Below are 57,671 nucleotides of genomic sequence, written 5' to 3' on the forward strand. Positions count from 1 at the left end.
GAAAAATATTAATTATAATCAAGTTGTAAATACTCGGAAGTTACACGTCATTGAAGAAAATTTTGAACCTATTTTTTATTTAAAAGAATATCCAATGCCAACAAAAGAATATACACCATCTGAATATGATGATTATAAATACATCAATGGATTAAAAAAATCAGGTAAGTCTTTTTTTAGTAATCGAGCAAAATATAATCAGGCAAAAAAATTTTGAAAGTGTAGGCGGCCTAAAAAGATATGTGGAAGATATTAATGCCGTAATTAAAAAAATAGTGAGCCAATCATAGTAACGTGCATCCCTAGTTCAAAAATTAAAAAAAAGAATATTGTATCACGAGTGGTCGGTCAGTTGTCAGAGGAGTATGAGGAGAAATTTTAAAATGGAAAATCTTTGTTTAAGAAAATAGAAGATGAAGAAGCAGCACATGAAGTTTCTGGTACAGTAAATAGAAATTATAAAAAACATTATAATTCTTGGGAAAAAGGTCAAAAGATTCCAAATGAAGATAAGAATAAAATAGTTCTTGTAATCGATGATGTTGTTACTACCGGAAGCTCATTTTACGCAGCTCATAAACATTTGACTGATTTAGGATTCACGAAAATCATCTATTTTGCATATGGAAGGACGCAAAATAATAGTTGTCTAAGAGGAGAAGTGAAGCCAAAAACGCAAATCAATCAGCCAATAGATGCTATTATTTTTGACGTGGATCAAACACTGATAGACTCGATAAAATCTCATGAGTATAAATTTGAAGGACAAGGAAACAGTATCCTGCTGCAAAAAATGAACCTAGGAAAATTTCAAGTATATGAAGGAATAAAAGAAATGATTTCATATGTAATCAATGAGATGCAAATACCAATTATTTTTGTAACAAACCGGGATCCCCGTCTAAATACTTTATTAACATAGATGAAATTGATTGTCTGTTATCGTATAATGATGCAATATTGAGTGGAAAAAAACTATGCAAACCGTCAAATTATCTGATAGAGGTAGCGATAGAAAAACTAAAAAAACTTACCAATAATAATGATAAGTTACGTATTATTGGAATAGGAAACTCTGAATATGATATCATGGCTTATAATAAATCGGGTATTGAATCTGTTTTGGTAAATTTGGGAAATAGATCAAACTGTCAAAACCAATTTAATGCAGACTATGTGTATGCAGAAGTAGTAGAGCTTATTAAATTTTTAAAAAAAGCATAATAGTAGGCGACTATCTTTGAATAATCTAACTCAAATAATAATAGCCTTACTGGATTTCAAAGGTATTGGACCTAAGGCAATCATTACGTTTTTAGGTGAAATAAAAATTAATAATGAAACCATTATTTACCAAGAACTTTCTAAAACAAATGTTACAGCAATAAATAATAAAGTGCTAACACCTTTAACTTGGGAGCAAGCGCTAAAAAAAGCAAATGATTTGATAAACGAAAACGTTAGTAAAAAAATAAAAATAATAAATTTTTGTGATGATTTTTATCCAAAAAAATCAAAAATTTAAAAAATTATCCAATTCTAGTGTATGCTAAAGGAAATGTGGATTTATTAAATTATGAAAAATCCGTTGCGATTATAGGGACAAGGTACCCATCTGAATTTGGTGAGAAAATGGGCATTAGAGTATCTAAACTACTTGCCAAAAGAAATTACTCAATAGTCAGTGGTTTAGCTAAAGGAATAGATGCGTGCGCACGTAAGGGAGTCTTAGACGTTGCAGGTAAAACAATTGCTGTACTAGCTCACGGTTTAGATAAACCTGTCTATCCGAAAGAAAACAGAAACTTGGCTAAAGAAATATTGAATTCTGGCGGGCTGTTAATTTCTACCTATCCTAATGGTAGAAAGTTGATACCACAATTTTTAGCAGCAAGAGACGAATGGCAGAGCGGTCTAAGCGATGGAATTATTGTTATAGAGACTGGTATCCAGGGTGGAACCAATATTACAATTGGTCATGCACTCAAACAAAATAGACCTGTTGGTATAATAGATCACAAACAATTCAAAAATGGAGAGCTGTCATTTATAAAGCAAGCACAAGGAAATTTAAAATATATTTCTGAAAATAAAACTTATCCACTATATACCGAGAAAAGCATTAGAGAATTTGAGAACAAATTAAAAGAATCGCGTGAGAAAATAGTCCAAAATCAATTAGATACAAATGGAAATAAAAACGAAGCTGAAAATATTCAAATTGAGTTATTATAAATTATTTTATTTCTGTTGTGTAACGTTTAAAGGAGTTATTAGTGATATACTAAGTACTGAAATCAATAATTACTATATTGAATTTCAATACTAGGTTTGTTACTCTTTGTATTGCTTTAATGAATAAAATAAGTCATAAAGACTTATTATGAAAGGATAATTCTAGTATGTATTATCCAGAACCTATAAAGAATTAAGGCTAGTTAAAATACGTTTGTGCTAAAATGCTTGATATTACTGAATTTTCAATTTCTGTAGTTATATCTTAAAAGTTTAAAAAGATACTTTTGTTACCGTTTATGAATTGGATAAAATGATCAGAATAGCTTTGAAGATGTTTTCATATGAGTTCAGAACTAGTAACGGATAAGGCAAAAATACTGTAAAATAAGTGTTTCTATCGATCTTGTTTTGTGCAAATAAACATAAAAAAGACCTACTGTCCTCATGAATGTTCTCAGTAGGTCTTATTTAACTATTTAAAAAAAGTAGTTTACACAGTGAAAAACTGTATTAATACATTTAAATAACTTTAGTTTTCATTGAGTAGAAATATACCTTATGATAAGATATATTTATATTACAATGTGAGGAGGAATAGCTATAAAAAAAAATACGCTTATACTCACTGTGTTATTGGGTTTAGTTCTTTTGTCTCTATGGGGTTACACAAAATATCCGAATAAAGCTGTTCGTGTGAGTTTTGATCAGGAACTAAAAAAATTGGATTTGAACAAAAAAGATTTGTATAACCTAAAATCTGGTCGTAATTTTTATTTTAATCGATATGACTATATGTTTTATGTCAAAGGAAGTAAGTACAAGTATACTTTTGTCTATTGGTATAGAATGAAAGAGTCCGAACTATATTACGATAATGATCAGGGTGGGATAACATATACAAAAAAAATTAGATATGGAGAGTGATAAAAGTGAAAAAGTTTTTGGGGCTGTTTTTATTAGTTTTATTATTTAGTATTGGAAATTTTAGTAAAGTGTATGCAGATGAAATTGATGATATTAATGAAAAATATGCACTGACAGGTACTTCATTAGAAGAATTTGAACAAAGTGAACAAAGTAGAAAATATGCTCGTTCTCTGCGCCAGATTGATGATGCTGAAATTTTGAATGATTACAATTTATTGTTAAGTAAAAATGATTTGCCTGTTGATGTCAGTTTTGATGAATATTATACTTATAGAAATACTCCTGAACCGACTGATCCAGTTTCACCTCAATTTAGAAGCGTAGCTGGTAGACCTATGGCTGGAGACATGATGGTAACGAATGGTACTTCTTCCAGTGGGTTAACAGGACATGCTGGAATTTTCCTTGCAAATGGTACAATATTAAGTATTGATGGATACGGAAATATCCCTAGAACAAAAACAATATTTGAATGGATGAGAGATACTAAAGCACAGAATCCAAAAGCATGGACAAAAGTGTATCGACCAAATTCAACTTTTTATAGAAACTTGGCAGCGGGCAAATGGGGAAATGATAATGTTAAAGGTAAGAATATTAAATACGGACTTGGTGGAGGAGTTTTAAGTACCAATCCTACGTATTGCTCAAAAATAGTTATGCATTGCTATTATTATGCTAACAAAAATGGAGAGAATATGGTAGTACCATCGTTTATATCACCATATGCTTTACCTAATCTTTTCTTGAAAGGAACTACTCATATAGTAACTTGGAATTAGTTTAATCTGTTTTACCTGTAACAAAGAGACCTACTGTTTTCACTGAATGTGTTCACGGTAGGACTTTTTTTATATGTTTGCGATTTAGCAAGTATCTTTTATTAGCATACATGCAAATATTAAATGATAATTAAGAGATTTTATTGAGTGATTTATTAGCGTTGGAAAAATAGAAGTTCTTCTACTTTTTGTGGTGGGAGTTTTGTTTGCCTTTCGATTAAGAGAAGCAGATAACGAAATAATAAAGTAATGCTTTTTTTTAGGTGTTGGTAGTGTGTTAAAATGGAAAGTATAATTAAGAAGGAAATTGAAAGTCGTGGTTTTAATTCAGCTCAAGCACAACGTATTTTTCAGAATGCAAAAATTTACATGGTTAAGGAAAAAAGTGTGATTTTTATTCAGGACGAAAATTACAATGAGTTCCTATACATGCTGTGGAAAGGTTGTTGGGAATGGAACTGGAAAATGACTGAAACTGCAAATGTTTATAAGCATAAAAAGACAAAGAAGTGGTATTATAAGAAGCGGTTAAAAAAGGAAACTTGCTTGGAAAATTATGGATAAAAGAAGAAGAATTTAATTCTGCAAGTGAAGCTAAATATGCTTTAAATGAAGCCTTAGAAAAAGTTAAGTATAACATCAATAATTTTGAAAAAAGCGAAAGTATTGATTTGTATGAATTCTTTGAAAGTGTTGCAGTTCTTCATTTTAAAAGATAGTACATTTAGAAACAGGTATAAAATGTATTATAAGTATTTTCAATATTTTCAAGGAGAAAATATATGCGATATAAAGAAACGTGATATAGCTCTATTTAAAGATTATCTTCAAAATATGAATTCTCAGTATGACAAACCAATATCTTCTGGGTATATTAACCACATTTTATCAGGTGTATATCAAGTTTTTGATTTAGCTGTTGAAAGGGAATTGGTTGAAGTAAATTATGCTAGAAGAGTGAAAAAAATGAAAGTACGAGCTAAGAGAGAAATCTCATATTGGACTATTGATGAATTCAATACTTTCTTCTCATTAATTAGTGAAATAAAATATCTAGATGTAATGAAGAAAGCTGGCTTCTATACTCTTTTTTTTCAGGGCTACGTGTAGGAGAATTAATGGCACGTAAGTGGTCAGATATTGATTGGGAAAAGAATATGATTTATGTGAATAGTACATTGAATTACAGAAATAAATTTAACTGGACTGCTAGTGTTTCAGATGGAGCTAAAACATTTAGTAGTAAAGGTTGGGTGAAGTTGTCACCCAAGAATGTTGAATGGCTTAGAAAATGGAAAAAATTACAAGAATCTGTGGGTGCAATGGAGTACATTTTCCTGTATGATGGTACAATGTATTCTTCAAGAAATTGGACTTTATGGGAAGAACAAATTATAGAGAAATACAATAAAGGAAAAAATAGAAATAATCAACTTAAAAGAATAAAGATTCATGATTTCAGAGATAGTCACGCTATGTGGTTATTGAGTATGGGAATCGATTAAAAAACGATTCAAAGGCGTTTAAGGCATGAGAGTGCAAAAACTATAATGAGTTATTATCTAGATAAACTTCCCGAACATGAAAGTAATATTCTTGATTCTTATTAGTTTTTAAAGCAAATTTTGTTACCGTTTTTGTTACCGCCTAAATTTATAGGCACTATAAACACTTGATATGAAAGGAAGTATAGAAAATTATGCATTATCCAGAACCCATCGCCAAATTAGTTGAAAGCTATATGAAATTACCAGGGATCGGTCAAAAAACGGCAGTTCGTTTAGCTTTTTATACCCTAGATATGAAAGAAGAGGATGTTAATGCTTTTGCTAAGGCATTGATTAGTGTGAAACGCGATTTACATTTTTGTAGTATTTGTGGCAATATTACAGAAGAAGATCCTTGTGAAATTTGTCAGGATACAACAAGAGATCGCAGTATTATTTTGGTTGTAGAAGAACCAAAAGATGTTATGGCAATGGAGAAGATGCGTGAATATCATGGATTGTATCATGTCCTTCATGGCGTATTATCCCCAATGGAAGGAACTGGACCTGAAGACATCAATATTGCTTCGCTAATTCAACGTTTGCATGATGATGAGGTTAAAGAAGTGATTATTGCAACAAATGCGACGACAGAAGGTGAAGCGACTGCTATGTATTTATCTCGCTTGATTAAACCAGCAGGTATCGTAGTAACCAGATTGGCACACGGCTTGTCAGTAGGTAGTGATATTGAATATGCCGACGAAGTGACGTTGCTTAAGGCCGTGGAAGGACGTCGTGAACTTTAAAACAGTAAAAGCAGCTATCAGTTATGAGCTATCCAAAGAGATTGGAATGGCAACATAACTGACAGCTTTTTTTAGCCTGTATTTTTCAACAATTAACTCATCCAGCAGCACTATTTTGATTAATAACAGCACCATCACGTACAGCGTTATCGCCAATAATAATAGTGACAGGAAGAGCGAGTTGTAGTACGTATTTCAAGCAAACAGAAGTGTTTTCTTAATCCGTATCGATAAAGATTAAATCGAAAGCAGGTTCTTAGCTTGCTGCCATTTTCTCTAAGCTATCAGAAGTTACAATCGTTAAAGCGTTTACATAATTGAGAGTCAAGTTTTCTTTCGCAACCTCAACGTGTTTTTTATCAAATTCAAGTGAGATTATTTTACCATCGTGATCTAATACTTTCGCAAACCGATTTTGTTGAAACGAATTCTATAAGTAGTGAAAGTCTTCTAGCAAAAAATAGCGTTAACCAACTCAAAGCCAAAACGTTACCCAAAGCAGGATAAAATTCTAAGAACTATTCATATTTCGTTGATAGTCTTATTTTAAGTGCTGTAGCCGTTGTTCTTTTAGACAACGTAAAAGAGTTTAAATGATTTTTATTTTTTTCATCAGGAATTTTTTAATAATAAGGAATTCAATTAGACTGATTGTGACAGATAAAGTATAATAGATAAAAGGAATCAAAGTAAGTTAGGGGATTAGTAAAGTGCAAGGTATTTTTATAACAATTGAAGGACCAGATGGCGCAGGAAAAACAAGTGTATTGAATGAATTATATCCAAGGCTGGATCTGGCAGCAGAAAGAAGTATCATTAAGACAAGAGAACCTGGCGGGATTCCCATTGCTGAGAAGATTCGTCAAATCATTTTAGATCCGAGAAATCAGGAAATGGACGAGCGGACCGAAGCGTTGCTTTATGCAGCGGCTAGACGTCAGCATTTGATGGAGAAGGTGTTACCTGCATTGGAGGCAGGAAAGATTGTTTTATGTGATCGTTTTGTAGATAGTTCGCTAGCATATCAAGGAGCAGGGCGACGAATCGGTGTTGAGGCAATCGCTACGATCAATGAATTTGCGATTGAAGGAACTGTACCAGATTTTACGATCTATTTGGATGTAGACTCTGATACTGGATTGAATCGTATCAAAAATCATCGTCAACAACAAATCGACCGATTGGATTCAGAAGGACTTGAGTTTCATCAACGAGTTCGCCATGAATATCTAAAATTAGTAGAAGAAAACCCAGAAAGAATCACAAAAATTGATGCCAGAATGAGTTTGGAAAATGTTGTCGAAGCAACTTTCCAAGCAATCGTAAATCGTTATCCAGAATATTTTAGAAATTAGGAAGGTGACCGAATATGAAAATTATTTTAGCAATTGTCCAAGATAAAGATAGTAACCGTTTAGCCAATGAATTTATTGATGCCAATATCCGTGCGACAAAACTTTCATCAACGGGTGGCTTTTTAAAAGCTGGAAATAGCACCTTTATTGTTGGGATCGACGATGACCGTATCGAAGAAGCATTGGAACTGATCAAAAAAACCTGTCAATCTCGTAAACAATATGTGTCAACTCCTGTAACACTAGATATTACGATGGATGGACAAGTGCCTTATCCTGTCGAGGTCGAGGTCGGTGGAGCAACAGTGTTTGTTCTTCCGGTTGAAGGGTTCCATCAATATTAAAATGAATGAAGCAGCTGTTTTAAATGAACAACAACCGTTGCTTTACCAGCAACTTCAAAAAAGTTTTGAGCATGGTCGTCTTGCCCATGCTTATCTTTTTGAAGGCGATACAGGAACTGGTAAAAAAGAATTTGGCTTGTGGATAGCAAAACATATTTTTTGTACAAATCTGACGGATAATAATCCTTGTAATCAATGCAATAATTGTTTACGGATCAATGACAATGAACACCCAGACGTGATGCGGGTCACACCCGATGGTCAAACGATCAAAGTTGATCAAATCAGAGCGTTGAAAGCTGAATTTAGCAAAAGTGGTGTAGAGACTGCGCAAAAAGTTTTCCTAATTGAACAAGCAGATAAAATGAGTATTGGCGCCGCAAATAGCTTGTTAAAATTCTTAGAAGAACCCGAAGGCAAAGTACTGGCGATTTTAGAGACAACCTCTTTAGCAAAAATTTTACCAACAATCCAATCAAGATGCCAAGTTCTTCATTTTCAACCTTTAGTAAAGGAAAAATTGATCCATGCTTTAGTAGAGTCTGGAATCAATAAAAATACCGCCAGTCTTTTGACAGAACTGACAAATAGTTTTGACAAAGCAGTTGAAATCTCTCAAGATGAATGGTTTAATGAAGCTAGGGAAATTATTCAACAATGGTTTGACTACATGATAAAAGATGATCTACAAGCTTTTGTCTATGTCCAAAAAAAGATGATCAAAGTGTTTAAAGAAAAAGACCAGCAAGCGTTGAGTTTTGATTTATTACTTGCTTATTCTCGCAAACAACTAACTGAAAGTGTGGCTCAAAAGCAGCTGAAACGAATTCTGGAACAACAAGCTGGGCGAGTGGAACTGATTTTACAAGCTCGCCAAAAATGGGAAGCCAATGTCAGTTGGCAAAGTGTTTGTGAACAATTAGTGATAAGAATGATCCACCCTAAAACATAAATAGGAGGATGAAAATGGTAGAAGTAGTAGGAGTTCGCTTCCGCGAAGCAGGTCATATCTATTATTTTGCTCCTGGAAAATCAGAGTATTTTTATAATGAGAAAGTACTTGTGGAATCACAGCAGTCTAAACAACTGGCCACGGTTGCGATACCTAAAAAAACAGTGGATCCGGAAGACTTACCTGAAGAATTGAAGCCCATTTTAAATAAAGCATCAGAAAATGATTTAGAGAAAGAACAAAAGAACGTTGATGATGCTCAAGCTGCATTAAGCGTGGCCAAAGAAAAAATTAGAGCACATGAATTAGAAATGAAATTGATTCGTGTTGAATATACATTTGACCGCAGTAAAATGGTTTTCTATTTTACTGCAGATGGTCGCATCGACTTCCGTGAATTGGTCAAAGATTTGGCAGCCATTTTCCGTACAAGAATTGAATTACGCCAAATCGGCGTACGAGATGAAGCGAAAATTTTAGGTGGGATCGGACCTTGTGGTAGACAATTATGCTGTTCAACTTTTCTAGGTGACTTTATGCCTGTTTCAATCAAAATGGCAAAAGATCAAGGTCTATCACTTAATCCTGTAAAAATTTCTGGTTTGTGTGGGCGCTTGATGTGCTGTTTGAAATATGAAAATGATGAATACGAAGCAGCGAAAAAGGAATTACCTGATTATGGTAAAGACGTGATCACACCAGATGGTAAAGGTCGAGTTGTCGGATTGAACTTATTGAGCCGTATCATCAAAGTCCGTTTAGTTGGACGTGAAACCGCAGTAGAATATGATTATGAAGAAATCAAAGAAGCAACAGAAAAAGCTCAAGCCGAAAAAGGTGATCACAATGGATAAACGTTCTTTATACGATGGTCTGAGTTCATTAGAGACGGATCTACAAGGAACTTTGGGACAATTATCAGAGATTAAAGAAGCACTTCATGAGTTAGTCGAAAAAAATACAACCCTTGAAATTGAAAATCAGCGCTTGCGTGAGCATTTACAGGAACTTACTAAATTAGCCAGTGATCCAAATGATCCAGCCAAGCAAGAGCTTTCTAAATCTCGTATGAATTTGGAAAAGCTATATGAAGAAGGATTTCATGTCTGCAATATTTTATACGGCTCACGGCGTGAAAATGATGAAGAATGTGCGTTTTGTTTAGATGTTATTTATGGTGAACGATACAAATAAGTAGGAATCAAATTTAGAGGCTGTGACAAACTTTGTCTCAGCCTTTTTACAATAACTCAAATAAGAAGTTAAAAGGAGCCCTTATGCAAAAACAGAAAAGTTTTGATTCATCTAGCATGGGTCAACTGTATTTAGTCCCGACACCGATCGGGAACTTGGAAGATATGAGTTTTCGTTGTATTAATTGTTTAAAAGAAGCGACGATCATTGCTAGTGAAGATACGCGAAACACACAAAAATTGTTGAATCATTTTGAAATAACGACTCCTCAAATTAGTTTTCATGAACATAACTATAAAGAGCGTATTCCGCAGTTTCTAGCACGGTTAGAGGCGGGGGAGACAATCGCACAAGTTAGCGATGCGGGGATGCCGTCAATTAGTGATCCAGGTCATGAGTTAGTTGAAGCGTGTATCGAAGCGGGCATCAAAGTAGTTGCTTTGCCTGGACCCACAGCTGGAATCACCGCATTGATTGCTTCAGGTCTAGTTCCACAACCTTTTACATTCTATGGTTTTTTACCAAGAAAGAAAAAAGAGCAGATTGAGATTTTGGAACAGTTAAAATCCGCAATCCCAACCCAAATTTTTTATGAATCACCTCATCGAATTGCAACCACTGTAAAGCATTTTTCAGAAGTCTTTGGTAAAGAGCGGAAAGCTGTAGTTTGTCGTGAATTAACAAAGTTACATGAAGAGTATTTACGAGGAACTTTAGCTGAACTTCGAGATTATTTAGCTGAACACACGTTAAAAGGTGAGTGCTGTCTTTTAGTTGAAGGGGCTAGTGACTCAGGGTTACCTGATAATGAAGATTTAGAACTGTCCATTAAAGAGCATGTTGAAGTTGTGATGAATGCTGGGAATTCGTCAAAAGAAGCCATCAAAGAAGTAGCAAAGCTACGTGGATTGAAGAAACAGGATGTGTACAAAGAGTATCATGTAGATTAAAGTGAAAATGAGGCCGAGACAAAAATATTTATTCGGGTTTAGAGAGCGAAACAAAACGGATGTTTAGTTTTGTCCTGCTCTTATTTTTTTTGAAATTGGTAGTGTAAATAAACCTGATAAGTATAAAGAAAACGCTTCATTGGTATAGATGTTATTTTTTGTAACGTGAATTGTCAGAAAAATGAAATTATTTTTCGCGATTGAGAGATTTTTACTAGGAGAATTAAAAAAACGATGCTAAAATAACCGACAAAGCTAAAGTGAAGGTTGGCTTAACTTGGTAATTGGAGGGATTTTATGGAAACAGGAAATATTGCGTTTATTCTGATTTGCTCCGCAATGGTCTTTTTGATGACTCCGGCACTGGCATTTTTTTACGGTGGATTGGAACGTAGGAAAAACATTCTCAATACAATGATGATGGTGATCTGCGTAATGGGTCTTGCTTCAGTTCTTTGGGTCATAATCGGTTATTCAATGTCGTTTAGTGGAGAGAATTTATTTGTTGGTAACTTGGATAAACTATTTTTTGAGCATGTTTCAATGACGAAAGGTGAAACGATTCCAGAAGGTTTATTTGCAGGTTTTCAAATGATGTTTGCGTTGATCACCACTGCAATCATTACAGGTGCTGTGGTTGGAAGAATGCGTTTTTCGGCAATCTTCTCATTTATTGGTATCTGGTCAATCTTAGTCTATTATCCGATGGCACATATGGTTTGGGGCGGAGGATTTTTAGATAAAATAGGATCGATCGATTTTGCGGGTGGAAATGTCGTTCATATTAGCTCAGGGATTTCAGGTCTTGTATTGGCAATCGTTTTAGGACAACGTCGAGAATATCGTCAAACGGAGTATCGCCCACATAATATTCCTTTTGTTGTTTTAGGTGCGGGCTTGCTCTGGTTTGGCTGGTTTGGGTTTAATGCGGGATCCGCACTAGCAGCGGATGGTTTGGCAATCCATGCTATGCTGACGACTAATACAGCAGCAGCTAGTGGGATGCTTTCCTGGATGTTGATCGAAAAGTTAGCAATCGGTAAGCCGACAGTCGTAGGTGCCTGTACGGGAGCTGTGGTAGGTTTAGTAGCCATTACTCCAGGGGCAGGATTCGTTTCTCTGTGGAGTTCATTTGTTCTGGGTGCTTTAGTTAGCCCATTTTGTTATTATTTTATTTCGTTTGTTAAACATAAATTTGGTTATGATGATGCGCTAGATGCTTTTGGTTGCCATGGTGTTGGTGGGATTTTTGGAGGAATTATGACTGGGATTTTTGCTGATCCAGCGGTAGGTGGGAAAACTGGTTTACTTTATGGAGGTACTGAATTGTTTGTGGCACAAGTAGCCAGTATTGCTTTTACCATCGTATTTGCTGGAGTTGCCAGCTTTTTGATCATCAAAGGAATTCAATTGTTTATGCCGATTCGAGTTTCTGCAAAAGAAGAAGCATTAGGGTTGGATCGCATTGAACATGATGAAACAGCTTATCCAACATTTATGGGATTGGATTCTTAGGAGGAAAATAGATGAAAAAAGTAGAAGCAATCATACAACAGGAAAAATTAGAAGAGCTAAAAGTAATGGTGGACGATCGTTTTGAAGCGTTAGGGATGACGGTCAGTCAAGTACTAGGTTTTGGTAACCAAAAAGGCTTGAAAGAATACGTGCGGGGGCAAGAAATCATTACGACATTATTACCTAAAGTTAAAGTTAGTTTCGTTGTTTTAGATGAAAATGTAGAAAAAATTATTTCTTTGATTTTGGCTATTTGTCAAACAGGCGAGGTCGGCGACGGCAAAATCTTTGTTTATAACGTAGAAGAGGCGATCCGAATTAGAACGGGGGAAAGGGGAGTAAAAGCAATATAGATACTGTCTATAAAGGAGTTGAGCTTAAAACAGCTTGACTTCCTTTTTTTGAATAAAATCAGTTGTAAATGAACAAATGTTCGTATATAATATTTGTACAAGACAGAAGAATTTTAAAGGAGAAATAAATGATTGTTGAGGATATTCTATATGGTTCATTTGAAGTAGAAGACGTTCTGGCTGCATTGATCTTGTCAGAAGAGATTCAGCGTTTAAAAGATGTTCATATGGCAGGTCCGGCTTTTTTAATCAATCCAGCTTGGAATGAAACAAGGTACGAACATTCTATCGGTGTTATGTTGTTGATTAGAAAACTTGGCGGAACTGTAGCAGAGCAAATTGCTGGTTTACTACATGATGTGTCACATACTGCTTTTTCTCATGTGATCGATTTAGCTTTGTCTAATAAAGCGGATAATTACCATGAACAAATCAAAACAGAGTTGATTGAACGGTCAACGATTCCCGTGCTACTAAATCAGTATGGATTTGATCATCGACAAATTTTATTTGATGATGATCAATGGGGATTATTGGAGCAACAAGCACCATTGCTATGTTGTGACCGAATTGATTACACATTACGAGAAGTGCACCGCTACTTTTCTGTACCACTTAAAGAAATTCAGGAATTTTTAGGATCGATAACTATCATAGAAGGTCAGATTGTTTTGCATTCGGTTGATTGGGCGACTTGGTTTATAGATCAGTATCAAAAAGTAGTGATCGACTTTTTTTACGATCCTCGTAATATATGCAGTTATGAATGGATGGCAAAAGCAATTCAGCTTGGGCTGGAAAATCAAGAAATTATGTGGGATGATTTGCTGATGACTGATGCGGCGTTTCTTAAAAAGTTAAAATCAAGTAATAGTCTTCAAATTCGACAGTTATTGGATAAAATGAATCACTCACTAAAATTCAGTGTTTGCTCTAGTGAGGATAACTATGATATTTATCAAAAGAAGAAGATAAGGTTCGTGGATCCTCTAGTAAAAATAACTAACCAAGTGGTATCAACGTCCAGTATCTCACGGGTTGCTCAAACAAAAATTGAAAAGATACTAGAAGATAGCGAAAAGGGAATTTTTCTTAAACTTAGTTAAAGATAAAAGGTGATAGTAAGCCTATTTTAAAGGAGGATGGCGATTATGATCAGCGAACTGCGTTTCCCTTTAAAGAAGGATATTTCCCGTAAGATTATTCATATCGATATGGATGCTTTTTTTGCTTCTGTTGAAGAACGGGATCATCCAGAGTTAGTAGGGCATCCGTTAGTGATTGCACGCCATCCTAGTGATACAGGAGGGAAAGGCGTAGTAACTACTGCAAACTATGAAGCCCGTAAATTTGGTATCCATTCAGCCATGAGCGCTCAAAAAGCTTATGAATTATGTCCAGATGCTATTTTTAAACCAGGCAACTATGAGAAGTATTCTGAAATTTCTCAGCAAATTAGAGAGATTTTTCGCCGTTATACTGATATTATCGAGCCAGTATCAATAGATGAGGCCTATCTAGATGTTACGGAAAATAAGATCAACAGTAAATCAGCGATTAAAATCGCTAAATTGATTCAATATGATATTTGGAACGAGTTACATTTAACTTGTTCTGCTGGTGTCAGTTATAATAAATTTTTGGCAAAGTTAGCCTCGGATTTTCAAAAACCTAAAGGGCTAACGGTTGTCATGCCCGATGAGGCTGAAGCTTTTTTAAAGGCGTTGCCAATCGAAGCATTTCATGGAGTTGGGAAAAAAACAGTACCTAAAATGCATGATTTAGGTATTTATACTGGAGAGGATCTGTACAAACAAGATGAGATGATGCTGATCCGTAATTTTGGTAAAATGGGCTATTCTCTTTATCGAAAAGTTCGCGGGATCCACGATTCTCCTGTAAATATCACCAGAGACCGTAAATCAGTAGGGAAAGAGCATACATATGGCACACCACTAACGACTGAAGCGCAAGTAACTGCTCAATTAAGACAATTAGCAGAACGAGTGGAAGAATCGTTAGAGCGAGTCCAAAAGCATGGGAAAACAGTTGTGTTGAAAGTTCGTTACACAGATTATACGACAGTGACAAAGCGTCAGACTTTACCAGAATATATCTCGAAAAAAGAAGAATTGTATTACCAGGCCAACCTGATTTGGGAAGAAGTACTGGGACTTGAACAAGGGATTCGGCTATTAGGGATAACCTTGACGAATCTCGATCCAATGGCTTACGAAAATATGGTATTGCCCCTATGGGAAAAAACAAAAACGGATGAAAATGAAGCGTTGAAGTAACAGCAAATCAAAGCTTAATTTTAGTGATAATTTAATATCTATGCTACTATCTAAGTATTCATAAACCTGAAAGGAAAGAGGCAATGAGCAAAACGATTATGTGGTTTCGTAAAGACCTTCGTTTAGAGGATAATACAGCGTTTAGTAAGATGGTAGAAGATAGTGAATCTGCAGATGAACTTATTTGTATTTTTCAATTGAATCCACTGCAATTTATAGAAGATAGCTATAATCATGCTGCTTTTTTCTATAGCTTAAATAGTTTTTATGAGCATGCGAAAGCGAACGGTGTTTCAATCCATTTCTTATATGGAAACCTAAAAGAAAATTTTACCAATTTAAAAAAGGGCTATCCAGATTGGAGTAAAATCTATTTTAATTCAGATGAACGTGGTTTCGGAAAAGAACGGGATCAGAAAATGATTGAATTTTTTGAGAATAACCAGATTCAAGTATATTCTTACCAAGACAGTCATCTACATGGTGTGCAGGAAATTAAAAAGCCAACTGGAGAAAGTTACAAGATTTTCACACCTTACTTTAAAAAATGGCTGACAATGCCAAAACGCTCATATCAAAGAACCGTGGCTCCGTTAGATTTATTAAAAGAAAGTTCACATCCATTATTTATAGAGGGAGAAAAAAAGTTTAAGCAAATCATTAAAGACATTCATTTACCTTTTGAATATCAATGTGGGGAAGTTGTAGCGGAGAATTATTTAAAAGAGTTTATAAAGAATCACTTACATGAATATCAAGATGGTCGAGACTACCCTTATTCAGATCAAACGAGTAAGTTATCACGTTTTCTAAGAACAGGTGAATTATCTATACGCAAAGTTTGGCATGCTCTTAATGCTGAACCAGATTCCAATGGACGTCAAACTTTTATTTCTGAACTTTGTTGGCGAGACTTTTATAATATGATTTACTCTGAGAATCCCAAACAAAAAACACAAGAAATCAAAGAACAATATCGACAACTGCAATGGAGCTATAATCAAGATTTTTTTGAAAGATGGAAAAAAGGACAGACAGGTTTTCCAATTGTAGATGCTGGAATGAGGCAGCTAAACCAGACTGGCTGGATGCATAACCGTTTACGAATGATTGTGGCATCGTTTCTAACGAAAGATTTATTGATCGACTGGAGATTGGGAGAAGAGTATTTCCAACAAAAACTGATTGACTATGATGCAGCGAGTAATATAGGAGGTTGGCAATGGGCAGCTTCTACCGGAACAGATGCCGTTCCTTATTTTCGGATATTTAATCCTACGACACAAAGTGAAAAATTTGATCGATATGGTGATTTTATTCGCCAGTTTATTCCCGAGTTAAAAGATGTATCAAATGAATTTATTCATGAGCCGAGTAAGATGTCAGAAGAGCTTCAAAAAAAGAGTGGTGTAGTTATTGGAAAAGATTACCCCGAGCCGATTGTTGATCACCGTAAGATTCGTGAAGAGGTTCTTACCTTTTTCAAAACAAGCGCTCATTAGAACAAATAAGAGCCCGAGACAAAACTAAAATAGTTTTGTTTCGGGCTCTTTGTATCCGAATAAACGGTGGGAGCAGAAGCAACCCCTTCTTATTTTCGAAGGGGTTAAACACTCCTGTCCCAACCTCTCTTGTTTAAATTAAAGCAAAGATTCTGCTCCATCAACATAAAGCTCTGTACCTGAAATATTAGCTGAAGCATCGGTGGCTAAAAATAGCACAGATTGAGCAACTTGCTCACTGGTTCCAGTTTCATTTTTCAACGGACGATTCCCTTCTGGAAATTCTACCTTGATTTCAACTTCATCCAGATCAGCTGAGTATTTTGTTTTTCCATTGATTGCCGTATCGATAGCACCAGGACAGATAGCATTTACACGAATGTTATAACGAGCGAGTTCTAAAGCAGCCATTTTTGTAAAAGCCACTTGCCCAGCCTTTGAAGAACTGTAGGCTGAAGCACCGAAGTTATTAAAAATTCGAGTTCCATTAATAGAACTTGTTATAATGATCGATCCACCGTTTTCTTTCATATGGGGAATCGCAAATTTTGTACATAAAAATGTACTGCGCAAGTTGGTGTTTATCGTTTGATCCCAATCACTGATCGTTAAGGTTTCAATCGGTGCCCAAGTTCCATTGATTCCAGCATTACTGAAAAAGACGTCCAAGCCTTCTAAGCTTTCCGTTAATTCATCGATTGCCTTTTTCAAATTAATTTCATCAGTTACATCTACACTTCGGTAATAACAGTCGTAACCATCCTGTTTGAATTCTTTAGAAATAGATTCCAAGCGATTTTTATCAGCATCAATCAAGCCAACAACAAAGCCTTTTTCAATAAATAATTTTGCAGTAGCATAGCCAATTCCTGAAGCAGCTCCTGTGATAATCGCCTTTTTAGTAGCAAACGAATTAGTAGTCACAATCTTTTTCCTCCTAATCAACTTTGATGAGTTCTATTTTATTGTAATATACCACTAAAAGATGAGCTAATGATTTGATTAAACAAATAGATAGAAACAAAACCCAATGTAGTAATCAGAAAGTTTCTGTTACTACGTTGGGTTAAATACTAGATAAAAAGTCCTTTTTTTATTTGTTCATATGCTTGTTGTGCATCATGACATTTGTTCCAAATTACGGCTTGACCACTAGCTAAAGATTTCTTGACATCAAGAATCCGTTGATTACTGCTACCTCTGAATTGGAGATTTAGGTTCTTTTTGGACAGTTCAAACCGTCCATCTACTAAAATATCGATTTTACTCAATAGCTCCAGTTTATCATCAGACTCTAGCAATAGTTCCTCAAATGTATAACCAGACCAAGACCAAATATCTTTTTTAGTCCCAAATTCTTGATGCACTCGATCAACGACAGTCAAACAAACTTCTGTATTTAAAAAAGGTTCTCCGCCTAGTAAGGTCAGGCCTTGTACATAATCATGAGATAAATCTTCAATGATTTTCTCTTCTAATTCTTTTGTAAATGGTTTGCCATAGCGAAAATTTTGAACTGCCTGATTGAAGCAACCTTCACAAGCAAACAAACAGCCACTGACATAAAGACTATTTCGTACACCTTCGCCATCTACAAAATTAAATGCCTTATAATCACCAATATAATTTTGGCTGAGTTCTTCTGCTAGCCATTCTTGTGGTTTAGGATTTCTCATTTTTAGTCATCCTTTCAAATAAAAACGATGTCTGCAACTTAATGCAATACACATCGCTTTTTTTATTCTGTGTTTGGAATCAGCGGATTGTTCTGTTTTTTGTTTAATCTAGCTGCACGAAACAACTCTTCAGAAAAAAGACAAATATTGCTAGTGACAAAAAGCGTCACAATCAATATTTCCTATTTTTCAGTCAGAGCTAACCAGTTCGTTCCGCTTTTTATTTCATATGTTTCACTCGTGAAGAGATTTCTTTATGTCTTCCATGTACCATTGGGCGGGCTTGGGGGTTGCCTAGGTATCCGCAGGTACGTTTCACAACATCACATGATTTTGGATCGTGATTGCCGCATTGTGGGCATTCGAATCCGCGTTCTGTTGGGTGGAAATCTCCTTCGAAATTACATTCATAACAATGGTCGATCGGTGTATTAGTTCCTAGATAGCCAACACGATCATAGGCATAATCCCAAACAGATTCCAAAGCTTTCGGATTTTGTTGTAAGACTGGGTATTCGCAATAGTGGATGAAACCGCCAGAGCAATATTGTGGATAATCTTTTTCAAAATCTAGTTTTTCAAATGGTGTTGGATTTTTACGTACATCATAATGGAAACTGTTTGTGTAATAGTCTTTATCTGTGATATTTTCGACAATTCCAAATTTTTCAGTATCTAGGCGGCAGAAACGGTCAGTTAAGCTTTCACTTGGTGTTGAATAAACACTAAAATGATAACCATATTCATTGCCCCAGTCATCTGCATGAGCTTTCAAGTCTTTTAAAATCGCAAGTGTAAAGTCTTTCGCCTCAGGATTCGTTTCCCAGTCTCCGCCGTAAAAAGCAGAAGCGACTTCATATAAACCAATATAGCCTAGTGAAACAGTTGCCCGTTTGTTTTTAAATAATTCATTGACAGATTCTTTTCGAGACAAACGTTTACCAAATGCACCATACATATAAAGAATCGGTGCATTGGCTGGTGTGGCTTCTTTACAACGTTCAACACGATAGACTAAAGCATCTTTCATTGTATTTAAACGCTCAGCTAAAAGTGTCCAGAATCTATCAACATTTCCCTGTGCTTCCATTGCAATTCGAGGTAGGTTTAAAGTGACTACCCCTAAATTCATACGGCCGACATTGATTTCTTCGCCATTTTCATCTTTCCATCCTTGCAAGAAAGAACGACAACCCATCGGGACTTTGAAACTACCTGTCAAATCGATTAATTTATCATAATTTAAAATATCAGGATACATTCTTTTTGTAGCACATTCTAATGCAAGTTGTTTCACATCATAGTTTGGGTCTAATTCGTTTAAATTAACACCACGTTTTAAAGTGAAAATCAATTTAGGAAAAATTGCTGTTCTATGTTCACTACCTAAACCTTTGATTCGGATTTGTAAAATCGCTTTTTGAATCTCGCGTTCAAACCAATTTAGACCTAATCCAAATCCCAAAGAAGTGAATGGAGTCTGTCCGTTTGAAGTGAATAAGGTATTGATCTCATACTCTAAGCTTTGCATGGCATCATAAATGTCTTTTTGGGTTTTACTCTTAGCATAAGCATCTTGACGATCAGCACCATCGATCCATTCTTTAGCATCTACTAAATGTTTTTGATAATTTAATTCAGCAAACGGTGCTAATAGTTCATCCACACGATCAGCAGAACAACCACCATATTGACTAGAGGCGACATTGGCTATAATTTGTGAGATTTGAGCAGTTGCTGTTTGGATCGATTTAGGTGACTCAACTTCAGCATTACCGATTTTGAATCCATCGTTCAACATCCCTTTGAAGTCAATTAAACAACAGTTGGTCATCGGTGTATATGGATGGTAGTCTAAGTCATGATAGTGGATATCACCTTTTTGATGTGCATTGGCAACATGAGGAGGCAACATTTTAAGTCCAATCGACTTACCGACGATCCCAGCCGTTAAATCGCGTTGCGTGTTGAAAACATCACTATCTTTATTGGCATTCTCGTTAACGACTGATTGGTCTTTGTTGATTAATTTACTGATTGTGAAATTGATATCTGTAGCTTTACTCCGTTCAAAATCTCGACGAGTGCGGTAGTTGATATATTCTTCTGCCAATTCATATTCATTTCTTGCTAGTAAAATATGTTCAACGATATTTTGGATTTCATAAATTTTGACATCTTCTGCAAAACGATCTGAAATTTCTTGATCGATTCTTTCAACGATTTCTTGAATGCGTTCATGGGCAAGCGGGTCTAAAGAACCACGAATTTTTTGTTCAGCCTTGATCAAAGCATCATAAATTTTTCGATCATCAAAATCTACTAGCCGACCATCTCTTTTAACGATTTTAATCGTGTGTAAGGCTGAACCAGTAGAACTCACTTCATTATTAGCTTGCTTAATATCCATCATTACTGCACATCTCCTCATAGATTTATTTCTTCCTTATAATAAAACAATTAATAGAATCTTTCAACTATATATAGTGTGAAATTTAATTTTTAATGCCTTTTAATAACTACATATAGTGTTTATGGGAAATGAAAAAAACTGTGAAAACAACTCCCTAAAAGGTTTGTGGAAATTGTCACAACGTTTTGACTTGGAAAAATAAATGATTGATGAATCTTTTTTATTATTACTTAATTGTAAGAGGAAACGATGTTCAGTTGGATAAAATATTGGTAGAATAAGGATAACGAATAAACTGGAGCGAAATCTATGACAAAAATTTTAGAAGTAAATCATTTAAGTAAATCATATGGGTACCGAAGCAATAAGGTCCAAGTTTTGAATAATATATCTTTTTCTGTAGAACAAGGAGAGTTTGTCGGGATCATGGGACCTAGTGGTGCTGGTAAGTCGACATTACTCAATACGATTTCCACGATTGCATTGCCTACGACTGGAATGGTTCGAATAGATGGTCAAGATATATTGAAGATGCGCGATGGTAAAATCAGCGATTTTCGACGTAAGAAACTAGGGTTTATTTTCCAAAATTTCAATTTAATGGATACATTAAATGTAAAAGATAATATTTTATTGCCATTGGCTGTTGATCGTATGCCTCTATCAGAAATGGAGCAACGGTTGGCGCATGTTGCTGATATTTTAGGGATCGACCAATTGTTAAGTAGTTTTCCTAATGCAATCTCAGTTGGACAAAAACAGCGAGTAGCAGCAGCACGCGCACTGATCACTAAACCTAAAATTATTTTTGCAGATGAACCAACAGGCTCTTTGGATTCTAAATCAGCTGCAGAATTACTTCAATATATGACGAATATGAATATACAAGACGATGCTACGATCATGATGGTTACCCATGATCCTTATACTGCAAGTTACTGTAATCGGATTTTGTTTATTAAAGATGGTGTCTTTTTTTCAGAGGTAGTTCGTCAAGGTTCTAGAAAAGAGTTTTTCAATCGGGTGATCGATATGCAGGCAACGATTGGCGGAGGTGGCCGAGCGAATGATTTTTAATTTGTCTTGGAAAAATTTTAAAGGACAATTTCTTAATTACCTTGTTTATTTTGTTAGTATGACATTTGCTGTTGTTGTCTATTATTGCTTTAATGCGATTACCTATAATAGAAATCTAACGAATAGAGTTGGACAAGAGATTCATATCGATAGTGCGATGAATTTAGGTGGTATTTTAGTCGTAGTCATGATTTTAGGATTCATGTTTGCTGCGAACCACTTTTTTCTTTTAAAAAGAGGAAAAGAAATCGGTCTGTATCACTTAATTGGCATGCGCAAAGAACAAATATCTTTTCTGTTTTTTATTGAAACGTTGATTTTGGGTGCTATATCATTAGTTACTGGTCTGATTCTTGGCGTTATTTTTTCTAAATTATTTTCAATGATTTTGGCCAAAGCCATGTTTTTGCAAGTAGAAAGTCTGTTCTATGCGTCAATTCCATCCATGATACAAACAGGGATTGTTTTTGTTTTTATGTTATTGGCAGTATCATTTCGAAGTAGTTGGCTGATTTATCGTTATCAAGTCTCAGATTTACTTAGTAAAACAAAGAAAAGAGCGGCCAATTCAAATAACTTGTCTGTTCTTGAGATTGGCTTAGGTGTTTTAGGGATCGTGTTTATCCTGACAGGCTATATTTTATCGTATAATGTGATCCGTTTTGCAACCTTTTTGATGAAATCAGTGTTTGGTTTTGCAGGGTTCTTGATTGCACCAGTAGCGATTATGTTGATTTGTATGGTAGGAACGTATTTATTTTTTAACTATACAATGAACTTAGTTGTCTATCTATTTGGAAAAGATAAGTTCAACTATTATCGAAATTTAAACATGTTAGCCTTAGGTAATACCAAGAAACATGTTAGAAGAAGCGGCAATACGTTATCGTTTGTGACAATTTTTATTGCAATTGCCTTAGGGATGATCGGTGGTGCGGCCTCTTTTTATACAATTGGGATGAACTCTGTAAATATTACAGCACCAACAGATTTTATTGTTGCACAAGATGATTTTGAGAAAGTAGCGCAAGTAATCGAAAATAAAACGGATACAAAAATAGATTCTCTAGTCAAATTGAATTATAAGTTGACGGGTAGTCGATTTCATCTTAAAATTGGACAGGACACTGAGGAAAATAACGTAAGCCCAATAAACATCTTAGCACTTTCAAACTATCGAGAATTTCAAAAAATAAATCCATATTTAAAAAAAATTGAGCTACATAATAAGCAAGACATCGTCATTTTGGATAGTATTCAAAATATTTTAGGCGGATTTATCCGCTATGGTTCTGATTTTACATTGTCAGATGGAATCAAGCTTCATGTTTCAGATGTACGCGCGGATTTTTTGGGACAGGATTTATTGAGGTATAGTTTCCCCACAGTGGTTGTATCGGATGAGCAGTTCAAGGAGATAAATTCAGGAATCTCCTATACATTAAATGCTTTTAATGTTCATACGAATGATGAAGAAGAGTTGGTCAATAAGATATCTGAGAAGGTAAAACCTAAGTGGATCGCTCCTGTATACTATAAATATCAATGGGTCGATAATCAGTTGCTAGGTTATACAGCTAAAACAAGTCAGAAGGCAGAAAATGAGCAATCTAAAGAGTATTCTGAGGATGATGAACAGGAATATTGGCAGTTAAATTACACAAATCGCTTTTCAGAATTGAGGTATAACAGAAGAGCAATGGGATTATTCATCTACGTAGCGATGTTTTTAGGTGTGTTGGCGTTGATCATTACGGGGAGCATCTTGATGTTACAGCAATTTTCAGAAGCTGAAAAAGAGAAAGAAAATTATGATTTATTAAAGAATATTGGGATTCCTAAAAAAGAAATCACAAAACTTGTTTACCAGCAAAACAGTATTATCTTCTTTCCACCAATGATTATTGGAGTATTGCATGCAACATTTGCGATTTACGTATTTAGTAAATTTATTTCCAGTTCAGGCTATTGGTTGGCTTATCTGTCATGTGGACTATTGATCTTGATCTATCTAGCGTATTATTTTTTAACATCAGCAATCTATTCTCGTATTATCCATGGGAAATATCGACAATAACTTAATATTTTTTTAAGTAAGTAGTTATCGCTCTAAAAATGAGGAAACTAAAAAAGTGTTGAAAACAGTTAGTTCTTATGCATGAAAGTGGGGAGAACAAAACCTTTATCCTTTTGTTCTGCCCTCTTTTTGTTGGAAGTGACAAAACTGTTAGCGGCAAAGTGTACTTTATTTGCGAATTTTGTTTCTTTTATTAGTGATTTTGATTACAATAACAGTACAAAAATTATGAATTTGGAAAAAATTTGGAGGCTTAAAATAGAATGAAAGCATTTTTTAACCAACCTAATGTGCAATACTGGGGGAAATTTATTGGAAAGACCGTGTTTTATTTTGGGATTCTCTTAATGTTGATTTATTTATATCATTATAAAAATATTGACGGCGGTACATTTATTTATAACGAGTTTTAGGGAGGAAATACTTCATGACGATTTTAAATATTATTGAAGCAATCGATCGTTGGGGGATGAAGGAGCCAAACCGTCCCGTTTATATTGAAACCAATCGAACGTATACTTATGGTGAGTTGAAGCAAGACTCAGATGCAATTGCTAGATATTTGCAAAAGAACATAGGCCGAGGTCGTCCAGTCGTGGTTTATGGCGAATTAGAATTTGAAATGCTAGCTTGTTTTTTAGGTGCATCCAAAGCTGGTCACGCTTATATACCAATCGAGGCCCATACGCCAGAAGAACGAGTTGAGATGATTCTAGAAGTTGCTGATCCGGCAATGATTTTTGCAGTTAAGGATTGGCCAGATATTGAAACGGATGCTGAAATTATTTCAATAGATAAACTTAACAACATCTGCTCAGAATTAGAGACTGTAAGTAGTTTGGAACCAGTTGTTGGGTCAGAAACCTACTATATTATTTTTACCTCTGGAACAACAGGTGTACCAAAAGGGGTTCAAATCAGTCATAATAATCTTTTAAGTTTTGTTAATTGGGAATTGACAGACTTTGAGATCACTGAAGGCATGCGCTTTTTATCTCAAGCCCCATATTCATTTGACTTGTCAGTGATGGATTTATATCCAGCTTTGACCTCAGGGGGTTCATTAACACCGATGGCCAAAGAGGTTATTAATGATTTTAAACAACTATTTACGTTATTACCGACATTAGACATTGAAGTTTGGGTTTCAACACCATCCTTTATGGATATTTGTTTGATGGAACCGACCTTTGACGGAGAGCATGTTGATAGCTTAAAGGTTTTTCTATTTTGTGGTGAAGAACTGCCTAAAGCAACGGCACAAAAATTAGTAGACCGTTTCCCTCAAGCACGTATTTTTAATACATACGGTCCGACAGAAGCAACTGTCGCTATATCTGGTGTAGAAGTCACCCAAGCGCTTTTGGATGAATATAGTCGTGTACCAATCGGCCGTGTAAAAGACGACACAACAGTTTACATCATGACGAATGATCAGGAGGTTTCAACTGGAGAAGTGGGAGAAATCGTAATTGCCGGACCAAGTGTTTCTAAAGGCTATCTGCATAATCCAGAAAAAACAGCTGCCGCCTTCTTTGAGTACAATGGTCAACCAGCGTATCGCACAGGAGATGCTGGTAAGCTCGTCGACGGTATGCTGCTTTATGATGGTCGAATTGATTTTCAAGTAAAACTTCATGGCTATCGAATCGAGCTTGAAGATATTGATCATCATTTGGCTGGTGTTTCTTATGTTAAACAGGCTGCTGTTGTACCGAAATACCAAAATCATAAGGTTCAACAGTTAGTAGCCTTTGTGGTAGCGAATCCTCATGATTTTGAAAAAGAATTTAAATTAACGAAAGCAATTAAAGAAGAACTCAGTTTATCGGTGATGGATTATATGATTCCTCAAAAATTTATCTATGTTGAACAATTGCCGTTGACAGCGAATGGAAAGATCGACCGTAAAGGGTTGATGAATGAGGTGAATGCAACATGATCGACTTTCCTCACATGATTCCTTATGCGAATCCGATTTATTTTATTTATCTATTGATTGCTCTGCTACCAATGATCCTTACTTTATTGATCAAAGGGAAGCGTTGGGCTTGGTATCAAGTTTTAGTTACATTATTGTTCTTATACATGAGCTTTGGTGGGGAGGATTGGAAACAAGGTGTAGCTTTGATCGGTTATGTTATCTGGCAGACGATTTTAGTTTGGTTTTATTTTCATTACCGTCAAAAGAAAAATGCTAGTCAAGTTTTTTACCTTGCTGTATTTTTGGCTATTTTACCATTGGTTTTAGTTAAAGTTGTTCCTTTTGTTTCAGGACATGCCTCCTTATTGGGCTTTTTAGGAATTTCCTACTTGACCTTCAAGTCTGTACAAATCATCATGGAAATGCGCGATGGTTCGATTAAAGAATATAATATTTTTCGATATATCGAATTCCTGTTATTCTTTCCAACGATTTCGTCTGGACCAATCGATCGTTATCGTCGTTTTGAAAAAGATGTAGAGAATCCGCCAGCACCAGAAAAATATGTCGACTTTCTAGGAAAAGGTATCCATAATTTCTTTTTGGGTTTTTTATATAAATTTATTATTGGCTATTATTTTGGTCAAGTGTTGATGCCTGTTGTGGCTAAGATGGCTGTGAAAACGGGTGGCTTTTCTTGGGAGCTTGTAGCTTACATGTATATATATAGTATGTACCTATTCTTTGACTTTGCTGGTTATAGTTTGTTTGCAGTTGGAACAAGCTATTTGATGGGCTATGATACGCCAGTCAACTTTAATAAGCCTTTCTTAAGTTGGAACATCAAGGAATTTTGGAATCGTTGGCATATGACATTGTCTTTCTGGTTCCGTGATTATATTTATATGCGATTAATGTTTACTTTGATCAAGAAAAAAGTGTTTAAGAGTCGGATCGTCGCTTCAAATGTTGGTTACTTTGCGTTATTCTTACTGATGGGTGTGTGGCATGGCTTAACATGGTATTACCTAGCGTATGGATTCTATCATGCTGCTCTGATTTGTTTGACCGATGCTTGGCTACGTTTTAAGAAAAAAAATAAAGAAAAAATTCCATCTAATAAATTTACGCATGCTTTGGCGGTTTTCTTAACGTTTAATGCCGTTTGTTTTAGTTTCTTGATTTTTTCAGGATTTTTAGATACATTGTTCTTTAAATAAAAAATAGTTATTGCTAAAAAATAAAATAACCTACAGCTGAAAACTGTACAAGATAGAGGAGAATGACATATGAACTTAGAAGAAACAGTTTTAGATATTTTAGAAGAAATTGCAGGGACAGATGAAGTCAAAGAAAATAGAGATGTAGATTTATTTGAAGAAGGATTGATGGATTCGTTAGCAACAGTTCAATTATTAGTTGAACTTGAAGGCCAACTTAGTGTACAGGTACCTGTTTCAGAATTTGACCGCGATTTATGGAACACACCAAATAAAGTTATTGAACAAGTGAAAGCACTACAATAATGAGTATGAAGAAAAAAATCTTTGCCATCTTTGGACCGATCTTGATTTCTGCGGTTCTACTTATCGCTTTCTTCTTTGCACCATTTAAAATAGATTTAGATAGCAAACGTGTTTTAGCAGATGCCTCTACATCTATGGCAACAAATGTATTAAGAGGGAATGCGATCAAAAATAAAGCAATCGGTTCAAAGGAATACGTTCCATTTTTTGGCTCATCTGAACTGAGTCGAATCAGTCCATTTCATCCAACTGTTTTAGCCGAGAAATACGATCGAAATTACCGCCCGTTTTTATTAGGAGCACCAGGTACTCAATCGTTAACACAAGCATTAATGATGCAGTCGATGGGGAAAAATCTTGCGCATAAAAAAGTCGTTTTTATTATTTCCCCACAGTGGTTTGTTAAAGATGGCGTGACCAATGACTATTTCAATGCCTATTACTCTGAATTGCAAACCTATCAATGGGTTAGTGACTTAGAAAAAGTAACAGATGACGATCGGTATCTTGCCGAACGTTTAATGGATTTCCCAAAGGTAAAAGAAGATAAACGGTTAGATCGTGCTTTAAAAGCGATTATCTCTGGAGAACTGCCAAGTAGTTCAGATAAGCAGTATATCAATCTAATGCTTAACATGTTTTCTCGTGAAGATGAATTGTTTGGGAAAATCGGGATGGTTAATAAAGATAAGGCGATTAGAAAAGCTGAGAAGCGTTTGCCGACTACGTATAATGTAAGTGCCTTAGATCAATTAGCGACTGAAATTGGTCAAAAATCGACTAATAACAATCCGTTTGAAATATCTAATCCATTTTATGATAAACGAGTGAAAAAGAAATTGAAATCCTTGGAAAATTCACAAACGAATTGGGATTATCGTTTTTCTCCTGAGTTTTCTGACTTGCAATTGGTCCTTAGTCAATTGGCACAAGACAATGCCGAGGTCTTGTTTATTATTCCACCAGTGAATAAACATTGGACCGATTTTACAGGACTCTCTCAAGAGATGCTGCAAGGTTTTGCTAAAAAGGTGAAATACCAATTAACAACGCAAGGATTTAATAATATTGCAGATTTTACCAAAGATTGTGATACCCAGTACTTTATGGCTGATACAATCCATTTAGGTTGGCGTGGTTGGCTAGCAGCTGATCAGCGAATTCAACCATTTTTGGAAACAAGTTCAACTAAGGTGCCAAGTTATCATCTTGATGGATCCTTTTATTCAAAAGATTGGCAACAAAAAGCACCAGATGACTTGAAATAAGAAATAAAAGTATGATTGTTTTTTTAAAACAATTATGCTTTTTATTTTACAATTATATTATGGAATATTGTGATTTCATCTATTAAAATGAAAAATATATGGTAAAATACTAATAGTTATATGTTTTTTTATAAAATGAAAAGAGGGAAATGATGAAAAGACAGAAATTTTGGATAGTAATGGTGTTACTATTAATGATTGCTAATTCTTTGATTCCTGTTCTTAGTTTTGCTGAAACATTTTTATCTGAAAACACTTCGGAGATTTCGACAAGTACGTCAACAAGTGAAATATTGAACACAGGAATTTCTTCAGAAAGTTCAGAAAGCGCTGTTATAAATGAGACTTCGACAGAGGATACAGTGGATAAGCAGATCGAAGAATCAGTTGTTGCTTCATCGGAAGTACCAAAAAAATCAGTCGAAACTTCAACTAGTGAAGTAAAATTGGAGTCAAAGCAAGCAAAAGTACAACAAACTGAGAATTTAATAACGAATGTTACTTTAACTGATCCTAAAGGCGTAGAATACGATACAACAACCAATCGACCACAAAGACAAGCACCATTAAAGTTGTCCCTTCAGGTTGGAACAGAAAATCAAACAATTCAGGCTGGAACTTATGAATATCAACTACCAGCAGATATTGCAATCTCAAACAACATATCAGGAAGATTAGAGACCGTTGGAAGTTGGACTCTAGATACGACTGGAAAGCTCACTATTATATTTAATGAAACAGTAGTCAATGGAAAATATCAAATCGACATTGAAACTAGTTTTATTCCATACAGCGATGATAGTGATTTACTTAAAAGGATTACCTTCTCGTTAGCAAATAACCAAGAAAAAAAATATGAGCTATTATTTAAGCTATCAGGTGAAGGAAGTATTAGCCTGAAAAAAAATAAAAATTTTAATACTGATATCGTTTCAACTGAAATCAAAACAAATATCAATCGACAAACGATTCAACCAAATGAGAAAATAGTCGTAAAGTCAAAAATTAGTAGAAATGGCTCAAGCGCAATTGAAAATGCATCAGCTTACGTCACTGTAAAAAATGTGAAAGTTTTTGCACAAGACGTTTCTATGGGCGGCAGTTTAATTGGTGAACCTACCTTATTAGGAAGCGAAGATTATACGCTTCAACAAAATAATACTGATTTAGAAGTGATTTTAGCTAAAGAGACGAACAAAGCAGTAATCATGACGTATGAATCTGTTATCAAAGAAGAGTCGATTGCCAATGAAGAACTCTATTATATGGGAACCGAAGCGACGATCTACGGTACGTCACTTTCAAACTATGTTTATTTCCAATACAATCATAATCCTCATATGACCAAAAAAGGCGAATATAATGTGAAAACAAATACGATTGTTTGGACGATCGATTACAATTTAGATAGCACTGAATTAGCATTAGGAACTAAACTCACAGATATTTTAACGGATGAAGTTCCAAATGATCTAACGTTTTCAAATCTAAAAATCTATAATCTTTATGTTTATGGTACTGGCTCGATCAGTTTAGGCGGTCTGGCACCAAGTAATCATTGGGATACCAGTGGATTTGGACAGTACACGACTGATTATATTTATACGAATAATCAAAGTCCTACACCAACAGCAGCTTATCGTTTTGTCTATGAAACAGCCATTCAAAATCCTAGCCCGCGTGAAATAGAAAACAAGGTGTCTGATTCATTAGGAAGTGATGATGCAAAGGTCAATTTAGCACCATCAAATATTTCTAAAATTTTAGAAGAAGATTCCTTAGATATGACATCAGGAACAGTGGATTGGTCGATCATCGTCAATAATAAACACTGGGGTATGCAATTTAATCAAATGATCGATCAATTTGGAGAAAGAGTGAAAGAGCTGGTTGACGGATCTGCTGACTTTTACTATTATGCCAAAGGTGATGATAAAACCAAGCATTCTTTAGTTGTTGGACAAGATTATACAATCAATAAAACTAGTTCTGGTTTTACCATAGATATGTTAGGTGTCCATCAAGGCGTTACAACGAATAAATATGTTTTGACTTATACAAGTAAATTCGACAACACAGATATCAAAGTAGGAGACGAATTAAGCAATAAGGTGTCACTTGCCGGTAATGGGAATATTCCAATGGAAGCTTCTGCAACATTCAATATCCCAAGTTTCTTAATGGAAGGCGCCAAGAAAAATGTTAGCTATAACAGCAATGATGGGATACTCACTTGGACGATCGGGATCAATGAAGAACGTCATAAATATAAAAATTTAATTTTAGATGATGACATTGAATCAATTCAAAAATTAGATAAAAATTCAATTGAAATCTTGGCGTTAGATAAGATTGTCAATGAAAATGGCAAAGAAACCGTCATCACTGGAGAAAAAATTCAGCCAGGAGATGACCGTTATCCAACTGTTATGGAAATTAAGGATAGTCAAATTCATCTTGAATTTTCCGCAATCGGGAATAAAAAAGTAGCGCTAAGATACAAAACAGCACCAAGTACAGCACCCATTTCTGATTACTATACTAATTTTACGAATACGGCTAAAATTAGTGATGAGGGCAATTATCCACATGATTTAAAAGCCGAACTACTTGTTGCTTTAGGCATTAACACCTATAAAAGCGGGCGAGTATCAACGGTTGACAATAAACTGGCGAGTTGGATTATCAGATCTAATATTATGCCAGCTAATCGTCCCTATAAACACTTAGTGTTAGAAGATACATTTACATTAGCTGACTTATCAAAAGCAGAAAATACTAATTTTGTAATTGGGACTGATGCTTTTGTAGTGAGAGATCAATTGACGAATAACGTCTTAAAATTAGGTGAAGACTATGAGATTACCTTTACTTATGACCAAGATCAAAGTCTAGCAGGTTCAGCACTTAAAAATTATGATACGAATTACTTTAAAATCACGTTTAAGAAAGAAACAAGAGGCGTTACTGTAGAATACCAAACGGTTACGACCAAATCAGCAAATGTTCGTAATATAGCAGTTTTTACTAATGACAAGGCAATTAAATCTGATTGGGCAACGGTCAATCATACTGTGACCAGTGGTTCTGGTTCTGGAAAAGGTGTAGGACAGATTCTATTGAAGAAAGTCAACGCACGCACGCAGCAACCATTATCAGGTGCAGTTTTTGAACTGTTTGATAAAGAGAGTCAACAATCGCTAGGATTAAAAGTTACGTCAGATCAAGACGGAAATGCTGCCTTTCAGTCAGTCGCTGAAGGTGAATATTTGATCAAAGAAATAACTGCACCGGATGGTTATAAGCTATCTGAAAAGTATCAAAAAGGTGTACTATTATCTACTAAATCTGATGATGAAATAAATGATCCAGGTTATGTCACGACCGTTGAAAATGAACCAATCATTACAACTGGTGACATAGAATTGAAGAAAGTCGATCCTGCTGGACACGCTCTACCAGGAGCAGAATTCATTTTATCCCATAGTGAGCAAGATCAGACAACATTTTATCAAGAAAATGAACAAGGTGAACCGAATTGGGTAGCCAATCAAGGAGAAGCGAAAGTATTTACCTCGAATGACGAAGGTTTAATCTTAGTTTCTGAAATGAGTGCGGGAACCTATTCATTTATAGAGACAAAAGCACCAGTAGGTTATCAATTAGATTCAACACCAGTTTCGTTGGAATTAACAAAAGAACAAATCGAATCTGAAATAAAGGCTACAACAAAGAAAGTCAACCAATTACTACTAGGATCAATACGCGTAAACAAAATTGATCTGGAAACAAAGCAAGCACTTAGCGGTGCAGAATTTACACTAGTTTCCCAAGCAGATCCAGATAAAAAAATCACCAAGACCACCAATGAAGACGGAATTGCAGATTTCAAAGACTTGCCACAAGCAACGTATACACTTGTTGAAACCAAAGCACCTGTTGGCTATCTATTGAAAGAAATTGGAGAAACTATTGAAATTAGTCCAGAGCACTTGAATCATAAAACGACGATAGAAAATGCGCCTCTAGTTGGAGAAATTAAATTCCATCATATAGATACTAATGGCAAAGAAATTGCGAATGATGATGTGATAAACGGAAAAGTTGGGACGAAACAAAAGGTTCAGCCAAAAGAAATCAAAGGCTACCGTTTCAAAGAACAACAACAATCAACCTCTCGACTAAGAGTTAATCTAGATCAACTTTTAAGTACAGATGAAGTTATGTTTACTGAGACACCTCAAACAATCGTTTATGTATATGAACAAGTATCAGTGCCGCCGATTGTTGACCCAACGATACCAAAAGAAATAGATGGAACAAAAATTGAAGGTAAGACAACAAAAACAACGTTACTTGCTAAGAGAAAATTACCAAGAACAAATGAACAAACAGGATATTGGTACAGCGTCTTAGGAAATAGCTTACTTATTAGTCTGCTTGGTTATTGCGTTATTTATTACTATAGAAAAAAACAACTAGATTAAAGTAAACGTTTCTTAAGAGATAAGAAAGCGATAGAAAATGTCCACACAGAGGATGTTTCTATCGCTTTCGGTTTAAAAATGGATCAGGTATCATTAGTTTTTCCATTGATGAAAAGAAATGATATAATAGAAATAATGATAATTGCATGGGTGGAGTGTTGTTATTGTGTTTTATTTAGTTACATGTGCTAGCACTACGCTCTGCTCCGATCTCATCAATTCCTATGAGCTAAAGCACCAAGGATTGAAGGTCTTCGGGAAAAAGATAAAAATAGTTTGTGGTAAAAAGCACCACAATCTATTTTTCCTATTTTCCTGTCAGAGCTAAACGAGACGGCTAAGCTTTTGCTTTGAAACATGCCAAGAAACACAATGAAGAAATGAGTTGATGTTGAATGGTACAAGGTGACTGAAAGGAACGTTGCTTCCAACAGTTATTAAGATGTTGAAAAGTACAAGGTGAAGCGAAGCGGAACGTTGTTACCATATGTTATTTAGCTGCACGGGCTAAACTCTATGAAAAAAGATAAAAGCTGTCAGTGACAAAAAACGTCACAGTCATCTTTTCCTATTTTCCTACGAGTTTAATTGAGCTCGTTACGCTTTTAGTGTTATCTAGCTGCACGGGCTAAACTCTATGAAAAAAGATAAAAGCTATTTGTGACAAGAAGCGTCACAACTATCTTTTCCTATTTTTTTACGAGTTTTAACGAGCCCGTTACGCTTTTATATTTAGGAGGGAATATTTTGGAAAAAAATGAAGAACAGTTATTGATAGACCTAACGAATGCAAAGGGCGTTCCTGGTAATGAAGGGGAAGTTAGGGAAGTCTTTAAGCAGTATGCGGAACCTTTTGCGGATAAAATTATGTATGATGGTTTGGGTAGTATTATCGCAAAACGGGTTGGCGATAAGGAAGGACCAAAAATCTATTTTTCAGCACATTTAGATGAAGTTGGGTTTATGGTTACTCAAATTACAGAAAAAGGCTTTATTAAATTTCAAACACTTGGTGGTTGGTGGGGTCAAGTTATGCTAGCTCAACAGGTACAAATCAAAACAGGTAAAGGTGATTTGTATCATGGTGTAATTGGATCAAAACCGCCTCATGTCTTGACTGCAGAAGCTAGAAAGCAACCATATGATGTTGCGGAGATGTTTATTGATATCGGTGCATCTAGTGATAAACAAGTAGCTGAATGGGGCATCAAACCTGGTGATATGATCACGCCTTACATTGAATATCGCCGAATGAATGATACGAAATTTATGCTAGCTAAAGCATGGGATAACCGTATTGGTACAGCTGTTTCGCTAAGAGTTTTAGAAAATTTGGCAACTGAAGGGCATCCTAATATTTTATTTGCAGGAAGTGACGTACAAGAAGAAGTTGGTTTGCGTGGTGCTCAAACAAGTACACATCTTGTTGATCCAGATATTGCATTTGCACTAGATACGGGAACCGCTGGAGATACTCCTGGTATGACGCCTAAAGAAGCAGATTCTGAATTAGGGAAAGGGCCACAAATCCTGATTTTTGATGCTTCAATGATTCCGCATAAAAAACTACGTGATTTCGTAATCCAAGTTGCCGAAGAGAATAATATTCCGTTTCAATATACTGTGATTACAGGTGGTGGAACGGATGCAGGTAGAATGCATTTGACGCGCAATGGTGTTCCGTCACTAGCAATCACAGTGCCAGTTCGTTATCTACATTCTCATACGTCAATGATCCATGAAGATGATTATTTAAATACGGTTAAATTGGTGACAGAAGTTGTGAAGCGATTAGATAAGGAAATGGTAGAAAAGCTTCGCAGCTATTAAAAAAGAGGTGATTGTTTAAATGAGAAGTCAAATAACAAATACAATGCATCGAGAACAAGCTCGAACAGCTCTAAAAAATCAATGGGGAACCATGGCGTGGATTACATTTTTAGCTGTATTTATCCGCTTTATGATTAGCTCGGTGGTAGGGAGTGTAGCAAATCTACCAAAAGACAGTGCAAGTACTAATATGATGTCTTTTTTACTAAATAACTTTCTATTTTTTGCAATTACTTATGGCACTTACTATTGTGCTTTACAAGTGCTACGTGGCAAAAGAGTTCAAGCAGGCATGCTAACGACCATTTTTCAGGGTAAGTTGTACCTGCCAATGTTATTGATCAACTTGATTCAATATCTTGTTGAATTAGTCTTAAATTTAGTGGTATTGTTACCGGTACTTTTATCTTATGGAACTGCTTTGTATTTTGGATTAATGTTTAATACGGTGTCTGTCGATCAATTTCAAACGCAAATGGGTGGAGATGTTCTGTTAGCATTATTATTACTGATAGTTGCATTTTTAATGATTTTAGTCGGCGTTTTTATTAGTGGCGTGTTTCAATTTGCAGTATGGGTAAAACTTGATGATCCTGAACTATCAGTAGGAGATGCCCTAAAATACGCACTTTTCTTGATGAAAGGACGCTTTGGACAATATTTGCTTTTGCAAATTTCATTTATTGGCTGGTTTATCGTAGGGGCATTGGTTTTCGGAATTGGTTTGTTATGGGTAATCCCTTACCATGATGTGGCCGTTGCCAGTTTTTATGATACGGCACGTGAAGAAAAAGGTGCATCAGTAGTAATAGAATAGAAGTAAAAAAGCAGAGTGATTTTTCAGTAGATTGTTCTGTTTTTTTATTGTACAAGTACAAATAATTGTCTGGGTTCTGCTTTTTTATGTTACCATTAAGTGAATAACAATCAAGGAGGTCGATGAAGTTGAAAATAACCGTGTTAGGTTGTTTAGGAGCCTATCCATATCAAGGGCAAGGAACGAGTTCTTACTTACTAGAATCTGATGGATTTCAGTTATTGTTAGATGCTGGTAGCACAACATTAGTCAATTTAGAAGAACATCTTGATCCCTTAACATTGGATGCCGTGATCTTGTCTCATTATCATTATGATCATATTGCTGATTTAGGGGTGCTACAGTATTATCGTCAACTATATCCAGTCATGGAGCCAACACCTGTCTTACCAATATATGGACATACAGATGATTCAGTTCATTTTGAGGCATTGAATCTGCCTGGTATCTCCGAAGCTGTCCCTTATTTTGAAGCAGAAGAGTTAAAACTCGGACCATTCCTAGTGACCTTTATGAAAACAATCCATCCTGTTCCTTGTTATGCAATGCGTTTTGTTGAAGAAAAAACAGGTAAAATTTTTGTATTCACAGGTGATTCAGGCTATTTGGAAAGTTTTGTTGATTTCGCTAAGGATGCAGATGTTTTTCTGGCAGATACCTATTTATTTGAAGGAAATGAAAAACATCACGCGCACTTTACCTCAAAGGAATCAGGTGAAATCGCCAAAGCGGCTAATGTCAAAAAGCTAATCTTGACTCATTTGCCTCAACATGGTTCACTAGAAGAGTTAAAACAACAAGCAGAAGCAGCAGCAGGCAATCAAGTAACTGTAGGGTTAGCCAAGAGAAACTTAGTTATCGAAATTTAAGGAGTGATGCACTGTGATTTTTGTACCAAATGAAAACAATGACCCAAGAATCAACTTAGCAATCGAAACTTATTTATTAAAAGAAAAATCGTTAGATGAACCAATTCTCTTATTTTATATCAATGATCCATCGATCATTATTGGGCGTAACCAAAACACAATCGAAGAGATCAATAAAGAGTATGTTGATGAACACGGTATACATGTGGTGCGTCGTTTAAGTGGTGGTGGTGCTGTGTACCACGATCATGGTAATTTAAACTTTAGTTTTATTATGCCTGACGATGGCAACTCATTTCGCGATTTTGCCAAGGTCACACAACCAATCATTCAAGCGTTGCATGAATTGGGTGTATCTGGCGCAGAATTAAAAGGTCGAAATGATTTAGTGATCGATGGAATGAAATTCTCAGGCAATGCGATGTATGCAACAGCGGGTAGAATGTTTGCTCATGGTACCCTAATGTTTGACAGCGATATCGACGAAGTTGTTAATACATTAAAAGTTCGTAAAGATAAAATAGAATCTAAAGGAATCAAATCCGTTCGTTCACGAGTAACGAATATTAAACCATTTTTGCCAGCGGATAAACAAGGAATGACCACAGAAGAATTTCGTGAAGATATCTTGTTGAAAATTTTTGGCGTAGACTCTGTTGATCAAGTGAAGACCTATGAACTAACAGATGAAGATTGGCAAAAAATCAACAAAATATCCGATGAATATTATCGTAATTGGGATTGGAACTACGGCAAATCACCTGCCTTTAATTTAGAACGCCATCAACGTTTCCCAATCGGTTCAATCGATGCACAAATGAATGTGGAAGACGGTGAAATCAAAGAAATCAAGATTTTTGGTGACTTCTTTGGATTAGGTGAAATCAAAGATGTAGAAGAAATTTTGACTGGTACAAAATACGAGAAATTAGCAATCGAAGCAGCGGTCGATCGAATCGATATTAAAAAATATTTTGGTAATATTGAAAAAGAAGATTTGGTTGGTTTATTGTATTAAACGAAAAAATAGTGAGAAGTGTACATTACTTGTGTTTAGATAAAAAACTAGTAATGTACACTTTTCATTTTTATCTCATTTACTCAGATTTTAAGTAGCTAGGAGAAAACGTTTTATTTTATTTTTTCCTAAAAAATCAAAATAATGTACTTTATCAATTGATAAAGATATACTTAAAAAAATGAGTTGGTGGTGTATAATAATGAAAAAAATTATAGTGATTGGTGCAGGAGCTGCAGGATTAGCAGTAGCTATTCGTCTGCAACATGAAGGGTATAATGTTCATTTGTACGAGAAAAATGAACAAGTCGGTGGGAAAATGTATCAAATAAAAGAAAAAGGATTTACCTTTGATGTAGGTCCGACCATCGTGATGATGCCTGAAATTTATCGTGAAGTTTTTGAACAATGTGGGAAAGACCCAGATCAATATATACCGATGAAAAAAGTTGATCCAATGTTATCATTGAACTTTCCAAATGAAGAAACGTTCAACATGTCCTCGGATCTAGTGTCTTTGACGTCACTTTTAGAAGGTATTTCAGATCAGGATATGCAAGGATACCTAGAATATTTAGCAAGTATTTATAAACGGTATCAAATAGCGAAAAAGGCCTTCATCATGAAATCATTTCGTTCTTTTTGGGATTTTTATAATCCGAGATCATTGATTGATGGGTTTAGATTGCACACATTTAATGATGCCTATAGTTCTATTTCAAAATTTGTAAAAGATGAAAGGTTACGAAAAGCATTAGCTTTTCAAACTCTTTATATAGGGGTTTCTCCTTATAATGGTCCTTCTCTTTATACAATTATTCCTATGATTGAACTAATTTACGGCATTTGGTTTATTGAAGGTGGGATGTATACCCTTGCTACAGGAATGGCAAAGGCTTTTGAAGAGCTTGGTGGTACGATTCACCTTAATACACCTGTGAAAGAAATCATAATAGAAAATAAACAAGCTACAGGAATTAGGACAGAAGAAGGCGTTATCCCGAGTGATTACGTCGTGTGTAATGCTGATTTTCCTTATGCAATGAAGTCATTGTTACCAGATGAAAAGACTAGAGGAAAATATACCGATAAAAAAATCGATAAGTTGGATTATTCCTGCTCGTGTTTCATTCTTTATCTTGGTTTGGATAAAAAATATCCTGTGGATTCACTTCACATGATTCGATTTGCTGAAGATTTTGAGAAAAATATTAATGATATTTTTGAAGATGGAAAATTGCCAGATGACCCTTCATTTTATATTTATGTTCCGTCTTCAATTGATGGAAGTTTAGCACCAGAAGGGCATGAAGGAGTTTATATCTTAGTGCCTGTTCCTGAACTTTCACAGGGAGTGGATTGGAACGATACAACTACGAATGAATTTCGACAAAATGTTCTCGATCTAGTCAAAGAAGAAACTATTTTCTCTGATATAGAAGATCATATTGTTTATGAATCTCTCTATACACCTAAGGAGTTTAAGCAAAATTTTAATGCTTATAATGGCGCAACATTCGGGTTGAAACCGACCTTAAAACAAAGTAACTATTATCGTCCTCACAATAAATTCGATTATGCAGATAACCTATATTTTTGCGGTAGTAGTACACATCCAGGGGCGGGAGTTCCAATTGTTTTAACAAGTGCTAAGTTAGCTGCAGAGGAGTTGCTGAAAGATGATAAAAAGAAAAAATGACTTAACGAAAATATTTTCAATGTATGAATCAGATTTCGCTTTATGTGAGCAAACGATTCGTAATCATTCAAAAAGTTTTTATAAAGCCTTCTCTAAACTTCCAAAGCAAAAAGCACTAAGTATTTTTGCCATTTATTCTTTTTGTCGTGAAGCAGATGATAGCATTGATGTATACGGTGATGTGGATCGTTTAAACAAATTAAAACGTGAATTAGATGACTTTTTAGCAGGGGAAATTCCAGATCGTTATTTTTGGAGAGCTTTAGTGCCAGTATTCGAAACGTATGAAATGAATCAACAGTCTTTTTATGATATGTTATTGGGGCAAGAGATGGATTGGGCGTTTCAACAACCTGAAACACAGACTGAATTAGAAGAATATTCTTACTATGTCGCAGGATCAGTCGGATTGATGTTGTTGCCAATTCTTTCTGATTGTCCTGATGAAATAAGAAGCCAAGCAATCCAATTAGGTGAAGCTATGCAAATCACGAATATTTTAAGAGACATCGGAGAAGACTTCAATAATCAGCGAATCTATCTTCCAAAGGAAATCATGGAAAGATTTGATGTTTCACTTAATTCGTTGGAAAAAGGCATCATCAATGATTCTTTTATAGAATTATGGGAATACGAGGCAACAAGAGCTGAGCAACTATACTTAAAAGCACAAACAATGCTGCATACTATCCACAAAGATTGTCAAGAAGCGCTGTTACTATCTATCTATTTTTATAAAGAAATTTTAAATTCAGTTAGGCAAAGCAACTATCAATGTTTTAATAAGAGAAACTTCGTGAAGAAAAGTCAGCAACTTGAATTGTACCAAAAAGCAAAAAACTATTTGAAAACATTGTAGGATAATGGACACTCTTTAAATGTTTTATAATTGTTTTTAGTTTAAGTCTAGTAAAATCGTAGAAGATTAAAAAGAATGAATTGTTGTTAAAAGACATGAACGCAACTATTTTATCAAAACAGCTAAAAAAGGCTATTAACCGAAAATGATTTCTGCTATATTACTAGTAGTGAAAACTAGAAATGATTGATTTTTGGAAGGATGAATAACGTGCGCAACGAAATGATGCATCGACCAGTTGTGAAACCAGAACTTGTTGAATTTATGCGAAATAAACAAAAAAAAATCCAAGGTGAACTTGGCGTAATCGAAGAAGAAGCACACGAAGCGGGAGTACCGATCATTCCCCATGAAACAGTAGTGTTCTTACAATTTTTCTTAGATCAAGTCAAACCCAAGAACATTTTAGAAATAGGGACAGCAATCGGCTTTTCTTCTAGCCTTATGGCGCAATATGTTGGGGAAGACGGACATGTCACGACAATCGATCGATTTGATGTAATGATCAGAAAAGCGAAAGTAACCTATGAACGTTTAGGTCTAACGGATAAAGTAACTTTATTAGAAGGACAAGCGGCAGAAGTTTTACCCACCTTAACAGGACCATATGACTTTATTTTTATGGACAGTGCAAAATCTAAATATATCGAATTTTTACCAGAATGCTTACGCTTATTACGCGTTGGCGGTGTGCTGATGGTGGATGATGTCTTTCAAGCAGGCACGATTTTAGACCCAATTGAAGATATTCCTCGGAGCCAAAGAACCATCCATCGTAAGCTGAATCAATTTTTGGATACAGTCATGACACATCCAGATTTGACTTCAACCTTACTGCCACTTGGTGATGGTGTAATCATGATCACGAAAGAAAAAGAACTAACAGAATAGATAGTATCTAGCTTGGGTCAGGATTTAATTATTTTGATCTAAGTTTTTTTAGATGATTATTTATGTAGACCTTTATAAAAATGATAAAATCAGTTTATGACAAAAAGCGCCACGCTCTTATTTTCCTATTTTTAATCAAGGAGTTTGGGAGCAGACGGTTCTCCATGTTTCGAGGATCGGAGTGAAATGAGAACCGTAGATGTAGAAGCAGCCACTACGCTTCGCTTCGATCACATCAAACTCTAAGTGCTAAAGCACTAAGAGTTGAAGGCTTCAGAAATAAGTCAGCATTCAAAAAATTTGAAGGACAATTTTCGTAAATGCTGGCTTATTGCTGTAAAACACGGCAAGATACGAGTTGATGCTTTCTCGTCAAAGACTCCTCGCAGATAAACATTGTTGCACAGTACCTACTTGGTTCTCGGACCTAAATGTTTCTGTCCCAACCTCTTAATTTAAGGAGTGAATAAAGCTGAAAAGTGATAAAAAGAAGTTACTGGTATTGAATAATTTAGTCGCTCATTATGGGTTTCAGTACTGGTGGGAAGATGAAAATCGAATTTCTGATTGGGTCTCAATGATTCTGATTCAGCAAACGACGGAAAAGAATGCTCATCAAGCATTAGGAAACTTAGAACCTCATTTAACTGTGGAAAAACTTCAAGAAATCGACTTGGAAACGCTACAAAAATTGATTCGTCCTGCTGGTTTTTTCAAGCAAAAGAGTCATTACATCAAAGAACTGATCAATTGGTTTGTGAGACATGGTAGTGCTCTGGATAAATTTCAGGCCTATTCGACTGAGGAGCTAAGAAAAGAGCTTTTGAAGATTAAAGGTGTTGGCTCAGAAACAGCAGATGCAATGTTACTTTATATATTTGAACGAAATGTGTTTATTGCGTATCAATATGCTATTCGTTTGTTTAATCGTTTAGGGTTTGGTCCTTATAAAACATATGAAGAAATGCGGAAAGAGTTTATTTACCTAACAGAATCTATTTCACATGAGTTATGTAAAGAATGGCATGCAGCAATTGATGTTCATGGAAAGCATTTTAATAAAGATAAAAAGATGGATGAAAATTTTTTAATTTCTTAGGCTGAACTTCGTAGTTGTTTTTGTGTTTAATCTTCATTTAAGTTTCAGGGCGTAGACTTTCTTTATCAGAGGAGGGAAACGTCATGAAAAATAATCAAAACATAAAAAGTAGACTGTCTAAAATACTTTTGATTGTAGGTGTTGTTCTAATGTTCTTTCTTTTATTTCAAAAAAGTCTAACGGCATTTGCCGATAAATTTAGCCCCAACAGCGGTCCTTTAGAGATTCAAACGCCAACAATTTTTGTTCCAGGAACCAATGGAACGGTCAATCGTTTCAATGGACTGATCAAAAAATTGGATTCAAAAGCGGAGGTACTAAAGGTGACTGTCGCTATAGATGGAACCGTGACGTCTAAAGGCAAACTGACAAGTGCGACAGAACATCCTATGATTGTGATTGCTTTTGAAGACAGTAGCGATAAGACGCTTCCTATTCAAGGAAAATGGTACCAATTGGCGTTGAACTATATACAACAAAAGTATTCATTTGCAACCTATAATTATTTTGGACATTCAAATGGCGGGCTAGTGATTACTTCTTATCTTGAAGAATTTCAGCAAATGTCCGATCCTAAACTGACTAAACTAATCACCTTAGGTACGCCCTATAATGACACATCAACTAAATACAATGAAGCTGTAACCTCATTTACTCAAGTAAAAGAACACAGTGAACTGCTCAATAGTTATCTAAAGGATCTGGAGAATATTCCTGATACGATCGAAATGCTAAATATTGCTGGAGAAGTTGATGATACAGCTTCTGATAATACAGTTTTTGTACAAAGTGTGTTTTCTGGACGGTATATTTATCAAGAGCAAGTAGCTTCCTATCAAGAGCGATTGATTCATGGTGAGGCAACTAGTCATAGTGAACTAGTTGAAAATCAAGAAGTTATCAGCATAATAAAAGAATTTTTCTGGTAATAAAAAAGAGGCAATCAAAAAGCTGATTTCTTGGAAAAGCTTTTTGATTACCTTTTTTTTCGGATAGATACAAATAGAACTGACGTTTATTTTGCTGTTTCTAATTATCTGTCTAAAGACTGCAAAGCAGCTTGAACAGCGTGGATTTTAGTCGTATCAAAAAGAGGCACTGTTGTATCATTTTGATTGATCAGCATACCGATTTCGGTACAGCCTAAAATAACGCCTTCGGCTCCTTGTTGATTTAATTTATCGACAACCTTTAAGTAAAATTCTTTAGAGGCAGCTGATATTTTCCCTAAACAGAGCTCTTCATAGATAATTGTACTGACCTGTTGACGCTCCGCTTGATCTGGAATGATCACATCGATACCATTTTCTTCAATTATTTGTTTATAAAAATCTTCTTCCATTGTAAATTTTGTTCCTAGTAAGCCGACTTTTTTTATGTTGTTCTGTTTTAATGTATCCGCAGTTACTTTAGCAATATGAAGAATCGGGATACCGATTTTTTGTTGGACCGCATCAGCTACTTTGTGCATGGTATTCGTGCAAATAACAATATAATCCGCTCCAGCTTTTTCTAAAGAAAGACATGCATCTGTTAATAAGTCGGCACTTTTGTCCCACTGGTTTGAAAATTGATAGGTTTCGATTTCTTGAAAATCTACACTGAATAAAATACATTTAGCAGAATGCAATCCACCTAGTTCGCTTTTGATCGTTTCATTGATCAGTCGATAATAGTCAGCAGAACTTTCCCAACTCATCCCACCTAATAATCCGATTGTTTTCATATTCGTTTCCTTCTATCTATAGTTTTTTTGTTAAGTATACCAAATTGACAATAAGAATGCTTGTTTGAATTGCATTTATTACATTGTGTCGTTTTTGTTAAAGGGTCTTTAAATGAAAATAGCTGTTGTTATTGAGAATGAAAGAGCTATTTTCTCAAAGAGAAGACGAAAATGGCAAAAATAAAATAACTAAACTGTAATTATTCTATTGACAGAATAATTTTAAATTGATACGCTAAGAGTGTAGAAAAAATATCTAGTTGTATGGGTTAGACGCTCAGAAAAAAGATAAAATATGAATAAGCAAGAAAGTATCGCGTTCATATTTTTTAATCGAGATTAAGCGAGCCCATAACGCTTGTAAATTTTAGGAGGAATAATTAAATGAATTTAATCAACACAAAACTATTAGACTTTGAATGCGACGCATACCAAGATGGAGAGTTCATCAAAGTATCAACAGCAGATGTATTAGGTAAATGGAGTATTTTCTTCTTCTATCCAGCTGACTTTTCATTTGTTTGTCCAACAGAACTTGGGGACATGCAAGATCACTATGATCACTTAAAAGAGTTGAATTGTGAAGTTTATTCTGTATCTGAAGATAGCCACTTTGTTCATAAAGCATGGGCTGATGCGACAGATACGATCGGTAAGATCAAATACCCAATGTTAGCTGATCCAAATGGAAAAATTGCTCGTTTCTTTGGCGTTTTAAATGAAGACTTGGGTCAAGCTTACCGTGGTACATTTATCGTTAGCCCAGAAGGCGAAATCAAATCTTACGAGATCAATGATATGGGGATCGGTCGTAATGCGGAAGAATTAGTTCGTAAATTAGAAGCATCGCAATTTGTAGCTAAACATGGTGATAAAGTTTGTCCTGCAAACTGGAAACCTGGTGAAGAAACAATTGCACCAAGTTTAGACTTAGTTGGTAAAATCTAAATCTTAAAATAGACAATGGTAAGACTTCCTTTTTTGGGGAGTCTTTCTTAAAATTTAACGTTAAAAAAACAATGAATTACCTAAAAGGAGAACAGAGATGAGTCAAGAAATTTATGATTTGATCGTAATTGGCGGCGGTTCAGCGGCTTTATCAGCTGGGATTTATGCAGGTCGTGCGATGTTAGATACATTGATTATTGAAAAAGACAAAATTGGTGGACAAGTAACAACAACTTCTGAAATCGTGAACTATCCAGCAATCAGAGCGACAACTGGACCTGAATTAATGGAAGATATGCGATTACAAGCGCTAGACTTTGGGGTTGAATTTACAACGGATGAAATCATTGATGTAGATTTAAGCCAAACAGTGAAAACAGTAAAGTCAGCAACAAAAACCTATCAAGCTTATGCTGTGATCATTGCAACAGGAGCTTCTGCACGTAAAATTGGTTTCCCTGGTGAAATAGAGTTTACAGGGCGAGGTATTGCGTACTGTTCAACCTGTGATGGTGAATTCTTCCAAGGACTAGATATTTTTGTACTTGGCGGCGGATATGCAGCGGCAGAAGAAGCTGTTTATTTAACTCGTTACGGAAAATCAGTGACAATGATCATTCGTGAGCCTGATTTTACCTGTGCCAAACTAACTGCTGAAGCGGCTAAACAACATCCAGACATCAAAATTGTTTACAATACAGAAGTCAAGGAAATCACTGGCGATGACTTTGTTCGTAAAGCTGTTTTTGTTAATAATGAAACAGGAGAAGAAACAACATACGAAGCCCCAGCAGATAGCACTTTTGGTATGTTCGTTTTTGCAGGGAATAAACCAAGTACAGAAATTTTTGAAGGAAAAGTCGAGCTAGATCGAGGCTATGTCCCTACGAATGAAAATATGGAAACCAATGTACCTGGGGTATATGCAGCCGGGGACTTACGAATCAAAGAACTACGTCAAATCGTTACAGCTGTAGCTGATGGCGCAATTGCCGCGACGAATGCACAAAAATATATCACAGAAGAAAAAACAAAAGCTGGTTTGCCAATCGTCAATGAGCGTATGGAAAAACGTTTAGCGATGCAACATGCTGAAAATAAAGAAGCTCAACCAAAAGCAGAGAAGAAACCTGCTAAAGCGACAAGCGGCAATAACACTTGGTTCCCTGACGCAATGAGAGAACAATTAGGTGGTATTTTTGGTAAATTAACGAAGAATGTTACGTTATTACAAGTCATGGATAGCAGTGAAGAAAAATCACTAGAGTTGAACTCTTTTCTAACTGAGTTTGCGTCATTGAGTGATAAGATTTTATTGGAAACCGTTGAAAAAGGTACAGACGTAGAAGCAAAATATGGTATTGATAAATTACCAAGTGTAGTTGTCTTAAATAATCAAGGTGAATACACTGGAATCAAGTTTAGCGGAATTCCGAGTGGTCATGAAGTCAATTCAATTGTTTTAGCGGTCTACAATGTGGGAAGCGCTGGACAGCCAATAGAAGAGCCTATCGTAAATAAAATCAAAGCATTACCTAAAAAGAAAGTGCAGATTTTCGTATCATTGACCTGTCACTATTGCCCAGATGTGGTAGCGGCCTGTCAACGGATTGCTTCAATCAATCATAATGTTGAAGCTGAAATGATCGATATCGGTGTTTTCCCAGAACTGAAAACAGAAAAGAAAATCATGAGCGTTCCTGCGATGATCATTGATGATCAGAAAATTGTCTTTGGTTCTAAAAATATGGATGAAATTGTTGAAATTTTAGAGAAATAAAAAAAGCCGAATCAACTGAACATTTTGTTCTTGATTCGGCTTTTTTTATTTTATCGTAACTAGTTTTTTTAAAGGTTCTACTCCAAAATGTTTTTCTTGATACAATAAAATTTCAGCACATGCCCGACTATCTTCCAAAGCATCATGGTGATTCTCTAATTGGATATTTAGATTTTCACAAACTGTATTTAACTTGTGGTTAGGTAGTTCTGGAAATAATTTACGGCTAGTTTTCACTGTACATAACGAAAGGTAATTCGGCTGAGCGATGCCATAATAATCCAAACAACCTGCTAAAACACCACAGTCAAAGGGAGCGTTATGAGCAACCACTAAACTATTTGATTTGAAACAAGATTGGATTTGACGCCAAACATCAGGAAACTTTGGTGCATCAACGACATCTTCTGGCTTGATACCATGGATCTGAATATTTTTCCAGAAAAAATCTGTTTCTGGTTTAATTAGAGAATAATATTCATCAACAATTTTATTATTTTCTACCTTTACTAATGCGACAGAACAAGCGCTATGCTTGGCATAACTAGCTGTTTCAAAGTCTATGGAATAAAAATTCATGTTCATTATCCCTTTCAGTTCTAAATTAATTCATACATGCAGTATATCAAAATAAATGGCAGATAGTAAGCCTAATTCTAAAATATTAACAGAAATTAAATGAAAAACGAGAGAAGCATTCTCTCGTTAAGCAATCGTTAAATCAAGCTCAACTGGACAATGATCACTACCAGTAATCTCAGTATGGATCTTCGCACTGGTTAAAGCCTCTTTCAAAACATCAGAAACGACAAAATAATCGATTCTCCATCCAGCATTATTCTTCCGAGCATTAAAACGATAGCTCCACCAAGAATAAACGCCTTCTTGATCAGGATAAAAATGGCGATAGGTATCAATAAAACCACTATCCAACAATTCAGTAAACTTCGCCCGTTCTTCTGGTGTGAACCCCGCATTTTTTTGATTCGTTTTCCAGTTTTTTAAATCAATATTTTGATGGGCAACATTTAGGTCACCACATAGAATCACTGGTTTTTCTTTACTTAATTCGTTTAAATACGCACGAAAAGCGTCTTCCCAAGTCATGCGGTAATCTAAACGCTTTAGTTCATTTTGTGAATTAGGCGTATAACAGGTGATCATAAAGAAGTTAGGATATTCTAATGTGATCAGACGACCTTCTTGATCATGTTCCTCAAGATCCATACCATATCGAACACTAATCGCTTCTTCTTTAGCAAATATTGCAGTACCAGAGTAGCCCTTTTTCTCAGCATAGTTCCAATATTGATAGTAGCCAGGTAAGTCTAAATCAATTTGTCCTTCTTGTAATTTGGTTTCTTGTAAGCAGAAAAAATCTGCATCTAGTTCATTAAATACTTCCATAAAATTTTTCTTAACAACAGCACGTAAGCCGTTAACATTCCATGAGATACATTTCATAATGATAACCCTCTTTCAACTTTTATACGATTACTGGTTTTGTCAAACAGTCTTTAGAATAGTTTAACATAAATAGTTTCAATTTTTAGGATTCTTCTCTTATTTTCTGTGGGAGTAGATCAGTCTTTTTTATTGTGTAGATTGACAAGTTTCTGTTTCTAATCACGGATCATCATAAATGTGTTCAGGTATTTAGATTTATGATAAAGTTATAGGAAAGAACCGAAAATATCAATGATTTTCTAGTATGGAATGAAAGAATTTATGAAGCTAAATGTAAAAGAATTGAGCTTGTTGATTTATGGTATTGTACTAAGTAGCATAATTGGGATGATTTCCTTTATTTTTCTAAGACTGGAAGGGCTAGGCTCTGAATTGCTTTGGGACTTGGTTGCACCGGATAATCACTTCCGAATTTTTTATATTTTAGGAATTACAGTCGTTGGCGGCTGTCTGTTAGGAATTTTCCGAAAAAAATGGGGAAATTTACCTCATACTGTTCATGATTCAATGACAGAATTAAAGCAAAATAAAACACTGGATTATAGTAGTGTGTTCCATAGCTTGCTAATTGCACTAATCGTATTAGTTTTTGGTGCGAGGGTAGGACCAGAAGCGGGCTTATTAAGTGCAGTGATTTATTTGTCGGTCTGGCAAGCAGATAAACTGCGTTATTATTACTTTCACTATGACGAGTTGAAAGGATTATCTGTGAAAAATCGTGCAGCACGCTTGTTGAATCATAGCAAACATTTACTGAATTATGATGAAAAAAGAGTTATAAGTGAACATCAGAAGTTGAAAAAAAAGATTTTTTATTTATTGTTTATCGCGAATGGTTTAATTTCTTTTTTCCTATTAATGAAAATGACAGGGCAACCCTCTTTTATTTCTAAAATGGGCGAGTCTCATTGGATTTGGTCAGAGTTATGGATAGGCCTACCATTAGTTGTATTTGGGTTGTTGTTTGGGGAAGGCTATAGTCTTTTGACTGAATTCTTAAAAAAACACTTAGATTTTTGGTATGAGTTTCCGGTTCGTAAAGCATTAATAGGATCGATCTCAATCTTTTTAATTGGTGTTTTTGTCCCCAATTTACTTTTTTCAGGGCAACTATCACTGTCACTTGCACCATTTGTAGGGAGCCAAGCTTCATTTTTGGTATTGACACTGATTGCGTTGCTTAAATTATTGTTCTTGCAAATATGTCTCAATACAGGCTGGATTGGAGGCGATATCTTCCCAATTGTCTTTTCAGCGATCATTCAAGGGTTTGCTGTATTGCAGTTATTCCCTCAAACAGACCGCTTATTGATTGTTGCTATCGCAATTATAAAGTCACCATTGCCAGTTGGGATATTTATGATGCTGTTTTTCCCACTAAACCTCAGTCCAATATTTTTTAGTGACAGCTGCAATTTTATTGGCAGTAAAAATGGTATCTAGTGGTTTAATGGAAAAAAATTAATTAAAGATTGTAATAAAAAATAATGTATTGAACGAGGAGGATTCTTATGAAAATCGGTGTTATTGGTCTTGGAAATATCGCACAAAAAGCCTACTTACCTATATATTCGCAACTAAGAGATCAAGCAACCTTTATTTTATCTACCAGAAATGAACAAACCCGCAAAGAAATCAGTGAAAAATACGGATTCAATGAAATAGTGTCTTCTACAGAAGAATTGATTCAAGCTGGAATATCTGCTTGCTTTGTTCATGCTGCAACCAACGTTCACGGGCAACTTGTCAAACAATTACTTGAAGCTGGTATCCATGTTTTTGTCGATAAACCTCTAAGTGAAAACTTAGCTGAAGTCAAAGAAATTCAAACACTAGCAGCAGAAAAAAAACTACTTTTAATGGTCGGTTTTAATCGTCGCTTTGCACCATTTGTAGCAGAATTAAAGTCTGTTGAAAATAAAAATATGCTATTGATCCAAAAAAATCGAGTAGCTTCAGAGTCTACAGTTAATTTTGTGATCTATGATTTATTTTTACATGTTGCTGATACACTTGTCTATCTACTCGATGATGATATTCGACATGTCCAAACAAAAATCATCGAGGAAAATAATCTTTTAAAAAGAGCGTTTCTCCAAGTTGAAACAGCAACAACAACAGCGATTGCTTCTATGAACCTATACGCTGGCTCAAACACTGAGACCTATCAGTTAACAAGTCCAGATGGAACCTTTGTTTTAGAGAATCTGACTGATTTCACGTTCCAAAATCAATTTGGAACCCAACTAAAAAAATTCGGTGATTGGGCAACGACTTTAGAGAAACGAGGCTTTGAGCAAATGGTGGTGGAATTTATCACAGCTGTTCAAACAAATGATGGGACACAGTTAAAACAAGAAAAAATCTTTACTAGTCATGAGCTTTGTGCGCAAATGTTGCGCAAGCATCAAGAACATATTTTATAGACTCAGACTAGAAAGTTTCTCTTTGACATGCTAGAATAAATAGGATGTTTGAAAGAAAGGAACGACTTTCGATGAATAAAATTGAAATGATGAATGACTTAACCGAGATAACTTTACTATTTGATGAACCTTTGATGAATTTTACTTTTACTAAAACGGGTGGACCTGTAGATGTTTTGGCTTTTCCAAAATCCCAAGCTGAAGTAACGACCTTAGTTGAATATTGCCGTGGACACGATATTCCTTGGCTTGTTTTAGGGAATGCGAGCAATTTGATTGTTCGTGATGGCGGTATTCGCGGTATGGTGATCATGTTAGAGAACATGAAACAAATTACAGTTCAAGAAAACCAAATCATTGTTGAAGCTGGAGCAAAATTGATTGATACAACGTATGTTGCATTAGAGCATGATTTGACTGGTTTTGAATTTGCTTGTGGTATTCCAGGGAGTATTGGTGGAGCAGTCTATATGAACGCTGGAGCTTATGGTGGGGAAATCAAAGATGTTTTCACAAGTGTAGATGTTTTGTTAGAAGATGGAACCATCAAAACATTGAAGAATGAAGAGATGCACTTTTCATATCGTCACAGTACAATTCAAAAAATGCACTGTATTGTTTTAGAAGCAACTTTTTCTTTAGAAAAAGGTGAGCCCAATGTAATCAAGAGTCAAATGGAAGAGTTGACTGAACTTAGAGAGTCGAAACAACCATTAGAGTACCCCTCTTGTGGTAGCGTCTTTAAACGTCCAGAAGGACATTTTACTGGAAAATTAATTCAGGATGCTGGGCTACAAGGATTGAAGTGGGGCGGTGCTCAAATTTCAGAAAAGCACGCTGGCTTTATCGTGAATATCGATCACGCTACGGCGACTGATTATGTAGAATTGATTGCGCATATCCAACAAGTGATCAAAGAAAAATTTGATGTTGTCTTGGAAACAGAAGTCCGAATTATTGGTGAAGAACGATAATAAAAAGAAGCCTTTCATTGAAAGGATTCTTTTTATTATTATTCAGCACTTGCTTGCAAATCTTCGATCTCAACGACCTTAAGATTCTTACGCTCTAAATTCTCAACAATTACTGCACAGGTCTCTTCAGACGTTTCTGCAGGTAAAGTAATCAAGGTACGGCGGATAAACTCGTCTTCACCGATATCCAGAGTAATACAGCTGGCAATACTGCTATGCTTTGCAATGATTTTCGTCATGGCAGCTAGATCGCCTTGTTTACCTGTTGTAGCGATTGTTAAAACGTAACTACCACGTTCAATATTCCAAGATTGAGCGAGAATATTCAATAACGTACTGTGCGTTAAAATGCCATAAAAATAGTTGTTTTCATCTAACACAGCAATGTAAGGTAATTCTTTGATTGTAAAGAAAACTTTGAAAAAGGATGTGTTGACAAAAATAAATTTAGTTGCATTTTTTAATAAATAAGTCACTGGTAAAGTCATATCTCCACCGTTTGCTTTATGGCGGTAGATGTGCATTTTATAGATATTTCCTCTAAAAATCTTTTCCGATTCATCTAAGATCGGCACACAACGATAACCTGAATCTTCGAGGATGGTTAATGCTTCTTCCAAAGTACAAGATTCATTGACTGTTGTAAGATTTTTCTTTTTGATAACAACGGATTTTAATAACATAGTTTGACCTCCCGTAGGTTAAATTCATCTAACAAAGTAATGATAACATAATTTGTAAGAAAACCATAGTTTATTGAGTATCCATTGACATTTTACTGAAAGAATGATAATGTTGTTGAGTAAATTTGTGAATAGAGGAGGTTGAACAATGGCAACAAAAAAATCAGCACTTGCTTGTTCAGATTGTGGCTCCAGAAACTATTCTAAAGCCGTCAGTGAAGGAAAACGTGGAGAACGGTTAGAAATCAAAAAATTCTGTAAATACTGTCAAAAATACACGTTACATAAAGAGACGAAATAGATATAGGAGGAGTTCAAATGAAATTTTTACGTAGTGTTAAAGATGAGATGAAGCAAGTGACTTGGCCATCTAAAAAACAATTACGCAAGGATACGTTGGTTGTTATCGAAACATCAATCATTTTTGCTGCATTATTCTTTGTAATGGATACAGTGATCCAAACAGCATTTGGTTGGATTCTTAAGTAATTCAAACTAGTATTTAAGTACAGATAGTGCTATAATTACAAGTGAGGAAAAACTTCGGGGAACTGAGGTTTTTTTATTTTCACATGAAAAAAAACAAATGAGTGGCAAGATTCAACTTGTTACTCTTGAAGTATTATTTCAACCAACTAATAAACCAAAGGAGCCGAATCAGAAATGGAATCATTTGAAAAGAATTGGTATGTATTACATACGTACTCTGGCTATGAAAACAAAGTAAAAGCAAACATTGAATCACGTGCACAAAGCATGGGCATGGGAGATTTTATTTTCCGCGTCGTCGTTCCAGAAGAAACTGAAACAGAAGTCAAAAATGGTAAATCAAAAGAGATCGTTCATAAAACTTTCCCAGGTTATGTTTTGGTAGAAATGACGATGACAGATGATTCTTGGTATGTAGTCCGTAATACACCAGGTGTTACTGGGTTTGTCGGCTCACATGGTGCCGGAAGTAAACCAGCTCCTTTATTACAAGAAGAAATCAATCATATCTTGCGTTCGATTGGTATGAGCACACGTCAATCTGATTTGGATGTTGCACTAGGTGATACAGTCCGCATCATCGAAGGGGCCTTTTCTGGTCTTGAAGGTGAAGTAACTGAGGTTGATGAAGAACGTCAAAAATTAAAAGTGAATATCGATATGTTCGGTCGTGAAACAAGTACAGAATTAGACTTTGAGCAAGTAGATTCAATCTAAAAAAATAGAACGCTAAGACATGTTTGTTTTGGCAGATAGAGAGTGGAGCAAAACTAAACACTAGTTTTGACCTGCTCTCTTATACTATAGCGAAGCTTGAAAAGGTGGTAAAATGAAGAAAAAGCAGCATTATTTATTCGTAATTGTCTGTCTCTTGCTAGTGTTTGTTGGCTGCACTGATAAAAAAGCAGCTCAAAATGAAAATCAACAAGATCATAAAAATTCAACAACAAGTGAAACCCTTCAAAAAACAGCTGTTCCAACATTATTTATTCATGGATATAGCGGTGGTAATAATTCCTTTGGCCGTATGATCAAACGGATAGAAAAGAATGATCGTACGAAAAAGGAGCTGGTCTTGACTGTTAGTGCTGAAGGTTCCATTCAAGCAAAAGGGAAACTAACGGGTAAAAAAGATAATCCCAGCATTCAGGTTCTGTTTGAAGACAATAAAAATAATGAATGGAATCAGGCTGAGTGGATCAAAAATTGTTTAAGCTATCTTCGGGAGACTTATAAGGTAACGCAAGTCAATCTTGTGGGACATTCTATGGGAGGAGCCAGTTCTTTACGATTTTTATCGACTTATGGTGATGACCCGAGTCTACCTAAAATCAATAAATTTGTTGGGATAGCAGCGCCATTTAATAACTTTGTGGAATTATCAAATGGAGAGACACTTGAAGCAGTCATCACGAATGGGCCAGCAATCCAAAGTGAAAGATACGCTGATTATGTCAGTGGCATCGATAAAGTACCCGTTGCAATGGACGTATTGATCATCGCAGGAGATGTGCAAGATGGTAGTTTAAGTGATGAAGCTGTTCCGGTAGCAGATGCTTTAAGTGTTGTTTCATTGTTCAAGGCACATGGCAATCAAGTAGAAGAGAAGATTTTTTACGGAAAATCAGCGCAGCACAGCCAATTACATGAAAATACAGAAGTTGATCAGCTTGTTACAGATTTTTTGTGGAACTAAGAAATAGAACGGTCAGATAAAAGCGGCTCTTAACGGAATCTGCTTTTACCTTGGCTGGATTGAAAAGGAGAGAGTCATGAAAGTTAGAATGAAAGATATTGCAAAAATGGCGAATGTATCTGAAGCTGCGGTTTCTTTAGTTTTAAATGATAAGCCTTCTAGAATTTCTGAAAAAAAGAAACAAGAAATCAAAACAATTGCTAAGGAATTGAACTATGTTCCGAATATAGCTGCGCAAAGTCTAGCAAAAAATGCTTCTCAAACCATAGGCGTTGTTATTCCAGATATTGAAAATCCGTTCTTTTCTAAGCTATGTAAACAATTAGAAGAACAATTTAGAGCATTGGGTTATTTAACGATTATCGTCAATTCAAATGATGATTTTGCCGTAGAAAAAAATTTGATACAAATGTTGTTAAATCGCGGTGTTGACGGATTGATCATTGCTTTATCAAATGAGTCTTTTTCATCCAAAGAGGAACAAGAACGATTCTTGAAAGAGATCGATGCGCCATTTATTTTAGTAGATAGGCATGTTTCTTTCACTGGGATCAATCAAGTTTATTTTGACAGCCTAGCAGGCGGTAAGCTTGCAACGGAATATCTTCTTGAAAATGGTCATCAAAATATTGCCTTTATGACAGGAGATTTTAAAGTTCCCAGTACACTTGATCGTATTGAAGGCTATCGAGAAGCACTCCAAAGTTATGGTTTAGAAGTGAGGGAAGAGTATATTATTGAAACAGGCTATCGCTTTAAATATGGTATGGAAAAAGCCCAAGAACTGTTTTTATTGTCAGATGTGACGGCTGTGCTTACAGCTAATGATATGGTTGCCTTTGGTGTATTGAAGCAAGCCTTAGTCAGTGGTAAAGCAATCCCAGAAGATCTTTCGATCATTGGCTATGACCGCTTAGAAATGGCAGATATTTTAGGCCTTTCCTTAGCAACAGTAGAGCAAAATATCTTTGCGTTAACAGAACAAGCAGTTACTCTATTGAAAGAGCGGCTGACAAAACACAAGAAAAGAACTGAGACGATTATTTTGAAACCAAGCCTATTTAAAGGTGAAAGTGTTAAAAAAATAAAATAGTAGTTGACTAACCAAAAATAAAGCGTTATCATAATAGACAGATAGGTTAAGCGATTAATCTAAAAAATGCTTTTTTGATTATTGAAAAGGTATTTTTTTATACCAATTTGGTAATGCGCTTAACCTAAGAAGGAGGAAGGCTTTATGGTGAAAGAAAAACGACCAATCATTATTGACACAGACCCAGGAATAGACGACGCAGTAGCGTTATCAATCGCTCTTAATCACCCACAATTAGACGTTAAGTTGCTTACAACCGTTGCTGGAAATGTAAACGTACACAAAACAACTGAGAACACATTGAAATTAGTAACATTTTTTGGAAAACAAGTGCCTGTTGCTAAAGGGTGTGATAAACCCTTGTTGATTCAACTTGAAGATTCTGCTGAAATTCATGGTGAAAGTGGGATGGATGGCTATGATTTCCCACAAGCTACAGTAAATGCGCTTGATATCCATGCAGTAGAGGCCATGAGAGAATGCATTCTTTCTAGTGCAGAGCCGATCACGTTGGTTCCTATCGCAGCTTTAACCAATATCGCATTACTACTAAGTATGTATCCAGAAACGAAACAAAATATCAAAGAAATCGTTATGATGGGCGGTTCATTATCTAGAGGAAACACCAATACAAGTGCAGAATTTAACACATACGTAGATCCCCATGCTGCTCAAATCGTTTTTCAATCAGATATCCCGATCGTGATGGTTGGTCTAGACGTTACAAGTATAGCAGTGTTAACAAAAAATGAAACTGAAAAAATCAAAGAATTTGGCAAAGTTGGCAATATGTTTTACTCACTGTTCCAGCATTATCGCGGTGGGAGTTTACAGACAGGATTAAAAATGCACGACGTTTGCGCCATTGCCTATTTAACTGATCCTACCTTATTTACTGTTCAAGAAACCTTTGTTGAAATCGCTTTAGAAGGTCCAGCAGCTGGTGCTACAGTTGCCGACTTGAAAATGAAATATCATGATACAACAAATGCAACAGTCTGTTTAGATATTGACATTCCAGCATTTCAAAAATGGGTTGTTTCAAATTTAGAAAAAATAAATTAAAAAGGGAGACATACTATGATTGAGTCATTATTAGTATTAGTTGTTTTAGCTCTTGTTGCCTATTTGATTATCAAAAACTATCATCCTGCTTTGAGTTTAATCAGTGGAGCATTGATTTTGTTATTGTTTGCTGTTTTATTAGGTCATCCGTTGTATCCAGCGGGGGAAGGAACTGGTTTAGCCTTCTTTGATATCTTTTTAAAATTTAAAGATACGATCATTGCTCAAGTTAGCTCAGCCGGAATCGTGATCATGATTTTATTTGGTTACTCTGGTTATATGAACGTGATCGGAGCCAATCAAGTGGCGGTCAATATTTTAGTGAAGCCGCTACAAAAAATCAAATCAAAAGCGTTGTTTGTTCCTCTTGTATTTTTAGTTGGTAATTTAATGTCCTTAGTAGTACCAAGCGCATCTAGTTTAGCGATTATTTTGATGGCGATATTGTATCCAATGTTAGCTAGTATGGGGATTTCCTCGTTGACAACTGCAGGTGTGATCGCAATGACAGCAACAATCATGCCGACACCACTTGGAGCAGATAATGTGATTGCAGCACAAACACTGGATTATGATTTATTGACCTACGTTGCTTGGAATGCAAAAATTTCAATTCCTACGTTATTGATTATGGCTGTTGCTCATTATTTCTGGCAAAAATATTGTGATAAAAAAGAGGGAGCTTCAGCTTTTGTTGCAATCGAAAATGATGGACTAGCTGAACAAGAAGAGTCTGATACACCGAAAATTTATGCGTTGTTACCATTACTACCACTGATTTTAATTTTAGTCGTTGGAATCACAAGTATGTTTGTTAAAGGGATTCAAATGGATATTTTTGTTTTGACATTCATTTCGTTTTTCATTGCCGTTGCGTTTGAAACGATTAGACATCGTTCTTATAAGAGCATTCAAGATTCTGCTGCGGAAATGTTTAAAGGGATGGGACAAGGGTTTAGTCAAGTTGTTATGTTAGTGGTTGGTGGTTCATTATTTACAACTGCTGTGCAGTCTTTAGGAATTATTGACAATTTGATGGCATCGGTGGAATCATCAGCTTCCGCTGGCTTGGTCACAACATTGATCTTT

General features: G+C 35.4%; 58 protein-coding genes (1 of these 58 only partly in view). 51 read left to right on the forward strand and 7 right to left on the reverse strand.

What is annotated here, in order from left to right; translation table 11 throughout:
* The 22 genes from A5819_RS19275 to A5819_RS10475 form a co-directional block, all read left to right on the forward strand.
* A partial coding sequence (locus A5819_RS19275; RefSeq protein WP_176271406.1) for a hypothetical protein occupies positions 1-217 on the forward strand: 217 nt, incomplete at its 5' end.
* Positions 218-394: 177 nt separating this feature from the next.
* Complete coding sequence (locus A5819_RS10375; RefSeq protein ID WP_086278724.1) at positions 395-922, forward strand: hypothetical protein; 528 nt, start codon at positions 395-397, stop codon at positions 920-922.
* A gap of 38 nt (positions 923-960) precedes the next feature.
* Entirely contained in the window at positions 961-1,224 is a 264-nt protein-coding gene (locus A5819_RS10380; protein ID WP_086278725.1) for an HAD hydrolase-like protein, read from the forward strand.
* A gap of 16 nt (positions 1,225-1,240) precedes the next feature.
* Positions 1,241-1,525 carry a hypothetical protein gene (locus tag A5819_RS10385; RefSeq protein ID WP_086278726.1) on the forward strand — a complete coding sequence of 95 codons (285 nt, stop codon included), beginning with the start codon at positions 1,241-1,243 and terminating at the stop codon, positions 1,523-1,525.
* A 35-nt stretch (positions 1,526-1,560) separates the two neighbouring features.
* A complete protein-coding gene (locus tag A5819_RS10390; RefSeq protein WP_254907253.1) occupies positions 1,561-2,235 on the forward strand; it encodes a DNA-processing protein DprA in 675 nt (224 codons plus the stop codon).
* 932 nt (positions 2,236-3,167) lie between these two features.
* Positions 3,168-3,947, forward strand: a complete 780-nt coding sequence (locus A5819_RS19795; protein WP_086278729.1) for a hypothetical protein — start codon at positions 3,168-3,170, stop codon at positions 3,945-3,947.
* A gap of 282 nt (positions 3,948-4,229) precedes the next feature.
* A complete protein-coding gene (locus tag A5819_RS10405) occupies positions 4,230-4,511 on the forward strand; it encodes a hypothetical protein (protein WP_086278730.1) in 282 nt (93 codons plus the stop codon).
* Positions 4,490-4,666 (forward strand): hypothetical protein, encoded by a 177-nt coding sequence (locus tag A5819_RS19280; RefSeq protein ID WP_176271407.1) that lies wholly within the window; start codon positions 4,490-4,492, stop codon positions 4,664-4,666. Before A5819_RS10405 ends, A5819_RS19280 begins: the two co-directional genes overlap by 22 nt.
* Positions 4,667-4,688: 22 nt before the next feature.
* Positions 4,689-5,057 carry a hypothetical protein gene (locus A5819_RS10410; protein ID WP_086278731.1) on the forward strand — a complete coding sequence of 123 codons (369 nt, stop codon included), beginning with the start codon at positions 4,689-4,691 and terminating at the stop codon, positions 5,055-5,057.
* Between the two features lie 8 nt (positions 5,058-5,065).
* Entirely contained in the window at positions 5,066-5,452 is a 387-nt protein-coding gene (locus A5819_RS10415; RefSeq protein ID WP_086353048.1) for a tyrosine-type recombinase/integrase, read from the forward strand.
* Positions 5,453-5,646: 194 nt separating this feature from the next.
* Positions 5,647-6,243, forward strand: coding sequence for a recombination mediator RecR (gene recR, locus A5819_RS10420; protein ID WP_086278733.1), 597 nt, complete (start codon positions 5,647-5,649; stop codon positions 6,241-6,243).
* Between the two features lie 710 nt (positions 6,244-6,953).
* Positions 6,954-7,598 (forward strand): dTMP kinase, encoded by a 645-nt coding sequence (tmk, locus tag A5819_RS10425; protein WP_086278734.1) that lies wholly within the window; start codon positions 6,954-6,956, stop codon positions 7,596-7,598.
* A 14-nt stretch (positions 7,599-7,612) separates the two neighbouring features.
* Entirely contained in the window at positions 7,613-7,942 is a 330-nt protein-coding gene (locus A5819_RS10430) for a cyclic-di-AMP receptor (RefSeq protein ID WP_086278735.1), read from the forward strand.
* A gap of 1 nt (position 7,943) precedes the next feature.
* The gene (holB, locus tag A5819_RS10435) at positions 7,944-8,894 is read left to right on the forward strand and encodes a DNA polymerase III subunit delta' (RefSeq protein WP_086278736.1); all 951 of its coding nucleotides are present in this window, start codon (positions 7,944-7,946) and stop codon (positions 8,892-8,894) included.
* A gap of 14 nt (positions 8,895-8,908) precedes the next feature.
* Positions 8,909-9,748: a stage 0 sporulation family protein gene (locus A5819_RS10440; RefSeq protein ID WP_086278737.1), complete on the forward strand. Its 840-nt coding sequence runs from the start codon at positions 8,909-8,911 to the stop codon at positions 9,746-9,748.
* Positions 9,741-10,088 (forward strand): DNA replication initiation control protein YabA, encoded by a 348-nt coding sequence (locus tag A5819_RS10445; RefSeq protein WP_010773302.1) that lies wholly within the window; start codon positions 9,741-9,743, stop codon positions 10,086-10,088. The genes A5819_RS10440 and A5819_RS10445 overlap by 8 nt, the downstream gene beginning before the upstream one ends.
* A gap of 83 nt (positions 10,089-10,171) precedes the next feature.
* The gene (gene rsmI / locus A5819_RS10450; RefSeq protein WP_086278738.1) at positions 10,172-11,038 is read left to right on the forward strand and encodes a 16S rRNA (cytidine(1402)-2'-O)-methyltransferase; all 867 of its coding nucleotides are present in this window, start codon (positions 10,172-10,174) and stop codon (positions 11,036-11,038) included.
* A 297-nt stretch (positions 11,039-11,335) separates the two neighbouring features.
* The gene (locus A5819_RS10455) at positions 11,336-12,553 is read left to right on the forward strand and encodes an ammonium transporter (RefSeq protein WP_086278739.1); all 1,218 of its coding nucleotides are present in this window, start codon (positions 11,336-11,338) and stop codon (positions 12,551-12,553) included.
* A gap of 11 nt (positions 12,554-12,564) precedes the next feature.
* On the forward strand, positions 12,565-12,906 hold the full coding sequence (locus tag A5819_RS10460) for a P-II family nitrogen regulator (RefSeq protein WP_086278740.1): 342 nt from the start codon (positions 12,565-12,567) through the stop codon (positions 12,904-12,906).
* A 128-nt stretch (positions 12,907-13,034) separates the two neighbouring features.
* Positions 13,035-14,012 carry an HD domain-containing protein gene (locus tag A5819_RS10465; protein ID WP_086278741.1) on the forward strand — a complete coding sequence of 326 codons (978 nt, stop codon included), beginning with the start codon at positions 13,035-13,037 and terminating at the stop codon, positions 14,010-14,012.
* A 45-nt stretch (positions 14,013-14,057) separates the two neighbouring features.
* Positions 14,058-15,203, forward strand: coding sequence for a DNA polymerase IV (gene dinB / locus A5819_RS10470; RefSeq protein ID WP_086278742.1), 1,146 nt, complete (start codon positions 14,058-14,060; stop codon positions 15,201-15,203).
* Positions 15,204-15,286: 83 nt separating this feature from the next.
* Positions 15,287-16,705, forward strand: a complete 1,419-nt coding sequence (locus A5819_RS10475; RefSeq protein WP_086278743.1) for a deoxyribodipyrimidine photo-lyase — start codon at positions 15,287-15,289, stop codon at positions 16,703-16,705.
* Between the two features lie 138 nt (positions 16,706-16,843).
* Here A5819_RS10475 and A5819_RS10480 read toward each other — a convergent pair whose 3' ends face one another.
* The 3 genes from A5819_RS10480 to nrdD form a co-directional block, all read right to left on the reverse strand.
* Complete coding sequence (locus A5819_RS10480; RefSeq protein WP_086278744.1) at positions 16,844-17,629, reverse strand: SDR family NAD(P)-dependent oxidoreductase; 786 nt, start codon at positions 17,627-17,629, stop codon at positions 16,844-16,846.
* A gap of 149 nt (positions 17,630-17,778) precedes the next feature.
* A complete protein-coding gene (nrdG, locus tag A5819_RS10485) occupies positions 17,779-18,381 on the reverse strand; it encodes an anaerobic ribonucleoside-triphosphate reductase activating protein (RefSeq protein ID WP_086278745.1) in 603 nt (200 codons plus the stop codon).
* 220 nt (positions 18,382-18,601) lie between these two features.
* Positions 18,602-20,794 carry an anaerobic ribonucleoside-triphosphate reductase gene (gene nrdD, locus A5819_RS10490; protein WP_086278746.1) on the reverse strand — a complete coding sequence of 731 codons (2,193 nt, stop codon included), beginning with the start codon at positions 20,792-20,794 and terminating at the stop codon, positions 18,602-18,604.
* 309 nt (positions 20,795-21,103) lie between these two features.
* Between nrdD and A5819_RS10495 the strand changes: the two genes are divergently transcribed.
* From A5819_RS10495 to A5819_RS10580, 17 genes are all read left to right on the forward strand, one after another.
* Positions 21,104-21,871, forward strand: coding sequence for an ABC transporter ATP-binding protein (locus A5819_RS10495; protein ID WP_086278747.1), 768 nt, complete (start codon positions 21,104-21,106; stop codon positions 21,869-21,871).
* Positions 21,861-23,948, forward strand: a complete 2,088-nt coding sequence (locus tag A5819_RS10500; protein ID WP_086278748.1) for an ABC transporter permease — start codon at positions 21,861-21,863, stop codon at positions 23,946-23,948. The genes A5819_RS10495 and A5819_RS10500 overlap by 11 nt, the downstream gene beginning before the upstream one ends.
* Positions 23,949-24,211: 263 nt before the next feature.
* Positions 24,212-24,361, forward strand: coding sequence for a teichoic acid D-Ala incorporation-associated protein DltX (locus A5819_RS10510; RefSeq protein ID WP_086278750.1), 150 nt, complete (start codon positions 24,212-24,214; stop codon positions 24,359-24,361).
* Positions 24,362-24,375: 14 nt separating this feature from the next.
* Complete coding sequence (gene dltA, locus A5819_RS10515) at positions 24,376-25,890, forward strand: D-alanine--poly(phosphoribitol) ligase subunit DltA (RefSeq protein WP_086278751.1); 1,515 nt, start codon at positions 24,376-24,378, stop codon at positions 25,888-25,890.
* Complete coding sequence (gene dltB / locus A5819_RS10520; protein ID WP_086278752.1) at positions 25,887-27,092, forward strand: D-alanyl-lipoteichoic acid biosynthesis protein DltB; 1,206 nt, start codon at positions 25,887-25,889, stop codon at positions 27,090-27,092. Before dltA ends, dltB begins: the two co-directional genes overlap by 4 nt.
* Before the next feature lie 69 nt (positions 27,093-27,161).
* Positions 27,162-27,398, forward strand: a complete 237-nt coding sequence (gene dltC, locus A5819_RS10525; protein WP_086278753.1) for a D-alanine--poly(phosphoribitol) ligase subunit DltC — start codon at positions 27,162-27,164, stop codon at positions 27,396-27,398.
* Complete coding sequence (gene dltD, locus A5819_RS10530; RefSeq protein WP_176271408.1) at positions 27,398-28,666, forward strand: D-alanyl-lipoteichoic acid biosynthesis protein DltD; 1,269 nt, start codon at positions 27,398-27,400, stop codon at positions 28,664-28,666. The genes dltC and dltD overlap by 1 nt, the downstream gene beginning before the upstream one ends.
* Positions 28,667-28,818: 152 nt before the next feature.
* A complete protein-coding gene (locus tag A5819_RS10535) occupies positions 28,819-33,153 on the forward strand; it encodes a SpaA isopeptide-forming pilin-related protein (protein WP_086278754.1) in 4,335 nt (1,444 codons plus the stop codon).
* 747 nt (positions 33,154-33,900) lie between these two features.
* Positions 33,901-34,983, forward strand: a complete 1,083-nt coding sequence (locus A5819_RS10540) for a M42 family metallopeptidase (protein WP_086278755.1) — start codon at positions 33,901-33,903, stop codon at positions 34,981-34,983.
* A gap of 19 nt (positions 34,984-35,002) precedes the next feature.
* Entirely contained in the window at positions 35,003-35,800 is a 798-nt protein-coding gene (locus A5819_RS10545) for a DUF975 family protein (protein WP_086278756.1), read from the forward strand.
* A gap of 128 nt (positions 35,801-35,928) precedes the next feature.
* Positions 35,929-36,669 (forward strand): MBL fold metallo-hydrolase, encoded by a 741-nt coding sequence (locus tag A5819_RS10550; protein WP_086279674.1) that lies wholly within the window; start codon positions 35,929-35,931, stop codon positions 36,667-36,669.
* Between the two features lie 13 nt (positions 36,670-36,682).
* A complete protein-coding gene (locus A5819_RS10555) occupies positions 36,683-37,687 on the forward strand; it encodes a lipoate--protein ligase (RefSeq protein ID WP_086278757.1) in 1,005 nt (334 codons plus the stop codon).
* A gap of 202 nt (positions 37,688-37,889) precedes the next feature.
* The gene (locus A5819_RS10560; RefSeq protein ID WP_086278758.1) at positions 37,890-39,386 is read left to right on the forward strand and encodes an NAD(P)/FAD-dependent oxidoreductase; all 1,497 of its coding nucleotides are present in this window, start codon (positions 37,890-37,892) and stop codon (positions 39,384-39,386) included.
* Positions 39,367-40,245 (forward strand): phytoene/squalene synthase family protein, encoded by an 879-nt coding sequence (locus tag A5819_RS10565; RefSeq protein WP_086278759.1) that lies wholly within the window; start codon positions 39,367-39,369, stop codon positions 40,243-40,245. Before A5819_RS10560 ends, A5819_RS10565 begins: the two co-directional genes overlap by 20 nt.
* Before the next feature lie 210 nt (positions 40,246-40,455).
* Positions 40,456-41,136, forward strand: a complete 681-nt coding sequence (locus A5819_RS10570; protein ID WP_086278760.1) for an O-methyltransferase — start codon at positions 40,456-40,458, stop codon at positions 41,134-41,136.
* Positions 41,137-41,608: 472 nt separating this feature from the next.
* The gene (locus A5819_RS10575; RefSeq protein WP_086278761.1) at positions 41,609-42,235 is read left to right on the forward strand and encodes an endonuclease III domain-containing protein; all 627 of its coding nucleotides are present in this window, start codon (positions 41,609-41,611) and stop codon (positions 42,233-42,235) included.
* A gap of 83 nt (positions 42,236-42,318) precedes the next feature.
* Positions 42,319-43,164, forward strand: coding sequence for an alpha/beta hydrolase (locus tag A5819_RS10580; protein ID WP_086278762.1), 846 nt, complete (start codon positions 42,319-42,321; stop codon positions 43,162-43,164).
* A 104-nt stretch (positions 43,165-43,268) separates the two neighbouring features.
* Here A5819_RS10580 and A5819_RS10585 read toward each other — a convergent pair whose 3' ends face one another.
* On the reverse strand, positions 43,269-43,961 hold the full coding sequence (locus A5819_RS10585; RefSeq protein ID WP_086278763.1) for an aspartate/glutamate racemase family protein: 693 nt from the start codon (positions 43,959-43,961) through the stop codon (positions 43,269-43,271).
* A 384-nt stretch (positions 43,962-44,345) separates the two neighbouring features.
* Here A5819_RS10585 and ahpC point away from each other — a divergent pair, with 384 nt between their 5' ends.
* Together ahpC and A5819_RS10595 are read left to right on the forward strand one after the other, a co-directional pair.
* Positions 44,346-44,909 carry an alkyl hydroperoxide reductase subunit C gene (gene ahpC, locus A5819_RS10590; protein WP_010773275.1) on the forward strand — a complete coding sequence of 188 codons (564 nt, stop codon included), beginning with the start codon at positions 44,346-44,348 and terminating at the stop codon, positions 44,907-44,909.
* Between the two features lie 97 nt (positions 44,910-45,006).
* Positions 45,007-46,689, forward strand: coding sequence for an FAD-dependent oxidoreductase (locus A5819_RS10595; protein ID WP_086278764.1), 1,683 nt, complete (start codon positions 45,007-45,009; stop codon positions 46,687-46,689).
* A gap of 45 nt (positions 46,690-46,734) precedes the next feature.
* Here A5819_RS10595 and A5819_RS10600 read toward each other — a convergent pair whose 3' ends face one another.
* Positions 46,735-47,268 carry a 3'-5' exonuclease gene (locus A5819_RS10600; RefSeq protein ID WP_086278765.1) on the reverse strand — a complete coding sequence of 178 codons (534 nt, stop codon included), beginning with the start codon at positions 47,266-47,268 and terminating at the stop codon, positions 46,735-46,737.
* A gap of 126 nt (positions 47,269-47,394) precedes the next feature.
* Positions 47,395-48,153 (reverse strand): exodeoxyribonuclease III, encoded by a 759-nt coding sequence (locus A5819_RS10605; protein WP_086278766.1) that lies wholly within the window; start codon positions 48,151-48,153, stop codon positions 47,395-47,397.
* 264 nt (positions 48,154-48,417) lie between these two features.
* Between A5819_RS10605 and A5819_RS10610 the strand changes: the two genes are divergently transcribed.
* The 3 genes from A5819_RS10610 to murB all read left to right on the forward strand — a co-directional run bounded on the left by A5819_RS10610 (position 48,418) and on the right by murB (position 51,556).
* Entirely contained in the window at positions 48,418-49,599 is a 1,182-nt protein-coding gene (locus A5819_RS10610) for a chloride channel protein (protein ID WP_254907255.1), read from the forward strand.
* Positions 49,600-49,667: 68 nt separating this feature from the next.
* Positions 49,668-50,582: a Gfo/Idh/MocA family protein gene (locus A5819_RS10615; protein ID WP_086278768.1), complete on the forward strand. Its 915-nt coding sequence runs from the start codon at positions 49,668-49,670 to the stop codon at positions 50,580-50,582.
* 71 nt (positions 50,583-50,653) lie between these two features.
* Positions 50,654-51,556, forward strand: a complete 903-nt coding sequence (murB, locus tag A5819_RS10620) for a UDP-N-acetylmuramate dehydrogenase (protein ID WP_086278769.1) — start codon at positions 50,654-50,656, stop codon at positions 51,554-51,556.
* A 38-nt stretch (positions 51,557-51,594) separates the two neighbouring features.
* Here murB and cbpA read toward each other — a convergent pair whose 3' ends face one another.
* Positions 51,595-52,239 carry a cyclic di-AMP binding protein CbpA gene (gene cbpA, locus A5819_RS10625; protein WP_086278770.1) on the reverse strand — a complete coding sequence of 215 codons (645 nt, stop codon included), beginning with the start codon at positions 52,237-52,239 and terminating at the stop codon, positions 51,595-51,597.
* A gap of 148 nt (positions 52,240-52,387) precedes the next feature.
* On the opposite strand from cbpA, the gene rpmG reads away from it, so the two are divergent.
* The 7 genes from rpmG to dcuC all read left to right on the forward strand — a co-directional run.
* Positions 52,388-52,540, forward strand: a complete 153-nt coding sequence (gene rpmG / locus A5819_RS10630) for a 50S ribosomal protein L33 (protein ID WP_010760564.1) — start codon at positions 52,388-52,390, stop codon at positions 52,538-52,540.
* Between the two features lie 17 nt (positions 52,541-52,557).
* On the forward strand, positions 52,558-52,728 hold the full coding sequence (gene secE, locus A5819_RS10635) for a preprotein translocase subunit SecE (protein ID WP_086278771.1): 171 nt from the start codon (positions 52,558-52,560) through the stop codon (positions 52,726-52,728).
* A 174-nt stretch (positions 52,729-52,902) separates the two neighbouring features.
* Positions 52,903-53,445 carry a transcription termination/antitermination protein NusG gene (gene nusG, locus A5819_RS10640; protein WP_010773265.1) on the forward strand — a complete coding sequence of 181 codons (543 nt, stop codon included), beginning with the start codon at positions 52,903-52,905 and terminating at the stop codon, positions 53,443-53,445.
* A gap of 112 nt (positions 53,446-53,557) precedes the next feature.
* Positions 53,558-54,424, forward strand: coding sequence for an alpha/beta fold hydrolase (locus tag A5819_RS10645; protein WP_086278772.1), 867 nt, complete (start codon positions 53,558-53,560; stop codon positions 54,422-54,424).
* A 76-nt stretch (positions 54,425-54,500) separates the two neighbouring features.
* Positions 54,501-55,517, forward strand: coding sequence for a LacI family DNA-binding transcriptional regulator (locus A5819_RS10650; protein ID WP_086278773.1), 1,017 nt, complete (start codon positions 54,501-54,503; stop codon positions 55,515-55,517).
* 144 nt (positions 55,518-55,661) lie between these two features.
* Positions 55,662-56,582, forward strand: a complete 921-nt coding sequence (gene rihC / locus A5819_RS10655; protein WP_086278774.1) for a ribonucleoside hydrolase RihC — start codon at positions 55,662-55,664, stop codon at positions 56,580-56,582.
* A gap of 15 nt (positions 56,583-56,597) precedes the next feature.
* On the forward strand, positions 56,598-57,671 hold the 5' portion of the coding sequence (gene dcuC, locus A5819_RS10660) for a C4-dicarboxylate transporter DcuC (RefSeq protein WP_086278775.1). It continues 300 nt past the right edge of the window; only the first 1,074 of its 1,374 coding nucleotides appear in the window; the start codon lies at positions 56,598-56,600; the stop codon falls past the right edge of the window.

It is taken from the genome of Enterococcus sp. 7E2_DIV0204, assembly GCF_002140855.1.
GTDB classification, from domain to species: domain Bacteria; phylum Bacillota; class Bacilli; order Lactobacillales; family Enterococcaceae; genus Enterococcus_L; species Enterococcus_L lemimoniae.

Bases quoted from the DNA above. Each gene is read 5' to 3' on its own strand.
- A5819_RS10405 (WP_086278730.1), top strand. From the start codon at position 4,230: ATGGAAAGTATAATTAAGAAGGAAATTGAAAGTCGTGGTTTTAATTCA.
- A5819_RS10410 (WP_086278731.1), top strand. From the start codon at position 4,689: ATGTATTATAAGTATTTTCAATATTTTCAAGGAGAAAATATATGCGAT.
- A5819_RS10415 (WP_086353048.1), top strand. From the start codon at position 5,066: ATGGCACGTAAGTGGTCAGATATTGATTGGGAAAAGAATATGATTTAT.
- recR (WP_086278733.1), top strand. From the start codon at position 5,647: ATGCATTATCCAGAACCCATCGCCAAATTAGTTGAAAGCTATATGAAA.
- A5819_RS10430 (WP_086278735.1), top strand. From the start codon at position 7,613: ATGAAAATTATTTTAGCAATTGTCCAAGATAAAGATAGTAACCGTTTA.
- holB (WP_086278736.1), top strand. From the start codon at position 7,944: ATGAATGAAGCAGCTGTTTTAAATGAACAACAACCGTTGCTTTACCAG.
- A5819_RS10440 (WP_086278737.1), top strand. From the start codon at position 8,909: ATGGTAGAAGTAGTAGGAGTTCGCTTCCGCGAAGCAGGTCATATCTAT.
- A5819_RS10445 (WP_010773302.1), top strand. From the start codon at position 9,741: ATGGATAAACGTTCTTTATACGATGGTCTGAGTTCATTAGAGACGGAT.
- rsmI (WP_086278738.1), top strand. From the start codon at position 10,172: ATGCAAAAACAGAAAAGTTTTGATTCATCTAGCATGGGTCAACTGTAT.
- A5819_RS10455 (WP_086278739.1), top strand. From the start codon at position 11,336: ATGGAAACAGGAAATATTGCGTTTATTCTGATTTGCTCCGCAATGGTC.
- A5819_RS10460 (WP_086278740.1), top strand. From the start codon at position 12,565: ATGAAAAAAGTAGAAGCAATCATACAACAGGAAAAATTAGAAGAGCTA.
- A5819_RS10465 (WP_086278741.1), top strand. From the start codon at position 13,035: ATGATTGTTGAGGATATTCTATATGGTTCATTTGAAGTAGAAGACGTT.
- dinB (WP_086278742.1), top strand. From the start codon at position 14,058: ATGATCAGCGAACTGCGTTTCCCTTTAAAGAAGGATATTTCCCGTAAG.
- A5819_RS10475 (WP_086278743.1), top strand. From the start codon at position 15,287: ATGAGCAAAACGATTATGTGGTTTCGTAAAGACCTTCGTTTAGAGGAT.
- nrdG (WP_086278745.1), bottom strand. From the start codon at position 18,381: ATGAGAAATCCTAAACCACAAGAATGGCTAGCAGAAGAACTCAGCCAA.
- nrdD (WP_086278746.1), bottom strand. From the start codon at position 20,794: ATGATGGATATTAAGCAAGCTAATAATGAAGTGAGTTCTACTGGTTCA.
- A5819_RS10495 (WP_086278747.1), top strand. From the start codon at position 21,104: ATGACAAAAATTTTAGAAGTAAATCATTTAAGTAAATCATATGGGTAC.
- A5819_RS10500 (WP_086278748.1), top strand. From the start codon at position 21,861: ATGATTTTTAATTTGTCTTGGAAAAATTTTAAAGGACAATTTCTTAAT.
- A5819_RS10510 (WP_086278750.1), top strand. From the start codon at position 24,212: ATGAAAGCATTTTTTAACCAACCTAATGTGCAATACTGGGGGAAATTT.
- dltA (WP_086278751.1), top strand. From the start codon at position 24,376: ATGACGATTTTAAATATTATTGAAGCAATCGATCGTTGGGGGATGAAG.
- dltB (WP_086278752.1), top strand. From the start codon at position 25,887: ATGATCGACTTTCCTCACATGATTCCTTATGCGAATCCGATTTATTTT.
- dltC (WP_086278753.1), top strand. From the start codon at position 27,162: ATGAACTTAGAAGAAACAGTTTTAGATATTTTAGAAGAAATTGCAGGG.
- dltD (WP_176271408.1), top strand. From the start codon at position 27,398: ATGAGTATGAAGAAAAAAATCTTTGCCATCTTTGGACCGATCTTGATT.
- A5819_RS10535 (WP_086278754.1), top strand. From the start codon at position 28,819: ATGAAAAGACAGAAATTTTGGATAGTAATGGTGTTACTATTAATGATT.
- A5819_RS10545 (WP_086278756.1), top strand. From the start codon at position 35,003: ATGAGAAGTCAAATAACAAATACAATGCATCGAGAACAAGCTCGAACA.
- A5819_RS10560 (WP_086278758.1), top strand. From the start codon at position 37,890: ATGAAAAAAATTATAGTGATTGGTGCAGGAGCTGCAGGATTAGCAGTA.
- A5819_RS10565 (WP_086278759.1), top strand. From the start codon at position 39,367: ATGATAAAAAGAAAAAATGACTTAACGAAAATATTTTCAATGTATGAA.
- A5819_RS10580 (WP_086278762.1), top strand. From the start codon at position 42,319: ATGAAAAATAATCAAAACATAAAAAGTAGACTGTCTAAAATACTTTTG.
- A5819_RS10585 (WP_086278763.1), bottom strand. From the start codon at position 43,961: ATGAAAACAATCGGATTATTAGGTGGGATGAGTTGGGAAAGTTCTGCT.
- ahpC (WP_010773275.1), top strand. From the start codon at position 44,346: ATGAATTTAATCAACACAAAACTATTAGACTTTGAATGCGACGCATAC.
- A5819_RS10595 (WP_086278764.1), top strand. From the start codon at position 45,007: ATGAGTCAAGAAATTTATGATTTGATCGTAATTGGCGGCGGTTCAGCG.
- A5819_RS10600 (WP_086278765.1), bottom strand. From the start codon at position 47,268: ATGAATTTTTATTCCATAGACTTTGAAACAGCTAGTTATGCCAAGCAT.
- A5819_RS10605 (WP_086278766.1), bottom strand. From the start codon at position 48,153: ATGAAATGTATCTCATGGAATGTTAACGGCTTACGTGCTGTTGTTAAG.
- A5819_RS10610 (WP_254907255.1), top strand. From the start codon at position 48,418: ATGAAGCTAAATGTAAAAGAATTGAGCTTGTTGATTTATGGTATTGTA.
- A5819_RS10615 (WP_086278768.1), top strand. From the start codon at position 49,668: ATGAAAATCGGTGTTATTGGTCTTGGAAATATCGCACAAAAAGCCTAC.
- murB (WP_086278769.1), top strand. From the start codon at position 50,654: ATGAATAAAATTGAAATGATGAATGACTTAACCGAGATAACTTTACTA.
- cbpA (WP_086278770.1), bottom strand. From the start codon at position 52,239: ATGTTATTAAAATCCGTTGTTATCAAAAAGAAAAATCTTACAACAGTC.
- rpmG (WP_010760564.1), top strand. From the start codon at position 52,388: ATGGCAACAAAAAAATCAGCACTTGCTTGTTCAGATTGTGGCTCCAGA.
- secE (WP_086278771.1), top strand. From the start codon at position 52,558: ATGAAATTTTTACGTAGTGTTAAAGATGAGATGAAGCAAGTGACTTGG.
- nusG (WP_010773265.1), top strand. From the start codon at position 52,903: ATGGAATCATTTGAAAAGAATTGGTATGTATTACATACGTACTCTGGC.
- A5819_RS10645 (WP_086278772.1), top strand. From the start codon at position 53,558: ATGAAGAAAAAGCAGCATTATTTATTCGTAATTGTCTGTCTCTTGCTA.
- A5819_RS10650 (WP_086278773.1), top strand. From the start codon at position 54,501: ATGAAAGTTAGAATGAAAGATATTGCAAAAATGGCGAATGTATCTGAA.
- rihC (WP_086278774.1), top strand. From the start codon at position 55,662: ATGGTGAAAGAAAAACGACCAATCATTATTGACACAGACCCAGGAATA.